This is a genomic window from Desulfobulbus sp. (assembly GCF_030824455.1).
In the GTDB taxonomy this organism is placed as follows: domain Bacteria; phylum Desulfobacterota; class Desulfobulbia; order Desulfobulbales; family Desulfobulbaceae; genus Desulfobulbus.
Genome location: NZ_JAVBXR010000102.1, coordinates 1 through 54,460, shown reverse-complemented (window position 1 = coordinate 54,460; position 54,460 = coordinate 1). Strand labels below are relative to the sequence as shown.

53 protein-coding genes and 1 riboswitch are annotated in these 54,460 nt (G+C 60.2%); of the genes, 18 read left to right on the top strand and 35 right to left on the bottom strand.

Annotated elements, in window-relative coordinates; translation table 11 throughout:
- Together RCH93_RS12520 and thiC are read right to left on the bottom strand one after the other, a co-directional pair.
- Positions 1-513 (bottom strand): nicotinate-nucleotide--dimethylbenzimidazole phosphoribosyltransferase (locus RCH93_RS12520; protein WP_306548750.1); only part of this gene is annotated, 513 nt, incomplete at its 3' end.
- An 81-nt stretch (positions 514-594) separates the two neighbouring features.
- Positions 595-1,923: a phosphomethylpyrimidine synthase ThiC gene (thiC, locus tag RCH93_RS12515; RefSeq protein WP_306548749.1), complete on the bottom strand. Its 1,329-nt coding sequence runs from the start codon at positions 1,921-1,923 to the stop codon at positions 595-597.
- 90 nt (positions 1,924-2,013) lie between these two features.
- Positions 2,014-2,223, bottom strand: a riboswitch (cobalamin riboswitch).
- A 169-nt stretch (positions 2,224-2,392) separates the two neighbouring features.
- On the opposite strand from thiC, the gene RCH93_RS12510 reads away from it, so the two are divergent.
- Complete coding sequence (locus RCH93_RS12510; RefSeq protein ID WP_306548748.1) at positions 2,393-2,905, top strand: PaaI family thioesterase; 513 nt, start codon at positions 2,393-2,395, stop codon at positions 2,903-2,905.
- 78 nt (positions 2,906-2,983) lie between these two features.
- Here RCH93_RS12510 and RCH93_RS12505 read toward each other — a convergent pair whose 3' ends face one another.
- From RCH93_RS12505 to ilvB, 3 genes are all read right to left on the bottom strand, one after another.
- On the bottom strand, positions 2,984-4,210 hold the full coding sequence (locus RCH93_RS12505) for an aminotransferase class I/II-fold pyridoxal phosphate-dependent enzyme (RefSeq protein WP_306548747.1): 1,227 nt from the start codon (positions 4,208-4,210) through the stop codon (positions 2,984-2,986).
- Between the two features lie 328 nt (positions 4,211-4,538).
- Positions 4,539-4,865 carry an ACT domain-containing protein gene (locus RCH93_RS12500; protein ID WP_306548746.1) on the bottom strand — a complete coding sequence of 109 codons (327 nt, stop codon included), beginning with the start codon at positions 4,863-4,865 and terminating at the stop codon, positions 4,539-4,541.
- Positions 4,852-6,543 carry an acetolactate synthase large subunit gene (ilvB, locus tag RCH93_RS12495; RefSeq protein ID WP_306548745.1) on the bottom strand — a complete coding sequence of 564 codons (1,692 nt, stop codon included), beginning with the start codon at positions 6,541-6,543 and terminating at the stop codon, positions 4,852-4,854. The genes RCH93_RS12500 and ilvB overlap by 14 nt, the downstream gene beginning before the upstream one ends.
- A gap of 494 nt (positions 6,544-7,037) precedes the next feature.
- Between ilvB and RCH93_RS12490 the strand changes: the two genes are divergently transcribed.
- Positions 7,038-7,514 (top strand): DUF721 domain-containing protein, encoded by a 477-nt coding sequence (locus RCH93_RS12490; RefSeq protein ID WP_306548744.1) that lies wholly within the window; start codon positions 7,038-7,040, stop codon positions 7,512-7,514.
- Between the two features lie 161 nt (positions 7,515-7,675).
- A complete protein-coding gene (locus RCH93_RS12485) occupies positions 7,676-7,972 on the top strand; it encodes an isoamylase early set domain-containing protein (RefSeq protein WP_306548743.1) in 297 nt (98 codons plus the stop codon).
- 26 nt (positions 7,973-7,998) lie between these two features.
- On the opposite strand, the gene RCH93_RS12480 is transcribed toward RCH93_RS12485, so the two are convergent.
- From RCH93_RS12480 to RCH93_RS12470, 3 genes are all read right to left on the bottom strand, one after another.
- Positions 7,999-8,553 carry a gamma carbonic anhydrase family protein gene (locus tag RCH93_RS12480; protein WP_306548742.1) on the bottom strand — a complete coding sequence of 185 codons (555 nt, stop codon included), beginning with the start codon at positions 8,551-8,553 and terminating at the stop codon, positions 7,999-8,001.
- A 441-nt stretch (positions 8,554-8,994) separates the two neighbouring features.
- A complete protein-coding gene (locus RCH93_RS12475; protein ID WP_306548741.1) occupies positions 8,995-10,392 on the bottom strand; it encodes an ATP-binding cassette domain-containing protein in 1,398 nt (465 codons plus the stop codon).
- A gap of 13 nt (positions 10,393-10,405) precedes the next feature.
- Positions 10,406-11,359: an aldo/keto reductase gene (locus RCH93_RS12470; RefSeq protein WP_306548740.1), complete on the bottom strand. Its 954-nt coding sequence runs from the start codon at positions 11,357-11,359 to the stop codon at positions 10,406-10,408.
- A 283-nt stretch (positions 11,360-11,642) separates the two neighbouring features.
- On the opposite strand from RCH93_RS12470, the gene RCH93_RS12465 reads away from it, so the two are divergent.
- Complete coding sequence (locus RCH93_RS12465; protein WP_306548739.1) at positions 11,643-13,067, top strand: diguanylate cyclase; 1,425 nt, start codon at positions 11,643-11,645, stop codon at positions 13,065-13,067.
- Positions 13,068-13,147: 80 nt separating this feature from the next.
- Here RCH93_RS12465 and RCH93_RS12460 read toward each other — a convergent pair whose 3' ends face one another.
- From RCH93_RS12460 to RCH93_RS12430, 7 genes are all read right to left on the bottom strand, one after another.
- Positions 13,148-15,625 (bottom strand): bifunctional aconitate hydratase 2/2-methylisocitrate dehydratase, encoded by a 2,478-nt coding sequence (locus RCH93_RS12460; protein ID WP_306548738.1) that lies wholly within the window; start codon positions 15,623-15,625, stop codon positions 13,148-13,150.
- Positions 15,626-15,758: 133 nt separating this feature from the next.
- Positions 15,759-16,721: a transporter gene (locus tag RCH93_RS12455; RefSeq protein ID WP_306548737.1), complete on the bottom strand. Its 963-nt coding sequence runs from the start codon at positions 16,719-16,721 to the stop codon at positions 15,759-15,761.
- 47 nt (positions 16,722-16,768) lie between these two features.
- The gene (gene aroA / locus RCH93_RS12450) at positions 16,769-18,043 is read right to left on the bottom strand and encodes a 3-phosphoshikimate 1-carboxyvinyltransferase (RefSeq protein ID WP_306548736.1); all 1,275 of its coding nucleotides are present in this window, start codon (positions 18,041-18,043) and stop codon (positions 16,769-16,771) included.
- Positions 18,044-18,066: 23 nt separating this feature from the next.
- Complete coding sequence (locus RCH93_RS12445; RefSeq protein ID WP_306548735.1) at positions 18,067-18,900, bottom strand: shikimate dehydrogenase; 834 nt, start codon at positions 18,898-18,900, stop codon at positions 18,067-18,069.
- On the bottom strand, positions 18,897-19,592 hold the full coding sequence (gene aroD, locus RCH93_RS12440) for a type I 3-dehydroquinate dehydratase (RefSeq protein ID WP_306548734.1): 696 nt from the start codon (positions 19,590-19,592) through the stop codon (positions 18,897-18,899). Before aroD ends, RCH93_RS12445 begins: the two co-directional genes overlap by 4 nt.
- 2 nt (positions 19,593-19,594) lie before the next feature.
- Positions 19,595-20,539 (bottom strand): dihydroorotate dehydrogenase, encoded by a 945-nt coding sequence (locus RCH93_RS12435; RefSeq protein WP_306548733.1) that lies wholly within the window; start codon positions 20,537-20,539, stop codon positions 19,595-19,597.
- Positions 20,524-21,309 carry a dihydroorotate dehydrogenase electron transfer subunit gene (locus tag RCH93_RS12430; protein ID WP_306548732.1) on the bottom strand — a complete coding sequence of 262 codons (786 nt, stop codon included), beginning with the start codon at positions 21,307-21,309 and terminating at the stop codon, positions 20,524-20,526. Before RCH93_RS12430 ends, RCH93_RS12435 begins: the two co-directional genes overlap by 16 nt.
- A 65-nt stretch (positions 21,310-21,374) precedes the next feature.
- Between RCH93_RS12430 and RCH93_RS12425 the strand changes: the two genes are divergently transcribed.
- Entirely contained in the window at positions 21,375-22,163 is a 789-nt protein-coding gene (locus RCH93_RS12425) for an A24 family peptidase (protein ID WP_306548731.1), read from the top strand.
- 62 nt (positions 22,164-22,225) lie between these two features.
- Here the strand turns inward: RCH93_RS12425 and dsrP are convergent, their stop codons facing one another.
- The 14 genes from dsrP to fusA form a co-directional block, all read right to left on the bottom strand.
- Positions 22,226-23,398 carry a sulfate reduction electron transfer complex DsrMKJOP subunit DsrP gene (gene dsrP, locus RCH93_RS12420; RefSeq protein ID WP_306548730.1) on the bottom strand — a complete coding sequence of 391 codons (1,173 nt, stop codon included), beginning with the start codon at positions 23,396-23,398 and terminating at the stop codon, positions 22,226-22,228.
- A gap of 7 nt (positions 23,399-23,405) precedes the next feature.
- Positions 23,406-24,239 carry a sulfate reduction electron transfer complex DsrMKJOP subunit DsrO gene (dsrO, locus tag RCH93_RS12415; protein WP_306548729.1) on the bottom strand — a complete coding sequence of 278 codons (834 nt, stop codon included), beginning with the start codon at positions 24,237-24,239 and terminating at the stop codon, positions 23,406-23,408.
- A gap of 23 nt (positions 24,240-24,262) precedes the next feature.
- Complete coding sequence (gene dsrJ / locus RCH93_RS12410) at positions 24,263-24,634, bottom strand: sulfate reduction electron transfer complex DsrMKJOP subunit DsrJ (protein WP_306548728.1); 372 nt, start codon at positions 24,632-24,634, stop codon at positions 24,263-24,265.
- Positions 24,635-24,661: 27 nt separating this feature from the next.
- Entirely contained in the window at positions 24,662-26,293 is a 1,632-nt protein-coding gene (gene dsrK, locus RCH93_RS12405; protein WP_306548727.1) for a sulfate reduction electron transfer complex DsrMKJOP subunit DsrK, read from the bottom strand.
- 33 nt (positions 26,294-26,326) lie between these two features.
- Entirely contained in the window at positions 26,327-27,346 is a 1,020-nt protein-coding gene (dsrM, locus tag RCH93_RS12400; RefSeq protein WP_306548726.1) for a sulfate reduction electron transfer complex DsrMKJOP subunit DsrM, read from the bottom strand.
- A gap of 108 nt (positions 27,347-27,454) precedes the next feature.
- Entirely contained in the window at positions 27,455-27,994 is a 540-nt protein-coding gene (locus RCH93_RS12395) for an RsbRD N-terminal domain-containing protein (RefSeq protein ID WP_306548725.1), read from the bottom strand.
- A 157-nt stretch (positions 27,995-28,151) separates the two neighbouring features.
- Complete coding sequence (locus tag RCH93_RS12390; RefSeq protein WP_306548724.1) at positions 28,152-30,299, bottom strand: carboxy terminal-processing peptidase; 2,148 nt, start codon at positions 30,297-30,299, stop codon at positions 28,152-28,154.
- A gap of 76 nt (positions 30,300-30,375) precedes the next feature.
- Positions 30,376-30,990 (bottom strand): sulfurtransferase-like selenium metabolism protein YedF, encoded by a 615-nt coding sequence (gene yedF, locus RCH93_RS12385; RefSeq protein ID WP_306548723.1) that lies wholly within the window; start codon positions 30,988-30,990, stop codon positions 30,376-30,378.
- Between the two features lie 52 nt (positions 30,991-31,042).
- Complete coding sequence (locus RCH93_RS12380) at positions 31,043-31,966, bottom strand: MBL fold metallo-hydrolase (RefSeq protein WP_306548722.1); 924 nt, start codon at positions 31,964-31,966, stop codon at positions 31,043-31,045.
- Positions 31,967-32,005: 39 nt separating this feature from the next.
- Positions 32,006-32,863 (bottom strand): HDOD domain-containing protein, encoded by an 858-nt coding sequence (locus tag RCH93_RS12375; protein ID WP_306548721.1) that lies wholly within the window; start codon positions 32,861-32,863, stop codon positions 32,006-32,008.
- 115 nt (positions 32,864-32,978) lie between these two features.
- Positions 32,979-33,164 carry a hypothetical protein gene (locus RCH93_RS12370; RefSeq protein ID WP_306548720.1) on the bottom strand — a complete coding sequence of 62 codons (186 nt, stop codon included), beginning with the start codon at positions 33,162-33,164 and terminating at the stop codon, positions 32,979-32,981.
- Entirely contained in the window at positions 33,161-33,913 is a 753-nt protein-coding gene (gene hisA / locus RCH93_RS12365) for a phosphoribosylformimino-5-aminoimidazole carboxamide ribotide isomerase (protein ID WP_306548719.1), read from the bottom strand. Before hisA ends, RCH93_RS12370 begins: the two co-directional genes overlap by 4 nt.
- A gap of 69 nt (positions 33,914-33,982) precedes the next feature.
- Entirely contained in the window at positions 33,983-34,678 is a 696-nt protein-coding gene (locus tag RCH93_RS12360) for a hypothetical protein (protein WP_306548718.1), read from the bottom strand.
- 58 nt (positions 34,679-34,736) lie between these two features.
- A complete protein-coding gene (gene fusA, locus RCH93_RS12355) occupies positions 34,737-36,821 on the bottom strand; it encodes an elongation factor G (protein ID WP_306548717.1) in 2,085 nt (694 codons plus the stop codon).
- 113 nt (positions 36,822-36,934) lie between these two features.
- Here fusA and RCH93_RS12350 point away from each other — a divergent pair, with 113 nt between their 5' ends.
- The gene (locus RCH93_RS12350) at positions 36,935-37,129 is read left to right on the top strand and encodes a hypothetical protein (protein ID WP_306548716.1); all 195 of its coding nucleotides are present in this window, start codon (positions 36,935-36,937) and stop codon (positions 37,127-37,129) included.
- Between the two features lie 193 nt (positions 37,130-37,322).
- Positions 37,323-37,643 carry a Nif11-like leader peptide family natural product precursor gene (locus tag RCH93_RS12345; protein ID WP_306548715.1) on the top strand — a complete coding sequence of 107 codons (321 nt, stop codon included), beginning with the start codon at positions 37,323-37,325 and terminating at the stop codon, positions 37,641-37,643.
- A gap of 37 nt (positions 37,644-37,680) precedes the next feature.
- Here RCH93_RS12345 and RCH93_RS12340 read toward each other — a convergent pair whose 3' ends face one another.
- Positions 37,681-38,607: a hypothetical protein gene (locus tag RCH93_RS12340; protein ID WP_306548714.1), complete on the bottom strand. Its 927-nt coding sequence runs from the start codon at positions 38,605-38,607 to the stop codon at positions 37,681-37,683.
- Between the two features lie 112 nt (positions 38,608-38,719).
- On the bottom strand, positions 38,720-40,018 hold the full coding sequence (locus RCH93_RS12335) for an amidohydrolase (protein WP_306548713.1): 1,299 nt from the start codon (positions 40,016-40,018) through the stop codon (positions 38,720-38,722).
- Positions 40,019-40,176: 158 nt separating this feature from the next.
- Between RCH93_RS12335 and ychF the strand changes: the two genes are divergently transcribed.
- The 9 genes from ychF (at position 40,177) to RCH93_RS12290 (ending at position 48,144) form a co-directional block, all read left to right on the top strand.
- Positions 40,177-41,274: a redox-regulated ATPase YchF gene (gene ychF, locus RCH93_RS12330; protein ID WP_306548712.1), complete on the top strand. Its 1,098-nt coding sequence runs from the start codon at positions 40,177-40,179 to the stop codon at positions 41,272-41,274.
- 65 nt (positions 41,275-41,339) lie between these two features.
- Positions 41,340-42,443, top strand: a complete 1,104-nt coding sequence (locus RCH93_RS12325; RefSeq protein WP_306548711.1) for a 3'-5' exoribonuclease YhaM family protein — start codon at positions 41,340-41,342, stop codon at positions 42,441-42,443.
- 3 nt (positions 42,444-42,446) lie between these two features.
- Positions 42,447-43,439 (top strand): DNA polymerase III subunit delta', encoded by a 993-nt coding sequence (holB, locus tag RCH93_RS12320; protein ID WP_306548710.1) that lies wholly within the window; start codon positions 42,447-42,449, stop codon positions 43,437-43,439.
- Positions 43,440-43,445: 6 nt separating this feature from the next.
- A complete protein-coding gene (locus RCH93_RS12315) occupies positions 43,446-44,429 on the top strand; it encodes a regulatory iron-sulfur-containing complex subunit RicT (RefSeq protein WP_306548709.1) in 984 nt (327 codons plus the stop codon).
- Between the two features lie 75 nt (positions 44,430-44,504).
- Positions 44,505-46,484: a methionine--tRNA ligase gene (metG, locus tag RCH93_RS12310; RefSeq protein ID WP_306548708.1), complete on the top strand. Its 1,980-nt coding sequence runs from the start codon at positions 44,505-44,507 to the stop codon at positions 46,482-46,484.
- Positions 46,485-46,550: 66 nt separating this feature from the next.
- Positions 46,551-46,847, top strand: coding sequence for a YggT family protein (locus RCH93_RS12305; RefSeq protein ID WP_306548707.1), 297 nt, complete (start codon positions 46,551-46,553; stop codon positions 46,845-46,847).
- 20 nt (positions 46,848-46,867) lie between these two features.
- The gene (locus RCH93_RS12300; protein WP_306548706.1) at positions 46,868-47,197 is read left to right on the top strand and encodes a DUF167 domain-containing protein; all 330 of its coding nucleotides are present in this window, start codon (positions 46,868-46,870) and stop codon (positions 47,195-47,197) included.
- Between the two features lie 8 nt (positions 47,198-47,205).
- A complete protein-coding gene (locus RCH93_RS12295; protein WP_306548705.1) occupies positions 47,206-47,421 on the top strand; it encodes a hypothetical protein in 216 nt (71 codons plus the stop codon).
- A 45-nt stretch (positions 47,422-47,466) separates the two neighbouring features.
- Positions 47,467-48,144, top strand: a complete 678-nt coding sequence (locus RCH93_RS12290; RefSeq protein WP_306548704.1) for a triose-phosphate isomerase family protein — start codon at positions 47,467-47,469, stop codon at positions 48,142-48,144.
- Between the two features lie 26 nt (positions 48,145-48,170).
- Here the strand turns inward: RCH93_RS12290 and htpX are convergent, their stop codons facing one another.
- From htpX to RCH93_RS12270, 4 genes are all read right to left on the bottom strand, one after another.
- Positions 48,171-49,007 carry a zinc metalloprotease HtpX gene (htpX, locus tag RCH93_RS12285; RefSeq protein ID WP_306548703.1) on the bottom strand — a complete coding sequence of 279 codons (837 nt, stop codon included), beginning with the start codon at positions 49,005-49,007 and terminating at the stop codon, positions 48,171-48,173.
- 204 nt (positions 49,008-49,211) lie between these two features.
- Positions 49,212-49,868 (bottom strand): isoprenoid biosynthesis glyoxalase ElbB, encoded by a 657-nt coding sequence (gene elbB / locus RCH93_RS12280; RefSeq protein ID WP_306548702.1) that lies wholly within the window; start codon positions 49,866-49,868, stop codon positions 49,212-49,214.
- A gap of 71 nt (positions 49,869-49,939) precedes the next feature.
- Positions 49,940-50,470, bottom strand: coding sequence for a hypoxanthine phosphoribosyltransferase (gene hpt, locus RCH93_RS12275; RefSeq protein WP_306548701.1), 531 nt, complete (start codon positions 50,468-50,470; stop codon positions 49,940-49,942).
- Between the two features lie 20 nt (positions 50,471-50,490).
- Complete coding sequence (locus tag RCH93_RS12270) at positions 50,491-52,788, bottom strand: tetratricopeptide repeat protein (RefSeq protein WP_306548700.1); 2,298 nt, start codon at positions 52,786-52,788, stop codon at positions 50,491-50,493.
- Positions 52,789-53,110: 322 nt separating this feature from the next.
- Here RCH93_RS12270 and RCH93_RS12265 point away from each other — a divergent pair, with 322 nt between their 5' ends.
- On the top strand, positions 53,111-53,884 hold the full coding sequence (locus tag RCH93_RS12265) for a polysaccharide biosynthesis/export family protein (protein ID WP_306548699.1): 774 nt from the start codon (positions 53,111-53,113) through the stop codon (positions 53,882-53,884).
- 14 nt (positions 53,885-53,898) lie between these two features.
- Positions 53,899-54,460, top strand: a 562-nt coding sequence (locus RCH93_RS12260; RefSeq protein ID WP_306548698.1) for a hypothetical protein, incomplete at its 3' end; no start/stop codon positions are given.

Genomic DNA, 54,460 nt, shown 5'->3' with positions numbered 1-54,460 from the left:
CAGATCCAGCCCTTCTTCATCCGCCAGCTGATTGACGATCTCGATTCCCGCCTCCACCGAGCGGACCGCGTCTGCCCGACTCATCGCCGGCGCCAGCGCGAAGTTGGCGGTTCCCTTGCCGATTTTTTTGTGGAAGATGGGCAAATTCGGGGGAAAATCGTGGTTGACGCCCAGGTCGGCAACCCGCACCTCGGCCCCTGCATGGGCGGCGAGCACGCTGACCGAGGCCCCGCCCTGGATAAAGTTGTAGACCATCTGCGGGGTCACTTCCTGGGGGAAGAGGCTGACCCCTTCGGCCACCACGCCGTGGTCGCCGGCGCAGGTAACGATCATTTTCTTGCGGAAGCGGACGTCGAGCGTGCCGGCGATGCCCGCCAGTTGGGCGGCCAGCGGTTCAAGAATGCCCAGGCTGCCCTGGGGCCGGGCCTGATCGGCGAGTCGTTGCAGGGCTGCTTGATGGGAGCGGCTGTCCGGTGGACGGATGGCGTGGACGGCGGATTGAAGAAGTTGCATGGTGGTTCCTTGACGGCGGATTTCGCCTGGTGCGTGTGGTTTGAGGCGCGGGTTTCTGTTGCGACGGCGTGACGCGGTTATTCAACTGGTTGGGGTGATCGGGGCGATCTTGTCGCCGGCAATGTCGGCGTGAAAGACCTCCATCCCCTTTTTCATGGCGCAGAAATCGCCGCACATGGTGCAGGTGTCGCTGGCCTCCGGGGCGCGCGCAGCCCTGATCGCCTGCGCCGTGTCCGGGAACAGGAGATGGCGCTGGAGATCGTCCCAACGCATGTCGCGCCGCGCCATGGCCGCCTGTTTCTCGCCTTCTCGCCGATCCGGGTACTTGGCAACGTCGCCGATGCGCACCGCCAGCCGGGTGGCGCGCACGCCCTCGCGGACGTCGTCCTCGTTGGGCAGGGCCAGATGCTCGGCCGGGGTGATGTAGCAGATCAGGTCCGCGCCGTGCCGCGCCGAATTGGCCGCGCCGATGGCGGCGACAATGTGGTCGTAACCGGCGCCGGTGTCCAGGGGCAGGGGACCGAGCACATAGTAGGGAGCATTGCCGCTCATCCGTTTTTCCAGCTGGATGTTGGCCGCGATTTCATCCAGCGGCACATGGCCCGGACCCTCGACCATCATCTGGCAGCCCATCTCCCGGCCAAGCTCGGCCAGTTCGCAGTTGATGATCATCTCCGCCATCTGGGCCCGGTCGTGGCTGTCGTGGATGGCCCCGGCGCGGATGCCGTTGCCGAGGCTGAGGATGGCGTCGTGTTTTTTCATCAACCCGCACACCCGGTCGAACTGGGCGTAGAGCGGGTTTTCCTTGCCGGTGGCGTCCATCCAGGCCACCATGAAGGTGCCGCCTTTGGAGGCCAGCCCGCCGTAGCGAAAGCCCTGTTTGCGCAGCCGTTCGATGGTGTACTGGTTGATGCCGCAATGGATGGCCATGAAGCTGAGGCCGTCGGCCAGTTGGCGCTCGATCAGCTCGAACAGGAATTCGGGATCGAGTTTGGCGGGGTTTTTGTATTTGCGCGAGGTCTCTTTGAAGGCCTGGTAGAGGGGTACATTGCCCACTGGCAGGCTGGTGTTGGCCAGCACCTCGCGGCGGATGCGGTCCAGGTCGCCGCCGGCCGAGAGTTCCATCAGGGTGTCGGCGCCTTCCTCTTCGGCAATTTGGGCCTTGCGGATTTCCGCCGCCAGATCGCAGATGTCCGACGATGCCCCGATGGAGGCGTTGACCTTGGTCCGCAAGCCCGTGCCGATGCCGACCACCTTCTGGTGGGGCCGGGCCGGGTTGTTGGCGATGACGATCTCGCCCAGCGCCACCTTGGCCCGGATGTATTCGGCGCTGAGTCCTTCGCTGCGGGCCACGGCTTCCATCTGCGCGGTTATGGTGTTGGCGCGCGCATATTCAATTTGGGTTGTCATGTATTCTCCGTACGTTGCGACAGTCTGTATCCGGAAAAAGAAAAGGGTTTCAAAAGGGAAGAATCCTTTTGAAACCCTTTGCCATCGCGTTCCCAAGAAGCACTGATCTATACGTCTTCTGACTTCCAGATACAGCCGGATCGCGCCTTCCCAATCATCAAGGATGATCAGTGGCCGCCGTTCAAGGCGTGCGATCATTTATTCCGGTTACAGCGGCGGGACCGTCACGGATTTGCACCGTGTTCCGTTTATAGAACTGTCTTTATGTGTGCCTGTTGCACAGGTGCGGCAACCTACCATATTCACAGTCAAAAGGACAATCCCGAAAACGAGGGATTTTTTCAGGCAGGCGGGGGGAGGGGGCGGCTCCTGTTTTTCTTTGCTGTTTTTGCGGGTTTGGGTCTATAAGGGAGACGCGGATCGCGTCGGCATCCAGCGGAACGCTTTTTTAAGTCGAAGGGAGGGCTTGATGATCATTGATCTTTCACAGTTGCGCCCCATCGTGAACGTCGATGGGCAGACCTGTTTCGGGTGCGGCGTCAACAACCCGATTGGCCTGCACATGCAGTTTTTTACCGACGAACAGCGGGTCTATTCCCAGGTCGCGGTCCCGCCGGCCATGGCGGGTTGGGACCGGACCGTGCACGGCGGGGTGCTGTCGACCTTGCTCGACGAGATCATGGGCTGGTCGGTGATCTACCTGCTGGGCAAGATCGGGGTCACCAAAACCATGACCGTGGAGTTCGTCAAACCGGTGCAGGCCGGCCGGCCGCTGACCGTGGTCGGCGCCGTTGAGGCGACGCCGTCCGAGCGGCAGGTGGCGGCGACCGGCGAGGTATATTCGGAGGAAGGCGTGCTGTGCGCCAGAGCCACCGGCGTCTTTGCCGCCATGTCGACCCAGGCGGCGGTGCGGCTGGGCGTGATGAGCGCCGAATACATGGAGCGGTTCCTGCCGGTTCTGCAGCAAAAAGAGAGGGCGTGATCGGCCGCCGGATCGCCTGCGTTCAAGCCAACACGCCTCTCTTGCCCCAGCCATTTTTTACAGAGGCGGCCCGTCTTTTCAGCCTTGGGCGGTCCCGCTCCTGGTCTCCTGATCGATCTCGGCAAGCGCCCGCTTCATCTGTTTGAGGGCCTGGCGGATGCGGTTTTCGTTTTCCACCAGGGCCAGGCGGAGGTATCCGTCGCCTTCTTCGCCAAACCCAGCGCCCGGGGCAACGGCCACATTGGCGCGATTCATCATCTCCACCGCAAAGCGGATTGAGCCCATCTGGGCGTAGGGCTCGGGAATCTTCGCCCAGAGAAACATGCCGGCCTTGGGTTTCTCCACGTCCCAGCCCATGCGCGTCAGGCCGTCGCAGAGCGCGTCGCGCCGCTTCTGGTAGACCGCCACCTGCTCGACAATGGCGTCGTCGCAGTCGCGCATGGCGACAATCCCCGCCACCTGAATGGCCGAAAAGATGCCGTAATCGTAGTAGCCCTTGATCTTGGCCAGCCCGCCGACCATCTCCTTGTTGCCCACGCAGTAGCCCAGCCGCCAGCCCGCCATGTTGTAGGATTTGGAAAACGAGCCGAATTCCACCCCGACGTCGAGCGCCCCCGGTATTTCAAGAAACGACGGTGCCTTGAGGCCGTCGTAGGTGATCTGGCCGTAGGCAAAATCATTGATCACCATGAAATTGTACCGTTTTGCCAGGGCAACCATCTCCGCGAAAAATTCCCTGGAGGCCAGGGCGCCGGTGGGATTGTGGGGATAGTTGAGCATCACCAGCTTGGGATGCGGGTAGAGCGACTGACACATCTCGGCAACCCGGCGCAGAAACGCCTCCTCCGAACTGAGCGGAAAGCGCAGCACGCTGGCCCCGGCGATGACTGCGGCGTAGATGTGGATGGGAAAGGCGGGCGAGGGCACCAGGACCGTGTCGCCCGGACCAAGCAGGGCCAGACAGAGATGGGAAATGCCCTCCTTGGAGCCGATGGTGCAGATGACGTCGTCCTCGCCGGTGAGTTCCACCCCGTATTTGCGTTTGTAGAACAGGGCGATCTCCCGCTTGAGATTCTTCATGCCGCCGGCCGCCGGGTAGCGGTGGGTCTTGGGATCGACCGCCGCCTCACACAGCTTTTCCGTGACCCTGTCCGGGGTCGGGTCCATGGGGTTGCCCATGCCCAGATCGATGACGTCAATCCCCTGCCATCGTTTTTCCATCTTGATTTTGTTGATCATGCCGAAGAGATACGGCGGCAACTGATTCATGCGTTCGGCAAAGCGGATGGTAACCTCGTTGTTCATGACAATCTCCTGTGGAAGGAATGAAAAATCGGGGCCAGGGGCTTGGGTTCGCAGGCGAAAAAAAAGCCTGAACCGCATTCGGTCCAGGCTGAAAAAAACGCCATGGACCGGGGGTTCCAGTCCATGGCAAGCTTCGGTTGAGTGATGTGTTAGAAAGCAACCGGTCGCCAATGAACTGGGTTCATCGCCGCCGCTGCCGCGACTTGGTGTTGCATTGGTTGCCTTGTTGCCTGCTTGTCTATTGGTTGTGGCGCGTGCTGCCTTGGTGCTCTTTTTTCTAGCGTGGTTCTGCGGCGTTGTCAACCCTGGGTTGGGGGTGGCGGCGGCTTCAGCCGATCCGGGCCATCATCGCCTCCATCTCGCTGACGCCGGGCCGGGCGTCGGGCCGCTCCTCGATGGCAAGCACGTCTTCCAGCTTGGTCAGCTGCTTGATCACCTGATCGAGCTTGTCGGTTTCGTCGACCTTGAGCCAGATGCAGCTGGTTACGCCCTGATCGACGGCGCTGCAGAAGATGCCCTCGAGATTGAAATTGCGGCGGACAAAGAGGCCGCAGATCTGGAGCATGACGCCCGGATGGTTGTTGACGGTCAAGCGCAGGATGGCGGTGTTCACGGGTTGGGCCTCCGATGGGTTGTGGGTGTCAGTTGCGGGCATGGCTGCCTCCGATCATGGTGGTGTTGGCGGCGCCTGGCGGCACCATGGGGGTGACCTCTTCTTCGATGTCGATCGGCACGTTGATCAGACAGGGGCCAGGCGTCTGCATGGCCCCGGTCAGCAGCGCGTCCGGGTTGTCCGCGCCGTCCAGGTCAAAGGCCTGCAAGCCGAAGCCCCGGGCAATGGCGGCGAAATCGACCTTGATCCGGTAGGAGGAGGCGAAATATTTCCGCTCGTAGAACAACCGCTGCTGCTGGCGAACCAGACCCAGGCTCTGGTTGTTGAGCACCACGATCTTGACCTGCGCCTGCTGTTCAACCGCCGTGGCCAGCTCCTGGATGTTCATCTGCAGGCTACCGTCGCCGGTGAAGCAGACCACCGGTTTGTCCGGGTGGGCCAGGGCCGCGCCGATCGCCGCCGGCAGGCCGAATCCCATGGTTCCCAGACCGCCCGAGGTGAGCAGCTGCCGGGGGCGGGTGAGGGGGTAGGCCTGGGCGACCCACATCTGGTGTTTGCCGACGTCGGTGCTGATGTAGGCCTCGGGCCCGGCCAGCTCCGCCACCTGACGGATGAGGTGAAACGGCCGGCCTGGGGCAAAATCATCGGGATGAAACCGGGGGTGATCCTGCTGCAACTGGCGGATGCGGCGGCGCCATTCCGGGCGCGGCCGTTTCTCGATATGGGGCAGCAGGGCGATAAAAGCGGCGCGGGCGTCGCCGGCAATGCCCGCGTCAACGGAACGGAGTTTGCCAATCTCGCTGGCGTCGATATCCACGTGAATAACCTTGGCCCCTGGGCAAAAGGCGCTGATCCGGCCGGTGGCCCGGTCGTCAAAGCGAACGCCGGCCGCGATCAGCAGGTCGCACTCTTCCATGGCCAGGTTGGTGGCGCGGGGGGCGTGCATGCCCAGCATGCCCAGCGACAGCGGATGTTCCGAAGGCAGAATGCCCAACCCCATCAGGGTGACCACGGTGGGGATCTCGCCCTGCTCGGCCAGCTTCCGGGCCACGCTCGCCGCGCCGGCGTGGATGACGCCGCCGCCAAGATAGAGCATCGGCCGGGCGGCGGCGTTGATCATGGCCGCAGCCGCAGTAATCGCCTGCGCCCCATCGGAGGCGGGGGAGCGCTCAACGCCGGCGGCCAGGGGTTCCGGCCAGGACTCGAAGGAAACCATCTCGGTCTGGACGTCCTTGGGCACGTCGATCAGCACCGGACCGGGGCGGCCGGACCCGGCCAGCTGGAAGGCCTTGGGAACAATGGTCAGCAGGTCGGCCGCCGAGCGCACCAGATAGTTGTGTTTGGTGATCGGCATGGACATCCCGTAGGTGTCGACCTCCTGGAAGGCGTCGGTGCCGATCAGGGCGCGGGGCGTCTGCCCGGTGATGCAGACCAGGGGCACAGAATCCAGATAGGCGTCGGCCAGGGCGGTCAGCACGTTGGTGGCGCCTGGGCCGGAGGTGGCAAAGCAAACCGCTGGTTTGCCGGTGGTCCGGGCGATGCCCTGGGCAATGAAGCCCGCGCCTTGCTCATGCCGGGCGAGGACGTGGCGAATGGTCGTGCTGGCGGCCAAGGCGTCGTACAGGGGCAGGTTGGCCCCGCCCGGAATGCCGGCAATGGTGTCTACGCCGAGCTGTTCTAGTTGACGGATGATGATTTGCGCGCCGTTGAGTGTGTGCATGGTGGGTTCCTCCTGTGGATAAAAGTGTCGGTTCTTAGGGCAAAAAAAAACCCCTGCCGGCTGGCGCCGGCAGGGGTTGAAATCTCATGTCTGGATTTTTCCCGCTACGGCGCCTCGATGCCTGTGCGCACCACGACCACCACACTCACGAGAAGGAGCGCCAGGGCGGTAAAGATGTTGGTGATGCGGGAAACGGTTTGCATGTCGAGATCGTTTATTTGGGGAAAAATGTGCGCTCAACAACGAGCGGATGGTTGTCTGATAACTGAAGCCGGGCCGTTCGTCAAGCGGAATGTCGCTGTCGGGCCGGGCTGTTTGCGGGCCTGGAGGACGGTTGCAGCCCGGTCCATGGCCGCTGTTTAGGCGTGGACATTCTTTCAAAAGGGGCTAGTATGCCACGAGGCGTGGGCCGGGTCGCTTCTGGCCGGCCCCCTTTTTAACGGATTCGCCGCCCCATTGACACCGCCGCATTGCAGCGCTGCAGACAGGAAAACATGACCAAAGAGCGCACCGGCTCCAACAAAAACTCCATGGCCCCCCTGGGCGAGCTCTTCTCCGGGGTCTATGCCGAAAAACAGTGGAAAAACCAGTGGCGGTTGTACCATCTTGCCCGGGAATGGCCGACCATCGTCGGCCCCGAGGTGGCCCGATTGACCATGCCGGCCTTTTTCCGCCAGGAGACCCTGTGGATTTATGTGCAGGATTCCGCCTGGATGCACCACCTCCAGTTCATCAAGCTCGACCTGCTCGTTCGGGTCAACCAGGCCCTGGAGGAGCAGCCGATTGTCGATCTTCGCTGGCAACTGCAGCCGCATCTGCCGCCGCAGCCCGAACGCCGTCTTCCCGATCCCCAACCCGTGGACGCTGGCCAGGAACAGTCGTTTCGGCAGATGACCGACGGCATTGCCAATCAGGACTGCCGGGAGGCCCTGCAACGCCTGTGGCGCATTTTTGCCGCCTATCCCCGGTAAATCCGGATGCCGCCTGGTTGCGCCATCTGCCCTCCTCGCCGGGCAATAAGTGCTTGCCCCGCCGCGTCGGCTCATTTACAGTATTTGCTGTTGACCTCGCGTCGCCCCTCTCCCTTCCCTTCGTCCCTGTCGCTCAACGCCAACCAGGCAAGGAGAACGTCATGCTGAAGAAAAGCTATTCCAAAACCGGCACGGTCTGTCGGGTCACCTTCAAATACACCAATGAAGAACAGGCCGAATCCGCCGTCCTGGCCGGCGAGTTCAACGGTTGGTCGCTGCAGCAAACCCCGATGAAAAAATTGAAAGACAACAGCTTCTCCGCCACCCTGTCGCTGCCGGCCGGCCAGACCTACCGTTTTCGCTATGTGCTTGACGGCGGCGTCTGGGTCAATGATCCCGAGGCCGACGGCTACGCCCCCAACGAATACGGCGAGGCCAATTCGGTGCTGACCATCTGAGCAACGCCCCGGCTTCGGGGCCTGCGCTAAAAGCAGTCGCCCACCCGAGCCTGGTGGTACTCGTTTTTCAGGGCCACATAGCGTCGCCACGAGGCCTGCATCTCCAGCACCTGGGCCTCGCTGACCTCCTTGACCACCTTGGCCGGCGTGCCCATGATCAGGGAGCGCGGCGGGAACTGCTTGCCCGGCGTCACCACTGAGCCGGCGCCGACGATGGATTCCCGGCCGATCACCGCGCCGTCGAGGAGAATCGCCCCCATCCCGATCAGGCAGAGATCGCCCACGGTGCAGCCATGGAGAATGACGCGGTGGCCGACGGTGACGTCGCAGCCGATGATGGTGGGATGGCCGTCCTGGTCGTCCCGCTCCGCGCCCGCATGCTGGGTGATGTGGAGCAGGGAGAGGTCCTGAATGTTGGTTCGGGCTCCGATGCGGATGCGATGCACGTCGCCGCGCACCACGACGCCGAACCAGAGCGACACGTCTTCGCCCAGAATTGCGTCGCCGATCAGGGTGGCGTTGGGCGCCACCCACCCGCCTGCGCCGACCTGCGGCTGATAATCTCGGTATGGCAGTATCATCTATTCTCCTTGCGTGGTTGACCTGTTGTGACGGCGCGGGTTTGCCCCAGGCCGTCAGTTGCGGAATCCGTTCGATCCCTTGCGCGTCGTTGCGATCAATCATCTCGACCACGAATCCGCCAAACATCCTCGATCCGGTCGGAAAGGGTAGGCCAGGGCGTAGGCGAGATCTCCGTTCGCGAGGACCTTCCCCCCGCCTGTTCGCGCGCCTTGTCTTGCCACTCACCGCTGAAGATGCAAAGGCGTCCATCAGACAGCGTCCCTCAAGCGGACGTCCATCAAACGAACGGCCAACTCGCGGCCGACAATAGCCGCCTGGCGGGCAGCCCCTCTGCCTGTATACGGAATCGCCGTTCGGGTGTCAAACGAAAAGCCGGCTGTCGACGTCAGCGCCGCGCCGAGGGATCGCCAGCCCCGACCACGCCCACAAAGTGGCGGTTTTCAGGCAAAACGAATCTGTTGACGGAAAAACTCGCGGTGTTCGTCAAGGCGATGGCTGACGTAGAGGATGGTGGACAGTTGCTCCTCTGCAATCCTGGCCAGGACGTCGAGCAGGGCGGTGCGGTTGCTCTCGTCCAAGCCCTGGGTGGGTTCGTCGAGGATCAGCAGGGGCGGTCCTTTGATCAGGGCCCGGGCCAGCAGGATCAGGCGCTGCTCGCCGTAGCTCAGCTGGCGGAAGGCGTTATTGGCCTTGGCTTCCAGGCCCAGCCGGCCGAGCCAGCGGCGGCCAAGGTGCTGTTGCGCGCTGCTGGGCCTGGTGTAGAGGCCGATCGAGTCGAACAGGCCGGAGAGCACGATGGCCAGGGCGCTGCCGGCAACGCGATGGTTGCGGTGCAGATCCGGGCTGACGATGCCCATCTGCCGCTTCAGCTCCCAGATCGATTCGCCGCTGCCTCGCCGCCTGCCCAACACCGTGAGGTCGTTGACGTAGCAGAGCGGGTGGTCGCCGGTGATCATCTGCAGCAGGGTCGATTTGCCGCAGCCGTTGGGCCCGGTGATCAGGGTGTGATCACCCCGGTTGACGATCAGATCGAGGTTGTTAAAGACGGCAACCTCGTCGTAGCGGGCAAAACCTTGGCGCAGGGCGACGAGAACGTCGCTTTGCGCGTCCGGCATCTTGTCGCCTTCCATCTGCCGCTCCCGGCGCAGTTCCTCCACCGAGACCCGGAAGAGTGGCGACTGGCGCGACAGCAACTCTTTGGCCTTCTCCTCGGTTTCGGCGCGCGGGCCTTGGAGGGCGAGCGCACCCTCGGCAAAGGCCCCCAGGTGGGTGCACCAGGGCGGGATGTCGGCGCTGTTGTTGATTAGGATCAGCAACCCCAGGCCCTGGTCGCGCAGTTCGGTCAACAGGCGATCCAGTTCCAGGCAACTGGCCTGATCAAGCCCTTCGTAGGGATTTTCCAGGACCAGAAAAGCGACGCCCCGGGTGATCTGCTGCAGGAGGCAGAGTTTGCGCGCCTGGCCGGAGCTGAGTTGGCGATAGCCCCGGTCAAGCAGGTCGGTGAGCGCAAAGAGATCGATCAGGGCGCGATGCTTTTCAATGTCGGTGAGGAAGGCGCGGGCCGGGGAACCAGGATCGAGCCGGCCCAGAAAATCGGTGTCGTCCTTGCGCAGTTCCGCCTCAAAGATCGACTGCTGCCCCTTGAACGAGAGCAGGCCAAGGTCTTCCGGCAACTGCAGGCGCTCGGCGCGAACATCCACCGCCTCGCCGGCAACCACGTCGCACAGCCGTTCAATCCCCGATCCATTGCCGCCGATCAGGCACCAGGCCTCGCCCGGACCGGTGTGGAAACGATCAATGCGCAGCCCCTCGGCAACAAGATGGTCAATAACCAGCATGCCGGCCCCAGCCTTATTCGTCCCAGAGATTGGCAAGCGTGTACGGCGAACCCGATCCCGCAAAAAAAGAGCCGTCGACAAAGCGGTAGCCCCGGTCAAGCGCGGCCATCTCGGCCATGTCCTGGGCGTCGAGCGTCAAGTCGGCGGCCGCCAGATTCTGCCGCAGCCGTTCCGGGTTGACCGATTTGGGGATGACCACGGTTTTGCGGCCAAGTCCCCAGGCAAGCAGCGTCTGCGCCGGAGTGATCCCGTGTTTGGCCGCGATCCGGAGCACGATTGGATTGTCGAGCAGGGTGGGCTCGTCGCTCTTTTTCATGCCCGCCGGCCGGTCGCCCGAACCCAGCGGCGAGTAGGCGGTGACCTGGATGTTGCGCTCCCGGCAGAACGCAAGCATTGCCGTTTGTTGCAGGTAGGGGTGGAGTTCGATCTGGTTCATGGCCGGCTGAATGGCGGCCTGGGCGCAGAGGGCTGCCAGTTTGGCGACGCTGAAGTTGCAGACCCCGATGTTGCGGACCAAGCCCTTGTTGACGCAGGCCTCCAACGCTTTCCAGGTTTCGCGGATCGGCAGGGCGTCCAGGGTGATGTAGTCCTCGGCGCGCTGGGGAAACATCACGCCGGGTTTGAAGGCCACTGGCCAGTGGATCAGATAGAGGTCAAGCCAGTCGACCCGCAGATCGGCCAGCGTCTTTTCCAGGGCCGGTTGCACCTGATCCGGCGCATGGGCGTTGTTCCACAGCTTGGAGGTCAGCCACAGCTCCTGGCGCGTCGCTGTGCCGGCAGCCATCGCCTCGGCGATGGCCTGGCCGACCTCTGCTTCGTTCTGGTAGGCCGGGGCGCAGTCGATGTGGCGGTACCCTGCGGCCAGGGCCTCTTTGACCGCCGCATAAACCACGCCGGGGGCTGATTTCCAGGTGCCGAGGCCAAGGGCGGGAATGCGGTCGCCGCTTGCTAAAGGGAAAAATTGCATGGCATGCTCCGTGTGCGCTCCGCAAGGTGATTGGCGGCAAAGGAGGATTCCTGTTTGCCGCCGGGCCGAGGCCGGGCGCAGAATAATGGATTGCTGATTGGATTGACTGTAAAAAGAGCGCAAGGATAGGTCAAACAAATAACAGCTGGCCTCCAGTGTTCCGTTGAGCGATCCGTTGAGCGATGCGGGTGCCCCCCTGGGCGGAATGCAGCGTCCTGCGCCTTTCTCCTTGTCGCCGGAGCAGAGTATTCTATACAATGAAAGAGAAAAAGGCGGGTGTCGAATGAATGAACGAAGGAACAGCATCAACCAAGGGGGGCCTGTCGCGGCAATGAAAGAAATCCCAGGGCAAAAAATCAAGATGCCGGAACGATTGACGCCGGTTCCGCAAACCGTGGTGGTGGTGGACGACAGCGCCACCATGCGCGCCATCATTCAAAAAGAGCTGGACGTGGCCGGTTTTTCGGTTGTCGCGTTCAGCGACGGCTTGGACGCCCTGTCGTCGTTGCGCTGGATGCAGAAACCGCCGGACCTGATCACCCTGGACATCGACATGCCCAGGATGGATGGCTTTGCCTGTTGCCAGCGGCTGCGGGAAATGGAAGCGCAGGGACAGTTCGGCAACGTGGCCGCCCCTATCCCGGTGCTTTTTGTGTCGGCCAACGACACCTTTGAAAATCGCAGACGCGGTTTCCACCTCGGCAGTCTGGAGTTCATCTCCAAGCCCTTTGACCGCGGCGACATTGCCGCAGCGGTGAGCAAGGTGCTGCAGCCGCAGTCCACCTTCGCCGGCATGACCGCGCTGGTGGTCGACGACAACAAGAGTTTGCGCAATATGGTTGCCGCCTGTTTGAGTCGCATCGGTCTGGGCGTCCTTGAGGCGGGGGATGGACGGCAAGCATTTGAATTGATGAAGGAAAACCTTGCTGTTATTGACATCGCCATCGTCGATTTCGACATGCCGTTGATGCGCGGCGACGAATTCATCCATCTGGCCCGTCAATTTCCCGAAACCGAGCACCTGCCCATGCTTTCCCTCAGCGGTGCTGATGAAACCCAGGCGGTGCTGCGGATGTTTCGCGCCGGCGCCAGCGATTATCTGGTCAAACCCTTCATCGCCGAGGAGTTGCTGGCCAGGGTGCAGGTGCATCTCCAACTGCGCCGTCACATGCGCTACCTCGAAGAGATGAACAAGAACCTCTACGACAGGGCGGTCAACGATTCCCTGACCGGGTTGCGCAACAAACGGTATTTCCAAGAGGCCTTTGATGAAATGTTCGCCCGGACGAAGCGATCCCGCAGCGAACTCAGTTGCCTATTTTTTGATCTTGACCATTTTAAAAGGGTCAACGACACCTGCGGACACGCCTTTGGCGACTATGTGCTCAAAACTATTGGCAGCTTGGTGAAAAAGAACGTCCGTTGCGGCGACTTGGCCGCCCGCTTCGGCGGTGAAGAGTTTGTCGTTGCCCTGCCCAACACCAACCTGGATCAGGCCAAGTTTGTCGCCGAGAAGATCCGTGCGTTGGTTGAAGCCCATCAATTCAGCGATCAGGGCCGCCATTGGCCGGTTACGGTCAGCATCGGCGTGGCCTCCCTGGTCGAGGATCAGCCGACCTCGGCCTCAGGCTTGTTGCAATTGGCGGACCAGGCCCTTTACCTGGCCAAGGACGGCGGCCGCAACCGGGTGGAAGCCCACACCATGTAACCAACCGGGCCTCAGTGATTGCTTGTCTGTCTGTTGTCCGCCTTGCCTTGGCCGCGCGCTGAGGGGCGCGCACGTTTGCGTCATTCGTCGCCGAGCAGTCCTTTCCTCTCCAGAAACGTGAAATATTCCTCTGTGGTGGGCAATTTGCCTAGGAGGGCGGTGATTGCCGTGAGTTCGGTGGAACCGAGATAGACGCGGGCGCCGTCGCCGAGACGGTTGTCGAAGTTGCGGGTCGAGGTGGACATGACCACTGCCCCCGGCCGGACCCTGGCCTGATTGCCCATGCACAGGCTGCAGCCGGGAATCTCCACCCGGCCGCCGACCTGGGCAAAGACGCTCAAGCCGCCTTCCCGCTGGATGGCGTCTCGATCCATGCGGGTAGAAGGCGCAATCCACAAGCGGCTGACCGCATACGGTTCGTCGCGCAGCAAGCGGGCCGCCGCCTGCAGGTGCGACAGATGGGTCATGCAGGAACCGATGAAGGCCTCGTCAATGGCGGTCCCGGCCACTTCGCTTAAGGCGCGCACGTCGTCGGGGTCGTTGGGACAGGCCAGAAGCGGTTCGGTGATCGCGGCCAGATCAACCTCCAGCACCGCCTTGTATTCCGCCTCTGGGTCGCGGCTGAGCAACTCAGGTTTGGCCAGCCAAGCCTCCAGCGCCGCAATCCGCCGCTCCAGCGCCGCCCGATCCTGGTAGCCTTCGGCAATCAACTCCCGCAACAGAACGACATTGCGCTCCACATTGGCGACCACCGCCGCCGGCGACAGTTGGACCGTGCAGGCGGCGGCGCTGCGTTCGGCCGAGGCGTCGCTGAGTTCAAAGGCCTCCTCGACGCTGAGATCCTCCACGCCTTCGATTTCCAGGATCGTGCCGGCAAAGACGTTCTTCTTGCCCTGCTTGGCCACGGTCAGCATTCCCTGCTGGATGGCCGCGTAGGGGATGGCGTTGACCATGTCGCGCACCGTGACGCCCGGCCTGCGTTGACCATGGAAACGGACCAGCACCGACTCCGGCATTTCCAGGGGCATGAAGCCGAGCGCCCCGGCGAAGGCCACCAGCCCGGAACCGGCCGGGAAGGAAATCCCCAGGGGGAAACGGGTGTGGGAATCGCCGCCGGTTCCGACGGTGTCGGGCACCAGCATCTTGTTGAGCCAGGAATGAACGACGCCGTCGCCGGGCTTGAGGGCCACGCCGCCGCACGCAGCCGTGGTTTCGGTCATGGTCTGCCAGCGGCCAAGGTCCGAGGCCTTGGGGTAGGCGGCGGTATGGCAGAACGACTGCATGAACAGATCGGCCTTAAAGCGCAGGCAGGCCAGTTCAGCGATCTCCTGCATGGTCATGGGACCGGTGGTGTCCTGGGAGCCAACAGTGCTCATGCGTGGTTCGCACACCGTGCCCGGCGCAACGCCCCGCACCCCGCAGGCCCGGCCCACCATCTTCTGGGCCAGGGTGTAGGCCTGGCCAGCCTTGGGCGCGGGATTGGCGGTTTCTTTGAAAATCGTCGGGAAGGGCAGGTCCAGGGCCTCGCAGGCCCAGCGGGTGAGGTTGCGGCCGATGATCAGGTTGAGTCGGCCGCCGGCGCGATATTCATCCAGCAGGGTTACGGGGGCCGGTTGGAGCGGGACGGACGACCCCTGTTGATCGTGGAGGGCCCATTGGCGGAGGTTAAGGGTCAGTTGATCGCCGGTTTTCAGGCGAGCGACGTCGCATTCGATGGCCAGCACCCCGGCGTCGCGGGCGGTGGCGTAAAAGATGGGGGCAATGGCGGCCCCGAGCACCACGCCGCCCCGGCGTTTGTTGGGTGTGTGGGGAATATCCTCGCCCAGCAGCCAACTGACGGAATTGATCGCTGATTTTCGCGACGATCCGGTGCCGACGACGTCGCCGGCAAAGGCCACTGTGTGGCCCTGGGCGCGCAGTTCAGCCATGGCGTCGATGCCCCCGGGGAAGCGGGTTTTGCCGAAAAAGGCGGCGTGCAGGGGGATGTCGGCCCGAGACTGGGCCTGATTGCCGGGGGAAAAGTCGTCGGTGTTGATCTCGCCTTCCACCTTGTACACGGTGCAGACAATCTGCTCCGGCAACTCCGGGCTGCGGGTGAACCACTCGGCTGCGGCCCAGGATGCGAGCACGCCGCGCGCGGCCGGAATTTCCTTGGCCAGTGCGACCACCTGATCAAAGGCCTCGTAGATCTTGGTCAGCCCTTTCAGGGCTTCGGCCGCAGGCTGCGCCAGGGACTCGATGCGCAACAGGCGCAGCAGAACCGCGACATTGTAGCCGCCGCCCATCTGCGCCAGCAGACCAATCGCCGCCTCGGGGGGAAAACCATCGACGGCGACCTTGCCCAGCGCCGCCTGCTCCAACCACTCGGCCTTGACGCCGGCGGCCTTGGTGACCCCCGGCTCCACCCGGTTGGCAAGCAGGTGGAGCAGCACTTCGCTCTCCGCATGCCCCTGGTTCAACAACGCAGTGAGTTCCCGGGTCTGCTCGGCGGTCAACGGCAGAGGCGGCGCCCCCAAGGCGGCGCGGGCGGCGGCTTCCTTCCTGTATTGTTGCAACATGGGCGTGCTCCTTTACCTGAGAATGAGTGGAGATGAAAACGCCAGCTCTCCCCACGGGAAGAAAAGCTGGCGATCAACCGCTTGCGCGCCTCGGCGCGCAAGCAGGGAAGAAGACGGCGGCGTGCGCCGATGTTTAAAAAGATTTGGTCAGGGTGGCGATGAATTGCGAACCCTCGGGGCTGTTCTCGGCGCCGTATTCCTGCAGATAACGGAAATTTACCTGGAACAACTGCGGCAGCCAGAACAGGTTGAGTTCCGCGCCAACGGCATGCACCTGTTTGCGCTGGTCGGCGTCAACCATGGGCGGCTGGTCATCGCTGTCGTCCTCGATCTGCCAGTAGGAGTAGCCCGTCAGACCAGGGCGGATCATGCAGCTGTTGCCCACCTTGAATTCTTTGCCAAGGCCGTACTCGATCACGAATTCGGAACCTGGGGTGACGTTGGTGTCGTCCTGTTCGCTGTTCACCAGGGTCCGGGTCAGGGCGCTGATCGACCAGGTGCGCTGTTGGTCAAGATAATAGGTCCCGCCGAGGGTCAACAAACCCGACCAGTAGCCCAGTCCTGGCGAGGCGGCCTCGCTGGCGTCATAGCTGCCGGTGGGCAGCACAACCCCCAAGCCGAAGGTTGCGTCCCATCGGGCGCCGTGCCAACCCAGCACAAAAGGTTCGACCGTAATGTCGCCGACGCTCAACGAGTGGCTGTCGGAAACGCCCAGAGCGGCTATGGTGACGTCCTGGTCCACAAAGGGTACAATCACGTCGTAGAGATAGTCGGCCCCCAGGATTTTAATGTTGGTCACATAAATAAGCCGTTGGGCGGTTGCCGCCGCTTCCAGATCAAAGCCAACGTTGGCGGAATCGCCGCTGTTGTTGGTCAAATCAGAGGCGTCGTAGAAGACGTTGTACATTCGGTAATGAAAGCCCGGAGGCGGGGCCGAACCGGCCAACACCCCTTCAATGCCGTAATTGTAGTGGGAACCCATGGTGGCCGCACCGGCCAGCGAAAAAGTTCCCAACGCCATCCCCAAACAGCCGCTCACCGCTCCCGTCCATTTCCAGCCCATCGCCCTGCCGCTCCTTTGTTGGTTGTGATCCATCGGCCTCTCCCCCTGAGACGCCGCCTTGCTGTCGGTTGCCGCCGCCCTCAGGCCAGCCGGCGAAAACACTCCCAGAAGTTGGGAAAGGATTTGACCACGCAGTCCTCGCCGGTGATCTCCACCCCGGGAATCCGCAGACCGGCCACGGCAAAGCTCATCGCCATGCGGTGATCGTTGTACGTGGTGATGCTGGCCCCATGCAGATTGCCGCCGCCCTGTCTGCCGTGAATAATCATTCGCGCTGGTTCCTCTTCGACCTCCGCCCCCATCTTGCGCAGTTCGTTGACCACCGCCGACAACCGGTCGCATTCCTTGATCCGCAGATGGGCAATGTTGTTGATCACGGTCGTGCCCTCGGCAAAGGCCGCCACCACGGCCAGGGTGGGGGCGACGTCGGGCATGTCGCCCATGTCGAGTTCAATGCCTTCCAGTGCGTCCGGGCCAATCACAGTGATGCCGGCGCCGGTCTGTTCGATCCGGCAGCCCATCCGCGCCAGATAGGGCAGGAGCTTGGCGTCGCCCTGGAGCGAGGGCACGGGCACGTTGGCCACAGTCACCCGGCCGCCGGTGACGGCTGCGGCCGCCCAGAAATAGGAGGCGCCGGATGCATCGCCTTCAATGCTGTAGGTTCCGCCCTGGTAACGTCCCTGGGGGATGCGGAAAAAATTAAGCCCCGGCGCGGCCTCGACCCGGATCCCGAAATCGGCCATCACCGCCAGCGTCATTTCCACATAGGGTTTGGAGAGGATCTCGCCGTGCACCTCCAACTCGGCGGGCGCTGCGGCATAGGGCGCCACCAGCAGCAGGGACGACAGATATTGGCTCGACTTGCCTTCGGGAAGCACTGTGCGGCCGCCGGCCAACCCGTTGGAGCGCAGGGTCAGGGGCGGGCAGCCGTTGCCGGCGTCGCTGACGATGTCCGCCTGCCAGCCGCCGAGCGCCTGCATCAAGGGCAGGATGGGGCGCTGGGTCATGCGTTCGCTGCCGGTGATGTGGAAACGGCCGTGGCCAAGCGCCGCCACCGAAGTCAGAAAGCGGGTGGCGGTGCCGTTGTTGCCGAGAAAAATGTCGCCGGCCGGCTCGGCAATGCGGCCGCCGTTGCCCTGAACCAGCCAACAGTCGGGATCGCGGTCGTCGCAGGCAACGCCCATGGCGCGCAGCGCCTCCATGGTGAAATGGGTGTCTTCACTGGCCAGCGGTCCGATCAAGCGGGACTCGCTTTCGGCCAGGGCTGCGGCGATCAGGGCGCGTTGGGTCAGGCTCTTGGAGCCGGGAACCTTGACAACGGCGTCAATGGCGGCGACAGGGGTTATGGCGATCATAGGGCGTGGTCTTTGGGGATGGTTTAGGGGAGTCTGGAGCGCAATTCGCTCACCAGGGCTTGGCGCATGACCCGGTGCGGCGCTTCGCGCCCGGTCCAGAGGGAGAACTGGGCGGCGCCCTGATACTGGAGCATCTGCAGGCCGTCCACGGTGCGACAGCCGCAGGCGGCGGCCTCGCGCAGCAAACGGGTGGTCAGCGGCGCATAGACGATATCCATGACCACGGCAAAGCGGGGCAGCAATTCGGCCCGGATGGGCAGGGCGTCGGCATGGGGGGCCATACCCACCGAGGTGGTGTTGATCAGGGCGTCGGCGCGCAACTCGGCCAGTTGGTCGGTAGGAACAAAAGGGCAACGGAGTTGGGCGGCCAGCGCCCGTCCCTTGGCCTCGGTGCGGTTGGCAATGAACACACTGGCCCCGGCCTCAATCAGGCCAAAGCCCACCGCCCGGGCGGCGCCGCCGGCCCCGAGGATCAGGACCGTGGCTCCTGCGAGTTGCAGCTCTTCGCCCAGAGCCTGGTTTGATCCCAGCCAGTCAGTGTTGTAGCCGGTGCACCGGCAGTGGTCGCCGTCTCGCTCAAACAGGAGGGTGTTGACCGCGCCGATGTTGCGGGCCACCGGATCAACGGCGTCAAGGAACTCCATAATCGCGACCTTGAACGGCACGGTGACGGATACGCCGATGAAGCCCAGGCTGCGCAGGCCGCGAAACCCTTCAGCCAGATCGGCTGGCCGCATGGGGATGTAGACGCCGTTCATGCCCAGTTCGGCAAAGGCGGCGTTATGCATGGCCGGGCTCAAAGAATGTTCGACCGGATTGCCGATGATGCCAAAGAGTTGGGTGTGACCGTTGATCATGGTTGGTGTTCGAGCAGGGCGAGCAGGCGGCGGAGATCGTGAACGGCAAGCTGGCCGGGTGCGGTGGCCAGTTCCGCAGAGAGCGCAGCATAGGTCATGAAGCCGCCCAGGTGTAGGGTTGCCAGGCGGGTGATGGTACCGGCCGCGCCCATGGCAAAGGCGCAGAGCGGAAAGCCGGCAGCCATGGCCTCGGTCTGCAGGGCGAGAATGCGTAGGGCGTCGGCGGGCGAGGCGGCGGTGACCACTATCTTGCCGATGTCGGCGCCGCTGGCTTGCATCTCCGCCAGGGTCGAATGAAGCTGGGCAGCGCTCGGCGTCCCCTGAAAATCGTGGCGGGAGACGATCACCTGCGCTTCGTGTTGTTTCGCCGCAAGCAGCAGTTTGGCGCGCAGCTCAGGGGCCGCAGCCAGCTCGACGTCAACATAGCGGGCCCCCCATTGTAGGGCGCGGCAGAGCACATCAATCCGCTCCGTTTCGCTGCCAGTGTACTGACCGCCTTCCCAGGTCGGCCGATTGGTGACCAGCACAGGTTTGGGAAGGGCGGAGATGCAGTGTTCGATGTCCGGATCGCGCAGCGCGTCCATGCGGATTTCAATCACGTCGACCAGATCGACAACCGGAGAAACCGCCGCCAGGACGGCCGCGCCGTGTTCGGCCGCAACGGAAACGCAGATCAGGCCGCGCGCAGCCACGGTCAGGCCCCCAAACGCAGGCCGCCGATGATGGCCTGCACCGAGGATTCCCCTTGTTGCCGCAGATAGTCGGCAATGCCGTCGATAATCTGTTCGGTTGCCCCGGGATTGTAGAAGTTGGCGGTGCCGACCTGCACCGCTGTGGCGCCGGCGAGGAGGAACTCGATCGCGTCCTCGGCCGTGCCGATGCCGCCGATGCCGATGATCGGAATGGACACCGCCGAGGCGACCTGCCAGACCATACGCAGGGCCACGGGTTTGATCGCAGGTCCGCTCAGCCCGCCGATGACGTTGGCCAGCCGCGGCCGGCGGGTCCTGGCGTCAATGCCCATGCCGATCAGGGTGTTGATCAGAGAAAGGGCGTCGGCGCCGCTTTCGGCCACGGCCCTGGCCATGACGACAATATCAGTGACGTTGGGCGAGAGCTTGACGATCACCGGCAGGTCGGTTTCCTGCTTCACTGCTCTGGTGACTGCGGCTGCCATCTCCGGGGCTGTGCCAAAGGCGACGCCGCCTTTTTTGACGTTAGGGCAGGAGATGTTGACCTCCAGCGCGTCGATGCCGGCAACCGCCGATAAATGGCCGGCAAGGGCGGCGTAATCGTCGATGGAGTCGCCAAGGATATTGACCACAATGCGGCACCCGCAGGTGCGCAGGTGGGGCATTTTGTCGCTGATAAAACGTTTGACCCCGACGTTCTCCAGGCCAATGGCGTTGAGCATGCCGGCGGCGGTCTCAAAGATGCGGGGCGGCGGATTGCCGGCCCGAGGTTCAAGGGAGATCCCTTTGACCACCACCCCGCCGAGGCGGTTGAGACGGACCAGATTGGCAAACTCCGCCGCGTAGCCAAAGGTGCCTGAGGCGGTCATTACCGGGTTGGCCAAGGCAAGCGGCCCCAACGCGACCCGCAGATCAGGCTGTGAAGGGATGGTCATCGCGTTGTCCATGCCATCTCCTCAGCCTTAAACACCGGGCCGTGTTTGCACACATGCTTGTAGCGGCCGTCGGCCCCCGGCGCCGCGCACCCCAGGCACGCGCCCAAACCGCAGGCCATGTGCGCCTCAAGCGAGACTTCGCAATCGACCTGCGCCGACGCACACAGGGCGGCAACGGCGGCCATCATCGGGTGGGGGCCGCAGACGTATACTTTGCCGAGGTTGGGCAAGTGAGCGGGGAGAAGATCGGTGATCAGGCCGTGGCGGCCGAGGGAGCCGTCGTCGGTGGCGAGTTCGACGTGACAGCCCAGCGTCTCGAAGCCGGCGGCCAGAGGCGCAAGATCTTCGCCGGACTGAGCGCCGAGCAAGACGCGGCAGGATGCGTCCGCCTGCCCGGTTTGCATGAGGGATTGAGCGAGAAACAGCAGCGGCGCGATGCCGATGCCGCCGCCAATCAAAGCAACTGGACCCGGCGACAGACGAAAGCCGCGTCCGAGGGGACCGAGCAGATCAAGCGTCTGACCTGCCCTGATTTCGGACAGGAGCTGGGTGCCCCGACCGACAACTTTGACGACAAGTTGCAATCGACCGTCGCCGCTGCATTGGTGAATGGAGATTGGGCGTCGCAACAACGGATCAAGGGTCGACCCGCAGGCGACCATGGCAAACTGGCCTGGTCGGGCCTCGCCGGCAATCAGCGGCGCGTGCAGGGTCAAACGATAGACGGAGGGCGACAGCCGCTCTATTGACAGAACAATGGATTTTTCCTGGTGCTCGGGCATGGAAAACGCTACAAATATTTCACAAGAGAATAAAATTATTAACCTTAATCAACAGGCGCAGCTTCATGACGGATTCAACCCTAACACTCCTTGCCGCTGTTTTCGGAGCCGTTGTCGGCTCGTTTCTCAACGTGGTCATTTTACGTCTGCCCCAGGAGGATGAATCTATCGTCTTTCCAGGTTCGCACTGCCCGCAATGCCAAACGCCGCTCACCTGGCGGGAAAATATTCCGATTCTCAGCTATCTGCTGCTCCGGGGCAAATGTCGAACCTGCAAACTTCCCATTTCCCTGCAGTATCCGGTGGTCGAAGCGGCCATGGCCATCATGGCTGCCCTGCTCTACCGGCAATTCGGCCTGAGTTTTGAATGGGGGCTGTACTTCGTTTTTTGTGCTGCCCTGCTGGTTATCATATTTATTGACATCCATCATCAAATAATTCCTGATCGAATCAGTCTGCCGGGCATCGTCGTTGGGTTCGTCGGTTCCCTGTTCAGCGCTTCGGTAACCTGGCAACAGTCTGCGCTGGGCGTGCTCTTGGGCGGCGGCGCATTGTATGCAGTCGCCTGGTGTTATTACGCTGTAACCAAGCGCGAAGGCATGGGCGGCGGCGACATTAAATTGTTGGCCATGATCGGCGCCTTTCTTGGCTGGCAGAGTTTGCTGTACGTGATCTTCTCCAGCTCGCTCGCCGGCAGCCTGATCGGGATAGTCGCCATGTTCAGGCAGCGCAAGGGCGGCCTGACCCGGATCCCCTTTGGTCCCTTTCTGGCCCTGGGCGCGCTTTCCTACCTGCTGTTCCACGAACAGATTCTGCGTCTTTGGCGCTTCTATTTGCATCTCAGCGGGCTCTGATCGTCGGGCAAAAAAAAACCCCCGAAATCTTCGGGGGTTTGGTCAACAGGTTGGGGTAATGCTTAGGCTTCGATTTCGTGCTCCACGCCAATGGCTATCTTGTAGAGGATAGTCAGGATGAAAAATCCGGTGGCCCAGATGCCGATGGTGATGAAGAGTTCGTTGAAGGTTGGATAATATTCAACGATCTCATCAATTGGGGTTGGAACGAACCCGCCCAGAACAAAACCAATGCCCTTGTCAAGCCAGAAGGCGATGAAAATCGAGGCGCAACCAAGGCCCAGCCAAAGATCGCTCTGTTTCCTGGTGTACGGATGCGATATCAGAGCAATGCCGACAAAGAACAGAACCACGAAGCCCCACATGAACGGCACCAGATTGTTGTAGATGTGTCCATGGTGCTCAAGTCCAAAGAACAGGTACTGCAGGGTATGCTTGTGGCCAGGAATGTTTGAGTAGAATCCAACAAAAAACTCCAGACCGACAAAGAACATGTTGGCCAGGGCCGCGTAGATGATGATGGTCACCATCTTGTTGATCGCCTCTTTTCCGGCGTCAAAGTTGGCGACTTTTTTCAAGATCAGGGCCATGACCACGATCAGGGCAGGACCGGCGGCAAAGGCCGAGGCGAGAAAGCGGGGCGCGATGATGGCGGAGAGCCAGAAATGTCGTCCCGGCAGACCGCAGTACAACATGGCGGTGACCGTGTGGATCGAGAAGGCAAACGGAATGGACAGGTACACAAAGAAATAGATCCATTTCGGCGGATGCACCTGTTTGCGCTCGGCGGTCAGGATAACCCAGCCGCACAGGGCATTCAGGATCAGGTAGCCCCAGAGCACGCACATATCCCAAAACAGCATGGAACCCGGTGTGGGGTACAGCATGACGTTGAGACCGCGCAACGGCTGGCCCAGATCGGCCATGATGAACATCAGACACATCAGCAACGAGGCGATGGCCAAGAACTCGCCGAGGATGGTGATCTTGCCAAATGCCTTGAAATTATGGATGTAATAGGGCAACACCAGCATCACGCCTCCGGCGGCGACGCCAACCAGAAAGGTGAACTGAGAAATATAGAGACCCCATGAAACATCGCGGCTCATGCCGGTGAGGCCAAGGCCGTAAAAATACTGGCGGAGGTAGCAGACAGCGGCAACCGCTATAAAAAAGCCGAGGAAGGCCAGCCACATCCAGTAATAGTTGTTTCCTTTTAATGCTTTTTCAAACATGGTGGCCTCATACGATATAAAAGACTGATGGAAGGGTGCCGAGCGAAGGATTGCGCTGAATGGTATGATTCTCTTTCAGGACCTTTCTGATCTCGGAGTTAGGATCGTTCAAATTGCCAAAAACTAATGCCTTGCTCTCGCCGCAGGCTTCGACACAGGCTGGTAGTTTTCCCGCTCCCACACGTTCATCGCAAAAATTACACTTCTCGACAACACCTCGCATTCTTCGCGGATAGATGTGGTTCGCGTCTTTTACAAACTCTGCAGGATCGCGCCAGTTGAAGCTGCGGCTGCCATAAGGGCAGGCCGCCATGCAAAACCGGCAACCGATGCAACGATGGTAGTCCATCATGACGATGCCGTCTTTATTTCTAAAGGTCGCCTTGGTCGGGCAGGCCCGGACACAGGGCGGCGAGTCGCAATGATTGCAGAGAATGGGCAACTGATGCTCCTCTGTCGCCTCATCCAAGTACACATTAGGCTTCTCAGGGAAGGCGTTTTCAAATTGGGTCATCCAGATCCATTTGATTTCGTCCTTCTTTTCAGGAAATTGAGGAACATTGTGAACCGAATGACAAGCAGCGACGATCTTCTCGCCTAAGCTGGGGTCCTGTTGAAATTTTTTTATGTCGATAACCATGCCGTAGCGGTTAACGCTTGGATCCGGGGCCGCGCCATGGCCGCTTGATTTCTTAGCGGCCTCAACTTCATGACCGGCCGAGCCGCTAGCGTGGGCAATGCCTGAGCCTGCGACCAATCGGCCAACTACTGCAGTTCCTCCAAGGCCAGCCAGTGTTGAAATACCGGCTACCTTGAGGAAATTTCGTCTTTTCTCATCCATCTGTGTATCTCCTCTTTAGCCGTTCATTCAACAGGAGCTATGTGGCAATCCCAGCAATATGGTTTAACCGATGCGTAGACATGACAGGTGTCGCAGAACTGCTTTTTGCTCGTGTGACACTTCATGCAGGTCATCATCAGGCTCTTCTGATATGGTTTGCCTTCAATCTCAAAGGTACCCCGATCACCAGTCCGTAAAACTTCGTCGCGCCAAGTGTTGAGCAGTTTCATGTGCTCGGCCCTGATTTCAGCGGCAGGGAGCACACAGGTTTTGGCGTCCTTAGGCAATACGGGCTTTGGCACCGACCCGGCAGCGCCGCGGTTGTACCAGATGGGTATCGTAATAAACAGGACGAAAATAATCAGTCCCGGGATTATTTTACCGCTATCATACATCGCTCTTCCTCCATTCCTGCCGGTCAATTAAACCAAGGTCCTGAGCCCTTCGGTCAGGTCTTGTCGTTGCTCACCCTCGATCACCAATGCGTTGCCGACAAGCTCACTCAAACCGGCCACCTGCACTTCAGGCACCCAGTAATTCATGAGGGTCGTCAGGGTAGCCCTGTCGATCGCGCATACACATGCAAGCGTATTCACATCATGCTTGTCGTGCACATACTTGACGGCATTCGCCCGAGGCAGCCCGGAGCGCATGCGGATTTCCATGATTTCGTCGGTGTTGAGCGCCGTGCCCGATCCGCAGCAGAAAGTTTTCTCGCGGATGGTGTTCTCGGGCATTTCCACCCAGTTGTCGACCACGTGGTCAAGAACGTAGCGGGGCTCGTCCAGCAGTCCCATGGCCCGCGCAGGGTTGCAGGAGTCGTGGAAAGTGGCTTTGACGTGAGCGTTGCGGCTCTTGTCGAGTTTGATCTTGTTGTTCTTGATCAAATCGGCGGTGAATTCCGAGATGTGGATCATCTTGGTCGATTTGGCGTTGTCGAACACCGTGCCGGTGATCGGCGAACGCGGAACCTCGAGGAAATCGGCCGGGCCGTTCATGGTGTCCATGTACTGATGGAGAACGCGCCACATGTGGCCGCACTCGCCGCCCAGAATCCAGCGGACGCCCAGGCGTTTGGCTTCGGCGTACATCTTGGCGTTCAGCTTTTTCATCAACTCGTTGTTGGTGAACAAACCGAAGTTGCCTCCTTCCGAAGCGTAGGTCGACCAGGTGTAGTCCAAGCCGATGGCTTCAAAGAGCAACAGGTACCCCATACAGGTGAAGATGCCCGGTTCGGCGAACACGTCTGCCGACGGGGTGATGAACAGCACCTCGGCGCCTTTGCGGTTGAAGGTCGGGTTGACCCGAACGCCGGTGAGGTTTTCGATGTCGTCGCAAAGAAACTCAACATTGCCTTTAAAGGCCTGAGGGGTCAGGCCCATGTGGTTGCCGGTGCGATTTGAATTCGACGCCGGCTCCATGGCCCAGTTGATGCCGATGCCCACCAGATGCAGCAACTCGCGCAACATCATGGTGATCTCGGCGGTGTCGATGCCGTAGGGACAGAACACCGAACAGCGCCGACATTCCGTACACTGGTAAGCGTACATGAACCATTCTTTGAGTACGCCCACGGTCATTTCGCGGCCACCCACCAATTTGCCGAGGATCTTGCCGGCGCGGGTGAAGTTTTGGCGATACACGGAGCGCAGCAACTCGGCCCGCAACACCGGCATGTTTTTGGGATCGCCGGTGCCGAGAAAAAAGTGGCACTTGTCGGCGCAGGCGCCGCAGCGGACGCAGCAATCCATGAAAATTTTCAGAGAGCGGAACTTGTCCAACCGATCCGCAATGCCTTGAAGAATGATCTCCTTCCAATTGTCGGGAAGTTTCCAGTCGTCATCCTCGGGATTCCATTCACGCGCGTTGGGAAAGCTGAGACCCTGCTGACTATCCAGATATCTAAGCTTTTCAGGCTTAGTCGGGTAGGCGTAATTTCCGGGCTTGAATACTACAGGGACATCCATCCAATCTTTGGTTGGAATGGAGCCTGTCATCAGCGAAGGTCCCTCGGCAACGCTCCGTGCCAACATATCTACCTTTACTACTGCCATTGCTCTATCCTTATACTCTTGAATTATCCAGCGTTAGTCATTAGCCTTCGGCGGCAACTCTTTCTCGACGGGAATGCCCTGCTCAATCATGTCCTCACGGAACTCATCCTCGTAGCCGGCATAGGAGTGCGGCCGAATGTCCGGGTTCCAGGGGTTGATGTAGCGTTTCATTCGCGAATCGTTTGCCAGATTTCGGGTCGGGCTGAGGAAAACGCCGCCCATATGCATGAGCTTGCTGAAAGGAAAGTACGCAAGCAGAGTGCACACCAGGAAGAGGTGAACGTAGAACAGGGAGCTGATGTCGGCGACGATGGTCGGCGAAAAGGTCGCCAGGCCGACCGCCAGTTGCTTGATGGCGTTGATGTCGACGTTGGTTCGCAGGAAGAAGCGCATCAGGATGCCCGTGGTCACTATGCCCAAGATCAGGAACAGCGGGAAGTAATCGTTGACCAAGGAAATGTAGCGCACCTGCGGATTCATCAAGCGGCGGCCGAAGAGAAAGAGCAAGGCCAGAATGATGGTGACGTCGGTGGTATACATGGTGGGCGCGCCGATCTGGAGCAGCGAGTCGCCGGTTTCCAGGAAGGAAACCACCCACGGCACAGGATCAAGAAAGAGCCGCATGTGTCGGACCACCACCACCAGAAAGCTGTAGTGGAACATGATGCCGAACAGCCACAGCCACTTGCTCGACTCGTAAGTCAGCTTGGGTCCGTCATAGACGGTGGCCTTGGTGTTGCGCCAGAGTGAGCGAAAAAGGAAGATTTCGAGAAACAGCCTGGCCACGACCTGGGAAGCGTTGACCGGAGCTTCAAGCTTGTTGTGCTTGATCCAGGGCAATGAATAACCCTGACCGCAGGTGGTTGGAATTTTAAACGGAACCGGCGATTTGGCCCAATGGATTACCCGGTAACAAAAACCGCCTAAGAACAGCGCCATGGCCAGATATGGGATGGCAACACCAAAGAGGTATTGCATTCCAGGTATCTGCACCGCTATCAGCGCAATCAACACCAGGGCAATTACTGCCGCCAAAGGGAAGGCGTACTTCATCGATCACTCCTTCGCATTCGAGTTAAACAATAACTTATAAAAAGTTACGATAAAAAGCCGGATATGCTCCACCTTTTCCGGTGAACCATTCCGACCGGTCACACGCGTTTACACTCCGGCGTTGGGGCCGGGGTTGTTGAGCTCCTGCCGCATCACGGCGGACGGGCAGGCGGCGTCAGTCAGGATAGATCTGCCGCTTTTCAGTTCGTTGATGCGGTTGCGATACAACTGCTCCCGGCATTCGCAGTAAATGTTGAAGGCGGCCAAGGCTATTCGATCAATCTCGCAGTCGAGATTGTCCAACTGGCTTAACAGCGGCTTGGTTTCTTTGCCGCTCGACAGCACCTGCTTCACCACCCACTTGAGCTCAAGCAAAGGGGCCACGGCCTGGGCCGGGGTAAAATCCTGCACGGCTCGAATGCGCACCACCCGATCAAGGGGCGCGAGGTAGGCCTGCTGGTCGGCTCCAGCCAGCAACAGGTCGAATACTTCGGTCAATCCGGATGAAATGTTGCTGCCTACCGGATTGGCAAACGGATCTTTGGATTTTTTAAAAAATCCCGGCGAGGTATAGCTGTCGAGGGTGCGTTCTATCCACCGTGACAGAACCTCTTTTTTCGTGTTTGCCAACGCTTCGGTCAATTCCATGATGCACACAACCCGCAGTCGATCATCGCCTTGGAAACCGCTCGACCATCGACGCAATTCTTTCAATAAATCAGTAATCTCTCACCCATTTAAAATGAATGACGATTCATACACCGCATGCTCTAGCATGATTGCCGATTTGTTTCAAGATAAAAATTTATCGGGAAGCGCCAACCGACGGGCCTGCGGCAGCCTTCTCTTTCATCAGAAATAGAGACATCTGGATATAGGGGTCGGTGGCGACTACCTCGTCGAGTTTCTTTTCGGCCGCCGGCGGCTGGTTGTTGTCGTCGTCTTCCTCCTGCAGCAAGCCGGCCGCCTGGGCTTCCTTGCGGGTCGCGGCCAGATCCATACGCTCCTTCCACATGCCGTCGACAAATACTGCCACATTGGTCTGTTTGGCGCGAATCTTGGCTTTCCCCGTTTCTTGCTGGATTTTTTTAAAGGTGGCGTTGTGTTCAGCCCATTGTTTGCCCGCCTGTCGGGCCGACTCGACGGTGAAACGATCTCCGCGCCACTGGGTGAAACCGACGTCGTCGACCTGGTCCCAGGGCAGGGAGTAATCCATGAATTTTTCGCCGGTTTCCAGATAATCAAACATCGAAGGCACCACCAGATCCGGTTCCACCCCTTTGTATTGGGTGGAGCCGCCGTTGACCCGATAAAATTTTTGGATGGTCAGTTTTAACGCCCCAAGATCGTTGTATTTCTGCAATTGCAGCAGCGGTAGATTTTTATTCATATCCATCATCGCCTGCACCGTGCCCTTGCCGTGGGTGTGCTCGCCGCCGATGATGAAGGCGCGACCATAGTCCTGGAGGGCTGCGGCCAGGATTTCCGAGGCCGAGGCGCTGAACTGGTTGACCAGCACGATGAGCGGTCCGTTGTAAACCACGTCTGGATCCTCGTCGTCGAGCACCCGGATGCTGCCTTGTGAATCCTTGACCTGGACCACCGGCCCGCCGGGCAGGAACAGGCCTGAAATCTGGACCGCGTCGGTGAGCGCGCCGCCGCCGTTGTTGCGCAGGTCAAGGATCAGGCCTTTGATTTTCTGCTGCTTCAGCTTCACCAGTTCCGCCTGGGTGTCGTCGCTGACGTTGCGGGTTTCCTTGCCGTCGCTTTGGGCGGCAAAATCGCGGTAAAAGCTGGGAATGCGCAGATAGCCGAAGGCGGTCTGGCCGTTCTTGATTACGGTTGACTTGACGTAGGTTTCCTCGATCTGGACCACGTCGCGGATGATGGGGATGGTGCGTTTGGCGCCGTCGGGTTTCTGCACCGTCAACCGCACCTCGGTGCCCTTGGGGCCGCGAATGTAGCCCACGGCTTCGCGAATCCGCATTTCGGAGATGTCTACAGGCTCACCGGTTTTTTCGGCGACGGCAAGAATGGTGTCTTCAGCCTGCAGCTGCCCCTGTTTTTCGGCCGCGCTGCCGGGAATGATTCGAATGACTTTGATCATACCGTCGTCTTCGCGCAAAAGAGCGCCGATTCCTTCCAGTGAGCCGCTCATCTGGATGTCGAAATCTTCCTTGGAGGTGGGGGCCATGTAGTCGCTGTGGGGATCAAAGGCGCGAGCCACGGCGTCAAAATAGCGGTCGTAGTGATCCTGACGGGACTGGCGGCCAAGTCGGCTCAGCGCCCGATGCGCGCTCTCCCGCACCTTCTTGATCGCTTCTTGCAACTCCGCCGGATGGTGTTGCGGCGCGATCTGCTGGAGTAGTTCCGGGTGTTCCTTGCCCTTGGCTTCGAGCACGTCAAAATAAGAGTCCAGCACCTGCATCTTGAGCGACAACCGCCAGCGATCTTGCAATTTGTCGATGTTCTCGGCAAAGGCGAGTTTTTTTGGCTCGATTTCCAGATACTCTTTGCGCTCGAAGTCAAACCCCTGATTCAGGATGGGGTCGATGAGCTTCTCCACCTGCTGAATCCGGTCGTTGAGCACTTCCATGCCGGCGTCGGGCAGCACCACGTTGCCCCGGCTCAGTTCATCGTCCACATGGGTGGCAAAGGCGTTGAGCTGCTTGACGTCGGATTCGAGCAGAAACCGCTTCCGGGGATCCAGCTGGCGGAGGTAGAGGTCAAAGGCCTTGCGCGAAAGACTGTCGTCCAGGGCTTCATGGCTGAAATGCTGGGCCGGGAGTTGCTGACTGAGGATCAGGGCGATCAGCTGGTTGCGGTCTGCGTCAAACTCTTCCGGGGCTGCCGGTTTGGCCAGACATTCGGATGTCAGGGTCAACAAGAGCAGGGAAGAGGCTGCAAAGGCGCGCAGGGAACGCAGAGAGAGGGGCGGGGCAAGATGTTTCATAGTCGCCGGGGGTGAATCTCGTGGGAAGGAGGTACGGTCGAGGGCCACAGCAGCCCATCCGACCAAGAGGTTACAGTTAATACGGGCTGACGATTTTGTCGGCCCCGGCCATTGCACTCATAATTTCGTGCATATTGGAAATTTGTCCGACCTGAATGGCTGACTTCAGTTTAAAAAAATCAAGGCAGGTCCCGCAGGCCAGTATCTCCACGCCTTGGGCCTGGAGCTGTTTCAAAGCCTCCAGTGCGCCGGAGGCGGCGGTTACCAAGGTGACGCCGCTGTTGTAAAAAATGATTTTTTCCGGCAAAGGGGTGACATCCTTGATGGTCTGGATGTAGGTCTGCAGCAGGGCCCAGCCAAGTTCATCGCTGCCCCGGCCCATCGAATCGGACGCAATGACGTAGATCATCCTGAACGGGGCAGGGACAGGGCACGGATAGTCGTTGGGATCAAACGGCAGCGCTGTCGGCCTGGTCGTCGCCGTGACGGTGACGGCGAAGCAGCCGTCGGGGCGGTCTGTGCAGGCGACTTCGTGGCCTTGGCTGCGGGCAAAGCGGCTGACGTTGTTTTTGGAGGCCTCGTTGTCGACCAGTACTTCGATGCAGGCTGCCCCTTGCTCCAAGGCTTCTTTGGCGCGCAAAACCGGCTGAGGGCAGGCGAGGCCGCGGCAATCGAGGGAAAGCTGGGTCATGGGTAAGACTCCTTGGGCGCGAACGCCGCGCGTGCGTGGTGGGGCGGCACGGTTACAGGATGATTTCCTGCCCTTCCCGGGCAAAGAAGATGCGCATGGGGTCGCCGCCGTCCTCGGCGCAGTAGACCTGGGTCATGGCGTCCAGTTGAGCGTCGCTGCGCTCCGGGTCGTGATGAAACAGCGCCAGCTGTTTGACCCCGGCCCGCCGGGCAGAGGCGATCGCGTCTTCAATCGGGCTGTGACCCCAGCCAATTTTCCCTTTTTCGTACTCTGCCCGGGTGTACTGGGCGTCATGCACCAACAGGTCGGCGCCGGTAAAAAATTCTTGCAGCACCTGATTCTGCTCACGGGCCGCCTCTTCGCCTTCCACGGCCATCAACTCGTCATAAGACGGATGTTCAGGGTCGGTGACAAAGAGATTGCGAAAGGGCTCGGTGTCGTAGGCGGTGCAGAACACGGCCCCGCGGAAACTGAAGCGGTAGCCCAGGGCAGTGATCGGGTGATTGATGATCGTGGTCGACAGGGTGATGCCGTCGCCAAGATCAAGCAGCGGCTCTTCCTTCAGCCGTCGGTACTCAATGGCGCCGGCCAGTTCGCCCATGTTGACCGGAAAATAGCGGTATTTCATCTGGCCGCCAACCACCGCCTCCAGCGGTTCGTCCTCATAGGTCACCGGCCCGAACACCTTGATCGAGGTGCCGGGAATATAGACCGGCACGAAAAAAGGGAAACCCATGATATGGTCCCAATGGGTGTGGGACAGATAGATTTCCGTGGAAATCGGTCCCTTGGGCAGATCGTTGGCAAGCATGAAATTGGCCAGATCGCGAATGCCGGAGCCTGCGTCGATGATGATGTGCCGGTTGACTTCAGGAAAACGCAACTCAATGCAGGCGGTGTTGCCGCCGTATTTCATGGTGTGTGGGCCAGGGCAGGGAATGGACCCGCGCACGCCCCAAAATTTGACCTTGATCATATGGATGTTCCTTGCAGAAAAAAGCTGACCACAGCCGTTTCAGACCTGGAGAAAAATTTCCGCTTTGGTGATTTCCGCGTCAACCGCCGCCTTGAGTCCGACCACCGCGCTCCACTCCAAGCCGCAGGTTTTTAGGAGAAGAGGCAACAGGGTTTCATCGGGAAAGCGGTTCCCGGCGTAGCCGATGTCAAAGAGGCAGACGTAAAAATCAGCCAAGGCCACGGTGGCAACCAGAGAAAGATGCTCGGGTTGAACGGCCTGCGGCGTGTGGTGGTGGCAGATGGCGTCGGTGATGACGGCGTTGAGCTTCCATTTGGAGGCGATCATTTCGCCAATTGCCTCATGGTCGATCTCCAGCAAACGTGTTTCGACCACCGTCAAGGGTTCCTGGGTTTTGAGCACCTGGGCCAGGACCTCGGTGTATTCATCGCCAAACGGGATTTTACCGAGATCGTGCAAGAGGCCGGCGACAAAATATTCTTCCCGCTCCGCCAACGGCAGACCGCGTTCGGCGGCCAACAGTTTGGCGGTGACCCCGACGCCGATCGAATGGGCCCAAAACTCCTTGATGGGCAGGGCTTTTGATTTTTTTGCCTGACCGACGCAGCGGATGATCGCCGTCGACAGGGCCAGATTTTTGACCGTGTTTAAGCCCAACATGATGATGGCGCGGGTCAGCGAGGTGACCTTGTTCATCAGGGAGTAATAGGCGGAGTTGATCAGCTTGAGGACCTGGCCGGTCAGAACCGGATCCAGGGAGATGACCTTGTTGAGATCGTTGGGCGCGGTGTCCGTCCGACTGCAAATCTCCAGCACCTTGCCGACCGTGGTCGACAGGCTCGGCATCTTGTCCACGAACACACGGATTTTATCCAGTTTAGCTTTGCGGTCGTTCATAGGGGACAATAGTGGTGGCTGGGGCAAGGAGCTGGCGGCGACAACGTCGTCGCAATCGGGCTATAATAAATGAAGCGGGAAGGGAGGTCAAGCAAGGGCCGCGTTTTCCCGAGGTTTAACAACCGTGTTTCATTAAAAAAGTGCGCACCACCTCTTCCATCACCTGCAGTTGGTTGTGTCCAGTCTCATGGATCTGGATCCAGACGCAACGCTGGAAGGCCCGGAAAAGGTCCTCGGGCACTTGCAGCTTCAATTCAACCAAACGATTTTCCGGTGTGGCCGGGTTGTCAATTGTGTTCATGCGAGGGTGGCCACATCCTGGTAGCGCAGACCTGAGCCGCCAAAGATGTCCAGGGCCGAGCCAACGGTGACGTCGATGCGGCCTTGGCCGCTGATTCGGATACGTTCCAAGTCGGCCAGACTGGAAACCCCGCCGGCGTAGGTCGTGGGCACGGGAACGCTGGCGGCCAGCAGTTCCAGCAAGCGGACGTCGATCCCCATGCATTTGCCCTCGACGTCGACGGCGTGCACCAGGAATTCGTCGCAGAATGCAGCTAGTCGTTCAAGGGTTTCCGGGCTGACCCGCAGTTCGGTGAATTTCTGCCAGCGGTCGGTGACCACGTAATAGCCGTTGTCCCGCCAGCGGCAACTCAGGTCCAACACCAGGCGCTTCTTGCCGACCAGGCGCTGCAGGCGGCCAAGCCGCTCTATGTCCAGCAGGCCGTCGTGAAACACATGGGAAGTGACGATGACGTGGGAGGCGCCGTGGTCGAGCCAAAGGGCGGCGTTGTCGCCGGTGATGCCGCCGCCGATCTGCATGCCGCCGGGCCAGGCGCGGAGGGCGTCGGTCGCCGCCGCCTCGTTGCCGCCGCCAAGCATGATGATGTGGCCGCCGCAGAGGTTGTCGCGCCGATACAGGGCGGCGTAGTGGGAGGGGGGAAGTTCGGAGGAAAAATTGGTGCGCAGCAGGGCCTGATCGTCAGCCAAGGTGGAGCCGACGATCTGTTTCACTCTGCCGTCGTGCAAATCAATGCAGGGCCGGAATCGCATGGCGAGCATCCCCAAAAAGAAAAGGGCTGTCGATCACTGACCGACAGCCCTTGTTTGGTGCGGAAACAATTACATTTCTTTGACCATCATGGTGGTCGGATCCAGGTGCAGGCTCTTGCCGCCCTTCACCTGTTCGCCGTAATTGCGAATGATGTCGAGCTGGATGGTGGCGTCCGGTTCCGGCTTGAGCAGGATGATCATGTCGAACAGGTCGTCAATCTCATGGCAAGGGGCGGGCACGCCGGCCGGCGACACGCGGGCGTCGTCGCGGTGGCAGATGGCCGAGAACCAAGCCTGCATGTTCATGCTTTCCATCAGGTTTTTAATGTCGTCCAAGGCTTCGCGGTCGGTGTTGACGAAATCAAAACCGTCGACGATCAGGCAGTTGGGACGAAAAATGTCCTGCAGCACCAGGTCGTTGAGGCGCTCTTCGAGCCGCGACCGGGTAAAGGCCGCAACCTTGAAGGTCATGATCATGCGGTGCCGGGCGACCATGTCGATCAATTCGTGCGGCCGGCTGACGCTGTGGTCCTGCAAAATCAATTGCAGGATGTCGTCATACCAGGTTTTGGTTTTTTCAATGGATTCGCCGATGCTGACATGGATAACCCGCTTGCCGCGGAGAATGGCGTCCAGCGCGATTTGCACCAAGAGCGCCGTTTTGCCGAGACCGGCGCGGGCCATGACCAGGCCCATCTGATTGTTTTCTCTGTTCATGTCCAGAACCCGGAGCGGATTCTGCTGTACCAGTGGTTCGTATCCCATTATTCCACCTCTTAGCGGTTAAATCTCACGTTCGTTGCGATTGCGATACAGCAAAAGCTCACGCGTCTTTTTTCTGCGCTGCAAAGGCCTTGATCAGCTCTTCGGCCACGCCCTTGGGCACTTGCTTGTAGGTCGCAAATTCCATGGTGAACTCGGCCTTGCCCTGGGTCAGGGAGCGGAGAGTGGTCGAATAACCGAACATTTCGGCCAGCGGCATCTCTGCCTCGACCACGGTGTAATTGCCTTCCTCAAAGGTGCCGATGATCACGCCGCGGCGTTGATTGAGGCTGCCCATGACCGCGCCCTGGAACTCGGAAGGTCCTTCCACCGCCACTTTCATGATCGGTTCCATGATCACCGGAGCCGCTTTGGCGTACCCCTGCTTGAAGGCGCCGATGGAGGCCAGCTGGAAGGCGATGTCGGAGGAGTCGACCGCATGATAGCTGCCGTCGTTGATGGCCACCCGAACGCCGGTGATCTGCGCGCCGGTGAGGATTCCCTTCTCCAGCGATTTCTGGAAGCCCTTGTCGCAGGAACTGATAAATTCCCTGGGGATGACGCCGCCGACGATCTGGTCGACAAATTCATACTCGCCGTCTTCGAAGGGCTCAAGATAACCGCCAACCCGGCCGTACTGCCCGGAGCCGCCGGTCTGTTTCTTGTGGGTGTAGTCGAAGTCGGCCCGCTGGGTGATGGTTTCGCGGTAGGCGACCTGGGGCGCGCCCACTTCAACCTCGGCCTTGTACTCGCGCTTCATTCGCTCAATGTACACCTCAAGGTGCAGCTCGCCCATGCCGGAGATGATGGTTTCGCTGGTCTCGTGGTCGACAAAAGTTTTGAAGGTCGGGTCTTCTTTGGTGAACCGGTTGAGCGCCTTGGACATGTTGATCTGCGCCTTGTTGTCCACCGGTTTGATGGCCAGGGAGATAACCGGCGCCGGCACGTGCATGGAGCTCATCGACCAGTTGATGCCGGGGCTGCAGAAGGTGTCGCCGGAGGCGCAGTCGATGCCGAACAGGGCGACGATGTCGCCGGAGCCGGCGCCGTCGATCTCTTCCATCTCGTTGGCGTGCATGCGGACCAGACGGCCAACCTTGGCCTTCTTGCCGGTGCGGCTGTTGATGATGGTGTCGCCCTTCTGAATCACGCCCTGATAAGTGCGGATGTAGGTCAACTGGCCGTAGCGTCCGTCTTCCAGCTTGAAGGCCAGGGCCACCAGTTGGTCGTCCGGGTTGTTGCTGACCACCACCTCGGCCTCGTCCTTGTCCAGGTCCAGCGCCGTGTTTTCAACATCGGTGGGGCAGGGCAGGTAGGTGTTGACCGCGTCGAGCAGCAGTTGCACGCCTTTGTTCTTGTAGGCGGAACCGATCATGACCGGAGTCAGCTCCAGGCTCAGGGTGCCCCGACGGATGGCCTCGTGAATCATGGCCTCGGGAATCTCGGATTCCTCCAGCATGGCCTCCATCAGCTCGTCGGAAAACATGGACACTGCATCGAGCAGCTCTTCCCGTTTGGCCTCGGCCTCTTCCCGCATGTTGGCGGGGATCTCTTCGTGGCGGATGTCCTCGCCCTGATCGCCGTCAAAATAGACCGCCTTCATGCTGATCAGGTCGACCATGCCCTCGAGATCGCTCTCCAGGCCGATGGGCAATTGGATCATAATGGCGTTGAGGTCCAGTTTGTCGCGCAGCTGTTGGGTGACCCGGAAGGGATTGGCGCCGGTGCGGTCGCATTTGTTGATAAAGGCAATGCGCGGCACCTTGTAGCGGGTCATCTGCCGGTTGACGGTAATCGACTGGGATTGCACGCCGCCGACCGAGCAGAGGATCAGAACTGCGCCGTCAAGAACCCGCAGGGCGCGTTCCACCTCAATGGTGAAATCGACGTGGCCGGGGGTGTCGATGATGTTGACGTCATAGTCTTTCCACGAGCAGTAGGTGGCGGCGGACTGAATGGTGATGCCGCGCTCCTTTTCCAGCTCCATCGAGTCCATGGTGGCGCCGACGCCGTCTTTGCCCCGCACCTCGTGGATGGCGTGAATGCGCTGGGTGTAAAACAGAATGCGCTCGGTCAGGGTGGTCTTGCCCGAGTCGATATGGGCGCTGATGCCGATATTCCGTACTTTTTTCAGGTCTTTTTTCATGACGCGTTCCTCGATTGCCGCCTTCAGGCCGCTTACTGCGTGCTTGCGTTGTTAGCCGTTGATGCAGTCGGTTCGTGAATAAAAAAAGGAGTTACAGCAGGTTCTGCAACTCCATGCTCAATGCGGTAATGGTGCTGGCTGAAAAGGTGGGGGGGAGAAAAGGAGAAGAATCCTTCATCGTTTTAAAAATGCTCGCCCGCAAACCTGTATGCACTGCCATAAAGGGCTTGCTTGTACCGTACTTTGACAAAGCCGCTTTTTATAACGCGCCGCCTCCGGAGAGTCAAGCAATTTTTATGGTCTTTTAAAACGATACTTCGTTTATTTCCCTGCCACTCCTGCCTGCCGTTGCCCGTGCGTCTACAAAAATGAATCGATTGTGACAAAGAGCGACCAATTTGTCGAGCGAGGAAAGGCCGCAGTCGTTGCGCTTTGCTTGTCGCTTGTGGAACAGTTTGAGATTGCGTGTATTTTGGTGCGATGTTCCATGTGGCCCGGTTGTTGCTCAAGAAGATGCGGAAAGATACCTCAAGGTTGGACATCCGCACTCCGCGTCGGCGTGCGGATGTGCGGCGTGCCATGAAACCAAAGGAGCAGGATATGTCGAAAAAAAATGTGGAAGAACTCTTGATTGCCGGCGGCGCCGATGAAAAATTGCGCAACAAATACGATGCATTGAAAACCAAAGAAGAATTTGTTGCCTTGGCCAAGGGTGACGGTTACGAGTTTTCCGTTCAGGATCTTGACGATGTGTTGCGGGAATCCGGGGATTCTTTTGAATCCTTCGGCAACCCGGCCAAGCGGGTGATCTGGTGGCAATGACGGCCTGTCCCGCCACGGGGCGTCGGTGTTCCCCTGATTAATGCTCTGGGGCTGCAGGCGCCACCGCGACCTGAAAAGGCGGGGCCGGAACAGTGGCCAAGCCGCTGGCAGTGAGGCCAATCACCGTGTACCAGGCGGGCGTCGCATCTTCGCTGCGGTCGTCTTCCAGGGTGAGCGGGGATCGTCGGTTGGCTGCGGGCTCGCTCGCCGGCAGGAAAGCCGCGTCTGGCGACGGGGCCCGCAACAGTTGGCAGGCGACGATGCCCGACCGCTTTTCCGCCTGGACAACAACGTTCGTCCTTCCCAGCCGCGCCTGACTGGACAGGAGGCGCGGCTGGGGCAACCGGGTGGTGTAGACGTCTCCTTGGTTCACCAGGCGGACGATCAGCTCCTCCACCCCTTCATGGAGCAAATCCTGGAGCAGCTCGCGCGCCGGTCGCTGTTCAGCGGCGTCCGGCGGTGGGGTGAGGGTCAGGCGCCAGACGGGTTTGTCCTGGGCAATGTCGGTCAGGCTGATGATGAGTGACGGCGCCAGCGGCAGGGCTTCTGGTCCGGTCTGATTGAGCGCCCCGGCCTTGGCGACGATGACCCCGCTGACGACGGCGCGAATTCGGGCCGCCCGGCCGTAGGCCACGGCATTTTTTTGCAGGCTGGCGGCGGGGTCGGCAAAATCGCGCCAGGGGGGCGCCGGGGTTGTTGCCGCAGGGGCGATCAGCTCATATTTCTGTGTTGCGTCAAGCTCCTCAAACAAGGCCTCGGTCAATTGTTGGTCTGCAGTGTTGTCGGTAAAACGCAACGGGAGCACTGCCACCTTGTCGTAGATCGGGATCTCCGGGGCAAGCGCAAGCTCAACCCGGATCGGTTCCGGTTGCGCTGCGGTCTCGGAGCGGAGCGCTGTCGGAGCGCAGAGCGCTGCGAACAGCACGGCGCAGGCCAGCGCGCGGGAAAAAATGTGGCGGTTCATGGCTGTTGATGTCGCGCAGGTTGAAGTGTTGGTGTGCATGGGCAAAGTGTAGTGGACAAGCAACGCCTTGCCAAGCTGTTCCGCCGGCGGCGCTTTTTTTACCGGCCGTTGATCATTGGCCCGCCAGCCGCCGGACCTGGGCGCAGGTTTCCTGGAGGTCGATGGTGAGCAGCCGCCGGTTGTGGATCACCACGCGCCCATTGACGACCACGGTGCGAACGTCGGCGGCGCAACCGCTATAGACCGGTAGTCTGGATCTGTGCAGAGGCTGGAGATGCGGTTGCGCAAGGTCGATGAGGATCAGGTCGGCGACCGATCCGGCGGTCAGCGTGCCGTGTCCGGCGCTGAGGCCGATCACCTCGGCGCCGCCGGAGGTCGCCAGCTGCAGCGCGCGCGCTGCTGGAACGGCAACGGCGTTGTTGGGCTGCACCTTGTGCGCCTTGGCGACAAAATCCATTTCCCGGAACAGGTCCAGGCTGTTGTTGGAGGCCGCGCCGTCGGCGCCCAGACCAACCCGCAGGTTGCGCTGCAGCATGGCGGCCAGCGGCGCTCGGCCCGAGGCCAGCTTGGCGTTGCTTTGCGGGCAGGTCACCACGCCCGCGCCGCTTTGCGCCAGGAGATCAAGGTCCTGTTCGTCCGCCCACACGCAATGGACGCAGACCGTGTCGCGGTCAAGCAGGCCCAAATGGGCCAGATGCCCGATCGGCGTTGGAGCCAGCGGTTCGGCGATCATCCCCGCCTCGTCCCTGGTTTCCGCCGCATGGATAAAAAACGGCACATTGCGGCGCCGTGCCAAGGCCTTTGCTCGTAGCAGGGTGTCGTTGCCGCAGGCGTAAGGCGAATGGGCAAACACCGCCGGGCTGATCAGCGGGTGGCGGCCCTGCCATCGCGCCAGAAAACGTTCCGCAACCTCAATGTTTTTTCTCGGATCTTCCGCGCCCGGCGCCGGAAAATCAATCACCGCCTGGGCCGCCACACACCGCAGCCCTGTCTCGGCGCAGGCCCGCGCCACCTCGTCTTCCAGAAAATATCCGTCGGCAACCGTGGTCGTGCCGCTGAGCAGCATCTCGGCGGCGGCCAGCTTGGAACACCAGTAGACCATCTCGGGACAGACCGTCCTCGCCTCGGCCGGAAAGATGTGGCCATGCAGCCAGGTCGTCAGGTCGAGATCGTCGGCCAGGCCCCGGAACAGGGTCATGGGGGCGTGGCAATGGCCGTTGACCAGGCCGGGCATGGCCAGCTGTCCCTGTCCGTCCAGCACTGTCCCGAACTCGACGGTGGGGCATTCGCTCATGGGGCCGGACTGCAGGATGTGCGAGCCGCAGGCGGCGACAAAGCCGGGATCGATCAGCGTCTCAGCGCCGGGAACGGGAAGCAGAACGCAGTTGGTTATCAGGAGGTCGATTTTCATAACTGCTTGCACAAGAACTCGGTGATGGTGTATCACAGGGAACCGGCCGAGCCGGAGAGAAGAAAGATACTATACCCGAAATACCGGCGGGGGCAAGAGGCGGGCGGCGCTCTCCGCGCCCGGTTCTGCGTTGTCGCCGCCATTTGATAGAGGTTTGCATGGGTTTTCGTTGTGGAATTGTCGGCCTGCCCAATGTGGGCAAGTCGACCATCTTTAATGCCTTGACTGCTGCGGCCATTGCTGCGGAAAATTATCCGTTCTGCACCATTGAGCCCAATGTCGGCATCGTGCCGGTGCCGGACGAGCGGCTCGACAAACTGGCGGAGCTGGCCAAAACCAAAAGCAAGGTCGCCACCCAGATGGAGTTTGTCGACATTGCCGGTCTGGTCAAGGGCGCCAGTCGGGGCGAGGGCTTGGGCAACCAGTTCCTCGGCCATATCCGCCAGGTCGACGCCATTCTCCATGTGGTCCGCTGCTTTGAGGACGACAACATCGTCCACGTCGACGGTTCTATTGACCCCCTGCGCGACATGGAAGTCATCTCCATGGAGCTGATCCTGGCCGATCTCGACACGGTGGAGAAACGACTGGCCAAGAGCCGCAATCAGGCCAAGTCCGGCGACAAGAAACTGCAGGCGGAAGCGGCCTTTCTTGAGCAGATCCAGGTCGCATTGGATCAGGGCAAGCCGGCCCGGACCGTGGTCCCGGAAAACGAGCAACAGCGGGACCTGCTGCGCGACCTCTGCCTGTTGACCTCCAAGCCGGTGCTCTACGTCGCCAACGTCAACGAGGGCGATTTGGCCACGGGCAACGCCTTTGTTGACCAACTGGCCAAGGCCGCGGCCGAGGAGGCCGCCTCCCTGGTGATGATTGCCGGGGCCATTGAGCAGGAACTGAGTCTGCTCGACCGCGAGGAGCAGCGGGAATTCCTCAGCGACATGGGCATGGAGGAGCCGGGCCTGCACCGTCTGATCAAGGCCGGCTACCAGTTGCTTGGACTGATCACCTATTTCACGGTGGGCGAGAAGGAAACCCGGGCCTGGACGATCAAACAGGGGACCAAGGGCCCAGGGGCGGCCGGCAAGATCCATTCCGATTTCGAGCGCGGTTTCATTCGCGCCGAGGTCATCGCCTACGACGACTACATCGCCTGCGGTTCGGAATCCGCAGCCCGCGACAAAGGGGTGATGCGCTCCGAGGGCAAGGAGTATGTGGTGGCGGACGGCGATTGCATCCTCTTCCGCTTCAATGTCTGATCCTGGACGAGTTCGCCGCTCAAGGCGCTCTTGTGATCGAGAACCAGGGAAAAGGAGCGTATAACATGCCAGCGTCTGCTAAGAAGATTTTCGTTGCCCAACTGACCGCCGGTCAACAGTTCCAGGACGTCTTTCTGGTTTCGAAAAAAACGCTGGCTGAAACCAAGGCCGGCAAGCCCTATCTGGCGCTGGGGCTGATGGACCGGACCGGCGAGATCGAGGCGCGGGTCTGGGACAATGCCCGCGAGTATAACGCCCTTGCCGAGGAAGGCGGGTTTGTCCTGGTGCAGGCCGTGGCCAAGCCCTTTCGCGACCAGATGCAGCTTGGGGTCACGGCGCTGCAGCAGGTGGCCGAGACAGCGGTTGACCTGGGCGATTTCATGCCCACCAGCGCCCGGCCGCTGGCTGAGATGGCGGCGGAGTTGGACGCGGTGATCGAAGGCATTGTCGAGCCGCCCCTGCGCGGCCTGCTGCAGGCGATCTTTCAGGGCGAGACCCTGGCCCTGTTCCAACGGGCGCCGGCCGCCAAGAAGCTCCACCACGCCTACATCGGCGGCCTGATCGAACACACCCTGTCGATTGTCGGCATGGCGGAAAAGGCGGCCAGTCATTATCCGCTTATTGATCGGAACATGCTCGTTGCCGGCGCCCTGGTCCACGATCTGGCCAAGATTGAAGAATTCGATTTCGCCCGGCCGCCCTTTGGCTACACCGACCGGGGCCGGCTGGTGGGGCATTTGGCGCTGGGCGCGGAAATGGTGCGCAAGGCGGCGGAGCAGACCGAGGGCGTCAGCGCGGAGCAGGTCGATCTCCTGATGCACATCATTCTCAGTCACCACGGCCAGCACGCCTATGGCGCTCCGATCTTGCCGATGACCCCGGAGGCCATCCTCCTCCATCATCTCGACGACATGGACGCCAAGATGAATTACATGGACAGCCTCCGGGCCAAAATGAGCGGCGAAGGCTGGCAGTGGAGCGAGTACCAGCGGCATCTCGAACGGTATCTCTATCTCCGCGCCGCAGGCGGGGTGGAAGAAGCAGCGCTGAGCGGCGAAGACCAAGCGGAGCCGTTCCCGCCGACTCCGGCCGGGGCCAAGGTCTCGAACGCCGCGCCGGCCACCCGCGGCCAGGCGCTGGGCGTCAAGCGGCAGCAAACCCTGTTCTGAATTGTGGCCTTTTCGTTGATTCTCGGGCAGACCAAGGCCCTTGCCCTGTTGAGCCGCGCCCTGAAGAGCGGACGCCTGGCCCACGCCTATCTGCTGGCCGGGCCGGACGGGGTGGGCAAGACCACCGTGGCCCTTGATCTGGCGGCCGTGCTCCTCTGTCGCCAACCCGACGCGGAACAGCCCTGCGGGACCTGCCCCGGGTGCCGCAAATTCCAGTCGAGCAATCATCCCGACTTGCTGCGCATCCGTCCGGACGGCGCCGCAATCAAGATCGACCAGATCCGCGAACTGAAAAAGGCGCTCAGTTTTGCCCCCTTTGAGAGCCGGCAGCGCGTGGTGTTGCTCGAAGAGGCGCACACCATGCGGCGGGAGGCGGGCAACAGTCTGCTCAAGGTGCTGGAGGAACCGCCCGCCAACAACCTGCTCATCCTGGTGGGCAACGCCGCCGGATCACTGCTGGACACCATTGTCTCCCGCTGTCAGGTCATCCCCTTTGCTCCCCTGCCGTTGGCCCTGGCCGCCGAGATTATCCGCCGCCGCCGACCGGAGTTGGACGAAGCCGGAGCGCTGGCCCTGGCTGAGCTGGCCGGCGGTTGTCCCGGTCAGGCGCTGGCTCTGGAGGCGGACGGCATTCTCGCGCTCTATCGGCGAATCGTGGAGGAACTACTCGCCCGGCAAGGCGCTGCGGCCGAGCGGGTGGAACGGGCGCTGGCCCTGGCTGGCGAGTTGGCCGAGGTCAAGGAGGGCATGGAGTTGCTGCTGACCCTGCTGCGGATTTTTTGCAAAAACGGTATGTCCGCCCGGACCGCAACCGCTGCCTGCGCCTTTGCCCCGGAGGCGTTGCGGGCAAGAGAACGCTGGAATTTGCACCAGCTATCTGCTAAGATGGCGGCCATTGATCTGGCGGAACAAGCACTTGCCAGAAACTGTAACCGTGGTCTGACCAGCGAAATGCTTCTCCTGGACCTTTTTGACTGCAGTACTCCCTTGACCTGAAACACCATGACAGACGTCGACAACGAACCGCAGCCCGCCGAGCTGCCCCCCTTGGGGGAAAGCGGCAGCGAGGAGGCGGTGTTGCAATATTATAAAATCCGTTTTCGCGATCAGGGGCAGGAGTTTACCGCCTCCACCCATCTGGCCGATCTGGTCCGGGGCGACCGGGTGATGGTCCGCGCCGAGCAGGGGCCGGAGCCGGCCTTTGTGGTCAGCCGCTCCGCCGGCGCCGCCACAGCCGGGGTTGACCGGCCGGTGAGCTATCGCATCAATCGCCGGGCCAGCGACGAAGAGCGGGAGAAATACATCCTCCTGCCGCAACTGGAGCAGGAGGCCTTTCGTCTCTGTCGCCGGCAGATCGAAAAGCTGCGGCTGCCGATGCACCTGGTGCGGGTGGAGCGCTTTTTCAACGGCTCCAAGATCATCTTCTATTTTACCGCTGAGAGCCGGGTCGATTTCCGTGAACTGGTCAAGGCCCTGGTGCAGGAGTTCCGCACCCGGGTGGAGATGCGTCAGATCGGCGTCCGCCACGAAACCCAGATGACCGGCGGGCTCGGGGCCTGCGGTCGTGAACTCTGCTGCACCTCCTTTCTCAACAAATTCGATTCGGTTTCGATCAAGATGGCCAAGGCCCAGGATCTGCCGCTCAATCCTGCCAAGATTTCGGGGCTGTGCAACCGTCTGCTCTGCTGCCTGACCTACGAATACGAGACCTACAAGACCATGAAAAAGGGGATGCCCCGGGTTGGTCGGCAGATTCAGCTCGAAGGCAAGACCTATTTGGTTACCCGGCAGATTCCCCTGCTTGGCAAGGTGGCGGCGATTGCCTCCGACGGCGAGGACCGGATGCTTGCCGAAGAGGAATGGCGGGCTGCGGATCCAATCCCGAAGAGCACCGGCCGCAAGGGGCAGGGGAAAAAAGGCCGATCCGCCTCCATCGACATCTGGGGCATGCAGGACGGGCCGGACGGGCCGGAAGAGGAGGAGTGATCCCTCACTCCCCGCCTGAACGCTGCAATTATCCACACGCCACTTGCTCTTACTTCTTCTGACCACAGCTTGAACATGCCAACCTACGTCACCACCCCGATCTACTATGTCAACGCCATGCCCCACCTGGGACATGCCTACACCACCATTGTCGCCGACGTCTACAGCCGCTTTCGTCGTCTCTGCGGCGACGACGTCCGCTTTCAGACCGGGACCGACGAACACGGCGAGAAAATCGCCGAGGCCGCCGCCAAGGCCGGGGAAACGCCCCGCGAGTACGTGGATCGCATCGCCGCAACCTTCCGGGAGACCTGGCCGCTGCTCTCCATCCAGCCGGATTACATCATCCGCACCACCGACGCCGATCACGTCAAGACCGTGCAGGACATCCTTCAGCAGGTGTACGATAAGGGCGACATCTATTTTAGCGAATATTCGGGATTGTACTGCAAGGGCTGCGAGCGCTTCCTCACTGAAAAGGAGCTAGTCGACGGCAAGTGTCCCGACCATCAGGTGGAGCCCAAGGCCATCACCGAGCAGAACTATTTTTTTCGGATGTCCAAGTATCAGGATTGGCTGATCGACCACATCAACAGCAACCCGGAATTCATCACCCCGGAGCGATACCGAAACGAGGTCCTTTCCTTCCTCAGCGAGCCGCTGGAGGATCTGTGCATCTCCCGGCCGACCGCGCGCCTGACCTGGGGCATTCCGCTGCCCTTTGATCAGAATTTCGTCACCTATGTCTGGTTCGACGCCCTGATCAACTACCTCACCGGCCTCGGCTACCCGGACGGACCGGATTTTGCAACCTACTGGGCCGGGGCCGAGCACGTCATCGCCAAGGACATTCTCAAACCGCACGCCATCTTCTGGCCGACCATGCTCCGGGCCATGGAGATCGAGCCTTACAAGCGGCTCCATGTCCACGGCTACTGGAATGTGGACGCCACCAAGATGTCCAAATCAATCGGCAACGTGGTTCGGCCCAAGGAACTGGTCGACGCCTACGGGGTGGACACGGTGCGCTATTTTGTCCTGCGCGAGATGAGCTTTGGCCTGGATTCGTCCTTCTCAGGCGACGCCATCCTCGCCCGCCACAACTCCGATCTGGCCAACGATTTGGGCAACCTGTTTTCCCGCTCCCTGACCATGATCGACAAGTACGCGGCCGGGCGGGTGCCGGAACGCGATTCCGCCACCCTGCTCACCCCGGATGATCGCGAGCTGATGAGCGCCGTTTCCGCCATGGTCGTGCAGTATTGCGAGAATATGGACGCGTTCAAGTTTCACAAGGCGCTCCAGGCCGTCTGGGAGGTTATCAGTCTGCTCAACCGGTACATCGTGACCAATGCCCCCTGGGAACTGGCCAAAGACGACCGCTTGGCCGACCGGTTGCACACGGTGCTCTACTTCCTGGCCGAGTCTCTGTGGAAAATCACCCTGGCGCTTGGCCCGATCATGCCCGCGACTGCTGAAAAGATGGCCGCTGCCCTGGGCATGTGGGAGCAGTTTGCCGCCGCCGTGATTGAGGATGTCCAGGAATGGGGAGAAATCCCGGCAGGCACGGTCATCGACAAGGGCGCGCAGCTTTTTCCTCGCGTGGACAAAAAGGAAGCGGCTTCAGCGCCGGTTGCGGCAAAGCCTCAGGGGGAGAAAGCGGCGAAGGCTCCCAAAAAGCCGAAATCGGACCAGGAGCCGGAGCCGGCTTTGGGCGAAGGGTTGATCAGCTTTGATCAGTTCAAAGCGGTTGAATTGCGGGTGGCCGAGATTGTTGCCGCCGAAAAGGTGGCCAAATCGGATCGACTGCTTAAATTAACCGTCAACGCCCCGGAACCGCGGACCATTGTCGCCGGCATTGCCCAGCATTACAGCCCGGAGGCCCTGATCGGCCAGCGGGTGATCATCGTCGCCAATCTCAAGCCGGCCAAACTGATGGGCATCCCCTCGCAGGGCATGGTGCTGGCGGGCAAGGAACTCCTGGCCGACGGCACGGAAAAACTGGTGGTGACAACGGTTGCCGGCGACGTCGCGGTCGGCAGTCGGGTGGCTTGAGGGCGCGCCCCGCGAGTCGCCCCGCGACAATCATTACACTCTTTCCTTTAGCTTTCAGGTGTTCGTATGTTTATGCTCGGCAATTTTCTCATGGCGGTCGCCAAACTGATCAACTTCGTGCTCAGCGCCTACATCTGGGTGGTGATTGCCCGTGCGGTCATCACCTGGGTCAATGCCGATCCCTACAACCCGGTGGTCCGTTTTCTGCGTCAGGCAACCGATCCGCTGCTGATGAAGATCCGCCGGGTGGTTCCGATCATGGGCGGCCTTGATCTGAGCCCGATGATATTGATCCTGATCATCGTGTTCCTCCAGAGTTTCCTTGTGCCCACCCTGCAGCAGATTGCCGTGTCGCTGCAATAGGCTCTCCTGCGCTGACCGGCGTGACGCTGTCTGCGCCCATACCCTGTCTGCAGGTTCAGGCGGACGGCGCCTTGCTGCTGCGGCTGCACGTGCAGCCCCGCGCCGCCGCCAACGGCCTTGCCGGTTTACAGGGCGACATGCTCAAACTCCGCCTGACCACGCCGCCAGTGGACGGCAAGGCCAACAAGGCGGTCATTGCTTTTCTCGCCAAACTCTTCCACCTGCCTAAATCGGCCTTGGCCATCAAAAGCGGCCAGCAAAGCCGGAGCAAAACCGTGCTCATTGTCGGCGCTGATCAGCTCCAGGTGCGCGCTGTGCTGGCCGCGCATCTTGCCGGGCAGCACAACTGAGGCTCTTCATGGTCGAAGCCAAACCAAAGCGGTGGGCAAGGGTTCGGTTGCTTGTCGTGGTTGTGGCCCTCACCCTGGCGGTGTTTGCCGTGATCGGCGTCTTGGTGACTCTTTTCTCCAACATCGGCCCGGCGTCCGGGCCCGAAGCAGGCACTGGCGCGCCGCAGGTTCGCCAGCTTGATCGGGATAGTCTGCGCCACAGTGGGGGCCACAGCGGTTCCTGATCGTTTTTCGTTCTCTTCGTCCATTCCCCCCCTGAGGTTGATCCCATGAATACAAGAGTGCTGGCCAACTGGAAAGCCAATCTTGCCCCGGAAAGGGCGCTGCAGTGGTGCGACGCCTTTGCCGCCGCTTATCGGCCCCGGACTGATCTTGAGGTGATCCTTGCCGTCCCGTTTCTCATCCTGGAGCGCGTTGCCGAGCGAACCCAAAAGCTCGCCGGCGTGGCCCTGGCGGCGCAAGGTGTCTCCGCTTATCCCCAGGGCAGCTACACCGGATCAACTCCGGCCGCCTGGCTGCGCGGACTGGCCAAGTACACCCTGCTTGGGCATCGGGAGCGGCGGCGGTATTGCCATGAAACCGTGCAGGATGTGGCCCGGCAGGCCTATGAATCGTTGGCCGAGGATCTGCAGCCCATTGTCTGCATTGATCGGGAGCTGCTGACGCCCCAGACCGCAGCCATGGCCGTGGAGGAACTGGGGCGTTTGATATGGGCGTATACCCCGGAGACGCCGGCCAGCCTGGAGATGGCCAGGGGCGAGGCGGAGATTGTCGCCGCGCTGCCCCAAATCGCTCGAAAAACCGACAACCGGCCGGTGCTGTATGGGGGTGGGGTGACTGCGGACAATGCTGCGGATCTGCTGCGGATTTCTGGCCTCAACGGGATCATGCTCGGCCAGGGCTGTCTGGATGCGGCCGCCTTCGCCGAGATGATCAATCGGTTGTAATCTCCCCGACCGTCCGCCAGCGTCGCTTACATCGACATCAGGCGGCGGATGCGTTCTTCCATGGGCGGGTGGGTGGAGAAGAGGCCGGCAATCGAGCCGCCGCTGAGCGGGTTGACAATGTACATCTGGGCCGAGGCCGGGTTAACGTTCATGGGCCGCTGGGCGTTGTAGTTGGCCAGTTTGTTTAGGGCGCTGGCCAGCGACTGGGGATGACCGCAGATTGCAGCTCCAGTGGCGTCGGCGATGTATTCCCTGCTGCGGGAGATGGCCATTTGGATCAGGCTCGCGGCCAGCGGCGCAACCAGCATGGTCACCAGCATCACCAGGGGATTGCTGCCTTCTTGATCGTCGCTACGGCCTCCGCCCAAAAGCATGGACCACTGCGCCATGGTCGCCAGATAGGAAATTGCTCCCGCTATCACGGCGGCAATCGAGCCGACCAGGATGTCGCGGTTTTTGATGTGCGCCAACTCGTGCGCAATGACCCCTTCCAACTCATACCGATCCAGAACCTGGAGGATGCCGGTGGTGACCGCCACCGCCGCATGCTCGGGATTGCGCCCGGTGGCAAAGGCGTTGGGCGTCGGATCGTCGACCACGTAGACCCTGGGCGTGGGAATCCCTGCCCTAGCGGCCAAGGCGCCCACCAGGGCGTGCAGGTCAGGCGCTTCCGCAACCGACACCTCGCGGGCGCGGTTCATGGCGAGGGCCATCTTGTCGGAATTCCAGTAGGCAAAAAAATTGAGGCCCAGGGCCAGCAGCAGGGCAATGGTCATGCCCTGTTGACCGCCCATGGCCTGTCCGGCAATCATGAACAGCGCCGTGAGCGCCGCCATGAGCAGGAGGGTTTTGGTGGTGTTCATGGTTTATCTCGCTGGTTTGCTTGTGGGAGGTCAGATCGGATGAGCCTGCATCGTGACGGCGCAATTGAATGTGCAACCGACCTGAATTTCTGTGGGAAAGAAAATAAACCGCTGGCCGTTTCAGTCAAGACGGGGAGCACGCAAAAGCGTCCTCCCCGTTGCTGATTGCGCCGGGGAAGCGAGTGTCGACGGGGGAAGGCGAGGTCAGGCCATCATGGCCATCATAGCCTGGATCAGGTGGTCGGCGCCGTCGGCGATCTGATCGACCCGTGAATTGAGCATGTAGCAGGGCGTGGTGACAATCTTGTGTTGCTGATCGACAGCGATTTCCCCATGCAGGGTTGGTTGGTGTTTTGCCCCCATGGCGGCCAGATTGTCGGCGGTTGTCGGATCCTGGCCAATGGTCAGGGTGACGTTGCCCAGCACCTTGGCCAGAATTACCGGGGCAATGCACAGCGCGCCGATTGGTTTGCCGGCCGCGTGCATTGCCTTGATCGCCGCCGCGACATCGCTGTTCACCGTGCATTTTGCCCCGTCAAAGGCGTAACTGCTCAAGTTCTTGGCTGCGCCAAAACCGCCGGGAATGACCAGCGCGTCCGCCGATTCCGGAGCAAAGGTGGCCAGCGAAGCAATCTTGCCCCGAGCGATCCGGGCCGACTCGATCAGCACATTGCGTTGTTCGTTCATCTCCTGGCCGGTAATGTGATTGAGCACGTGCTGCTGTTTGATGTCAGGCGCGTAGCACTGGAACTCGCCGCCGTTTTTATGGATGGCCCAGAGGGTGAGCGTTGCCTCATGGATTTCGGCGCCGTCTTGGTGACCGCAACCGGACAAGATTACAGCAAAATTTTTCTTTTGCATAACAGTCTCCCTTCTACCAGCAGATGGTCAACAGGTGCGGCCCGATTGCGGGCAAACGGACCGAGTCGTTTCTATTCCAAAGAGTAAATGGCCGGAAGGTTGCGGTATCTTTCCGCACAATCCAGTCCATAGCCCACCAGGAAGCCTCGGTCGAGGGCAAAACCGATATAATCGACCTCAACCGAAACAACCCTGCGTTCCTTTTTGTCGATGAGCGAGCAGATCTTCACCGAGCGTGCCGGGCTTTGCCGGAAATGCTCCTGCAACCAGGACATGGTAGTGCCGGTGTCGACAATGTCTTCCACCAGGAGCACATCCTTGCCGCTGAGGTCGATGCTCGGTTCCTTGAGCAGTCGGATCGTTCCTGAAGATTCCGTCGAGGCCCCGTAACTGGTCACCCGGATAAAATCGATTTCCAGATCAAGGGCAATAGCCCGACAAAGATCGGCGGCGAAGATAAAGGCCCCGTTCAGCACCCCCAGGAGCACCAGGCTTCGACCGTGGTAGTCCTGGGTGATCTGGCGGCCAAGTTCCCGCACCCGTTGCTGTATTTGTCGGCTGTCGACGATTGTCTCCCGTCCGGGAAGCGATGGGATGTCCATTGGGCTCGCCTGTTCGGTGGTTATTGTTCGCTTTGCCACTTCTTCAGGGTGGCGGCGGCTTCTTCCTTCTCTTGGAAGGGCTGCGTCTGGGCCAGGGTTTTTTCAAGTTCCTTGATCGCCTCCTGCTTTTTGCCTTCGCCATACAGGGCCAGGGCCAGATGGTAGCGGAGAATGGGCATGTCCTCCTGCTTCTGCACGGCCTGCACAAACTCATTGCGCGCCAGGCTGAATGAACCCCGTTTGTAATGCACCCAGCCCAGGGTGTCGATGATGTGGACGTCCTCGGGCTGCTGCTGCTTGGCGGTCATGGCCAGACGCAAGGCTTCGCCAAGGTCAGGGTCTTTGCTTTCGGCGATCATCCAGGCCAGGTTGTTGGCGGCCGGCGCGAAGTCGGCTTTTATCGCCAGGGCTTTTTCATAGGCTTCTTTGGCCAGATCAGGTTTGCCGGTCTGCTCATAGATGCTGCCCAGGCCCATATAGGCGCCGAGCGCCTTGGGTTGCTTGGCCAAAAGGTCTTTATATTCCGTAATAGCCTGATCGGTTTTGCCCTGCTTGGTCAAAATCATGGCGCTCATGGCATAGGGCTGCGGATTTTCAGGGTCGAGTTCCTGCGCCTTGTTGTAAATCTCAAGCGCCTTGTCCGGCTGGTTGGCGCTCAGGTACAGATTGGCCAGCACGATCTGCAGGCCGCCGCTCTTGGGCGCCTTGTCGATTTGGGCCTGGGTCATTTTGATCAGTTCTTCCTTGGAGGTTCCACTTTTTTGCGCCAATTGGAGAAGGAAGGTGAAGGCCTTGGCGTTGTCCGGCTGAATAGCCAGCAGTTTTTCAAAGGCCTGTTTAGCCTTGGGCTCCTGCTTCAAAGCCATGTAGGTCAAACCGAGACTGCCCAAAACCTCCACATTGTCCGGCACCTTGGAGTGAAGTTCACTGAACATCTTTTCTGCAGTATCGTATTCCTTGGAGAAGAGGACACCCTTGGCCAGGGTCAGGGCAGCCTGGAAATCTCGAGGGTTGATCTTCAGGGCGGTGGCCGCCTCTTTCTTGGCGGTTTCGAATTCGCCTTCCTGCAGAGCGAGAATGGCGAGCAGGGAATGCGCCTTGCTGAATCCAGGGCTGAGCTTGATGGCTTCGAGCAGGGATTCCTTGGCCAGTTTCAGATCCTTGAGGTTGCTGTGGGCCAGGGCCTTGACAAAAAAGAGTTCGCCCCATTTGGGATAGTCGCGAATCAGGCCGGTAACGGTGTCGAGGGCTTCCTGGTTCTTACCGTCTTTCAATTGGAACTTGGCCTGCACCAGCTTGGCGGTGGGGTTCTTTGCGTTTTTGGCCGTCACTTTGTCCAGTTCAGCCTTGGCTTGGTCAAATTTGCCGAAGTCGAAATAGAAGTTCGCCAGTTGGGCCTCAAAATCTTCGGGTTTTTCTTCACCTTGAATTGCCTCTTTGTACAACTGCTCGGCCTGCTCGAATTTGCCGTTTTTTGCGTAAAAATCGGCAATGGAGGTCTTGAGTTTGCCGTTTTTGGGATCAACCTTGAGCGCCTGGGTTAAATGCTGCTCGGCGGCGTCCGTATTGCTTTCCATCAGATCAATGGAGGCCATCTGCATGTAGGGTTGGGAAGAATCGGGAAAGGCGGCGGCCATCTTTTCCAGGCTGGTTTTGGCCTTGTTCAACTCCTTCCTTTCTACATAAAATGCAGCCAGGGTGGCGTGGTTAGAGAGGTTTTTGCCGTCCAGTTCAATGGCTTTGACGAAAGCCGCTTCCGCCGCTGGAAATTGTTCCTTAGCGCTGAGCGCTCGCCCTTTGATGGCGAAAAAGCGGTCCTCGGTGGGGGTGCCGGCAATGGCCTTATCAATGGTGGTCAAGGCGGCGTCGTATTTGCCGTCGATCAACTCCAGGTTGGCCAGCAGAGCCAGGGCGTCGTTGTTGCCGGGCGCTTGGGCGAGCACCTCATCGATATTTTTTCGCGCCTCATCCTTCTTACGGGACAGCAGGTAAAACTCGGCAGTTTTGATTTTCGCGTCGATATTTTTGGGGTCGAGGGTTGCTGCTCGTTGCAGTTCCTCAAAAGCCTGACGAACCTCCCCGCTCTTGAGGTAGAGCAGGCCCAGCTGATACCGGGCATCGGCGTATTTAGGGTCGATTTGCACGGCGTTGCGCAACTCGATGATGGCTTCTTTTTCCTTCTGCGCCTCCAGGTAGACCATTGCTTTTTTGTAGTGTTCCTCTTTACTTTTGCCGCCGTCCGAGCAAGCGGACAGGGACAACAGCAACAGGAGAGGCAAGAGAAAAACAGCGGGTGAAAATAGATTTTTTAATCGCATAGGAGTAACTCCATTTTAAAGGAAGAGTCTGTGGTGCGTGCATCTGAGTGCATTCGTCATTGTATATCAAGTCGTCGAGATTGAGGAACAAAAAACCGCACAGCAGAACGGCAATCGACGGTTGGGAAGCATGGAGTCTGATTGTTTTTCCAAGCTGCACGCGCCACGCTGAAGTCTCAGGGGAAACCGCGCGTACAGCATGCCCAACAAGAAACCCACAAAAAAGAGGAAAGCCATTTTTTACTTTGAACTATTTTCTTTATGTATGTAGCATAGTTTGTCAAACTATTTATCTCATGAAGCTTTTTGGGGCGAGGAGCGTATGAAGACTTTTTCTCAGGCGGTAAAGGCAAGTGTTTGGGTGATCATCTGTTTTGGTTTGCTGGTTGCGTCCTCTTGGGCGGCCGAATCGGGGGGGGAGCAGGCGGTCTCCAAGGAAACCAAAGAACAGTATCGGCAAGAGATTCTGGGCAAAAAAGGCAAGGTTCAGTCGGATAGGGAATACATCATCGGCTATCGGGATATTTTGTATGTTGAGGTGTATGGCGAAGGCTCGATGGCAATCGGGCCTGGAAATCCCGCAACGGAACCTGCGGTTGCCGATGGAGCGGCGCCGGTCGCTCAAGACGGCGTTCGTGGACGTGGGGCTGGCAGCGAGGTGGGGGCGGACGGTCGGATTTCGCTGCGCCATATCGGAGACGCTTATGTTGTCGGCATGACGCTCACCCAACTTGCCGACTATCTGAAAAAATTGTACGGCGCCGTATATGACGAGCCGAATGTGATTGCAACCCTGTTGCAAAGCAACAGCCGCCAATACACGATGATGGGACAGGTAAAAAATCCAGGACTTTTTCATCTCGATTATCCGACAGTGTTGGTGAAAGCTGTGGCCAAGGCCGGAGGATTTAATGAGTGGGCCAATTCCAAGGTGACGATTATTCGTCAGGGCAATGATTTGATTGTGGAAAAGGGCCAGGAAAAAGCATCGAACAAGGTCGAGAAATTTGAATTCGATTACGACGACTATCTTGAAGGCAAGAATGTTGAGAAAAACATTGAAATTGAACCCGGTGACGTTGTCGTAGCCCATTGAACGAGAGGCGATTCATGCCATTTTTGCAGCGGTCTTTGTTTCTCTTGTCCTGTGTGTCCAGCCTTGGCCTTTCTGTCGCCAATTCTGCCGTTGCACGGGAGACCATTGTCACCGGTTCGGCCGGAACAGGGTACGACTTTCGCGAGCGGACGTACAAGCAGGAACAAGCAGACAACGAAGACGAAGGCGACGCGCACAAGATCAACATCGGGCCGACAGTTACCGTCGCTTCCCGAGGCGCTTACGACACGTTCAATCTTCGCTATGCACCCCAGCTCAGCTATGATTTTGTTGATGACGACAACGAAGTCAATCAACAGCTGAACGTGAGCGACGAGCGATATCTGAGCAAACATTGGTCGTTGACCCTGTCCGATGATTTTCGCTACTCCGACGACCCGGAATCTTCGTCCGACACCTCTGGGGCAACTGCAACGACCGGCGACGACGGGCAGACTGACGGTGTTTCCCGTGACGTTCTTTCCAACGATCTCAGCGGCCGGCAATATTGGACGAACACTGCAGGGGTGCGCACGTCTTACGCCTTGTTGGAAAAGACTACGCTTGGGGGAGGGT

What these genes read in the sequence shown, in the direction of transcription:
- RCH93_RS12290 (WP_306548704.1), top strand. Translation starts at nt 47,467, where the DNA reads ATGAATACAAGAGTGCTGGCCAACTGGAAAGCCAATCTTGCCCCGGAA.
- dsrM (WP_306548726.1), bottom strand. Translation starts at nt 27,346, where the DNA reads ATGAAGTACGCCTTCCCTTTGGCGGCAGTAATTGCCCTGGTGTTGATT.
- dsrJ (WP_306548728.1), bottom strand. Translation starts at nt 24,634, where the DNA reads ATGTATGATAGCGGTAAAATAATCCCGGGACTGATTATTTTCGTCCTG.
- yedF (WP_306548723.1), bottom strand. Translation starts at nt 30,990, where the DNA reads ATGACCCAGCTTTCCCTCGATTGCCGCGGCCTCGCCTGCCCTCAGCCG.
- RCH93_RS12445 (WP_306548735.1), bottom strand. Translation starts at nt 18,900, where the DNA reads ATGATCAACGGTCACACCCAACTCTTTGGCATCATCGGCAATCCGGTC.
- RCH93_RS12325 (WP_306548711.1), top strand. Translation starts at nt 41,340, where the DNA reads ATGCCAGCGTCTGCTAAGAAGATTTTCGTTGCCCAACTGACCGCCGGT.
- dsrP (WP_306548730.1), bottom strand. Translation starts at nt 23,398, where the DNA reads ATGTTTGAAAAAGCATTAAAAGGAAACAACTATTACTGGATGTGGCTG.
- ilvB (WP_306548745.1), bottom strand. Translation starts at nt 6,543, where the DNA reads ATGCACACACTCAACGGCGCGCAAATCATCATCCGTCAACTAGAACAG.
- hisA (WP_306548719.1), bottom strand. Translation starts at nt 33,913, where the DNA reads ATGCGATTCCGGCCCTGCATTGATTTGCACGACGGCAGAGTGAAACAG.
- hpt (WP_306548701.1), bottom strand. Translation starts at nt 50,470, where the DNA reads ATGGACATCCCATCGCTTCCCGGACGGGAGACAATCGTCGACAGCCGA.
- dsrO (WP_306548729.1), bottom strand. Translation starts at nt 24,239, where the DNA reads ATGGATGAGAAAAGACGAAATTTCCTCAAGGTAGCCGGTATTTCAACA.
- RCH93_RS12335 (WP_306548713.1), bottom strand. Translation starts at nt 40,018, where the DNA reads ATGAAAATCGACCTCCTGATAACCAACTGCGTTCTGCTTCCCGTTCCC.
- RCH93_RS12395 (WP_306548725.1), bottom strand. Translation starts at nt 27,994, where the DNA reads ATGGAATTGACCGAAGCGTTGGCAAACACGAAAAAAGAGGTTCTGTCA.
- RCH93_RS12500 (WP_306548746.1), bottom strand. Translation starts at nt 4,865, where the DNA reads ATGCCCGCAACTGACACCCACAACCCATCGGAGGCCCAACCCGTGAAC.
- RCH93_RS12490 (WP_306548744.1), top strand. Translation starts at nt 7,038, where the DNA reads ATGACCAAAGAGCGCACCGGCTCCAACAAAAACTCCATGGCCCCCCTG.
- RCH93_RS12350 (WP_306548716.1), top strand. Translation starts at nt 36,935, where the DNA reads ATGCTCAATGCGGTAATGGTGCTGGCTGAAAAGGTGGGGGGGAGAAAA.
- thiC (WP_306548749.1), bottom strand. Translation starts at nt 1,923, where the DNA reads ATGACAACCCAAATTGAATATGCGCGCGCCAACACCATAACCGCGCAG.
- RCH93_RS12510 (WP_306548748.1), top strand. Translation starts at nt 2,393, where the DNA reads ATGATCATTGATCTTTCACAGTTGCGCCCCATCGTGAACGTCGATGGG.
- ychF (WP_306548712.1), top strand. Translation starts at nt 40,177, where the DNA reads ATGGGTTTTCGTTGTGGAATTGTCGGCCTGCCCAATGTGGGCAAGTCG.
- htpX (WP_306548703.1), bottom strand. Translation starts at nt 49,007, where the DNA reads ATGAACACCACCAAAACCCTCCTGCTCATGGCGGCGCTCACGGCGCTG.
- RCH93_RS12375 (WP_306548721.1), bottom strand. Translation starts at nt 32,863, where the DNA reads ATGAACGACCGCAAAGCTAAACTGGATAAAATCCGTGTGTTCGTGGAC.
- fusA (WP_306548717.1), bottom strand. Translation starts at nt 36,821, where the DNA reads ATGAAAAAAGACCTGAAAAAAGTACGGAATATCGGCATCAGCGCCCAT.
- RCH93_RS12340 (WP_306548714.1), bottom strand. Translation starts at nt 38,607, where the DNA reads ATGAACCGCCACATTTTTTCCCGCGCGCTGGCCTGCGCCGTGCTGTTC.
- RCH93_RS12485 (WP_306548743.1), top strand. Translation starts at nt 7,676, where the DNA reads ATGCTGAAGAAAAGCTATTCCAAAACCGGCACGGTCTGTCGGGTCACC.
- RCH93_RS12470 (WP_306548740.1), bottom strand. Translation starts at nt 11,359, where the DNA reads ATGCAATTTTTCCCTTTAGCAAGCGGCGACCGCATTCCCGCCCTTGGC.
- RCH93_RS12295 (WP_306548705.1), top strand. Translation starts at nt 47,206, where the DNA reads ATGGTCGAAGCCAAACCAAAGCGGTGGGCAAGGGTTCGGTTGCTTGTC.
- RCH93_RS12390 (WP_306548724.1), bottom strand. Translation starts at nt 30,299, where the DNA reads ATGAAACATCTTGCCCCGCCCCTCTCTCTGCGTTCCCTGCGCGCCTTT.
- RCH93_RS12315 (WP_306548709.1), top strand. Translation starts at nt 43,446, where the DNA reads ATGACAGACGTCGACAACGAACCGCAGCCCGCCGAGCTGCCCCCCTTG.
- metG (WP_306548708.1), top strand. Translation starts at nt 44,505, where the DNA reads ATGCCAACCTACGTCACCACCCCGATCTACTATGTCAACGCCATGCCC.
- RCH93_RS12270 (WP_306548700.1), bottom strand. Translation starts at nt 52,788, where the DNA reads ATGCGATTAAAAAATCTATTTTCACCCGCTGTTTTTCTCTTGCCTCTC.
- RCH93_RS12455 (WP_306548737.1), bottom strand. Translation starts at nt 16,721, where the DNA reads ATGGATCACAACCAACAAAGGAGCGGCAGGGCGATGGGCTGGAAATGG.
- RCH93_RS12460 (WP_306548738.1), bottom strand. Translation starts at nt 15,625, where the DNA reads ATGTTGCAACAATACAGGAAGGAAGCCGCCGCCCGCGCCGCCTTGGGG.
- RCH93_RS12370 (WP_306548720.1), bottom strand. Translation starts at nt 33,164, where the DNA reads ATGAACACAATTGACAACCCGGCCACACCGGAAAATCGTTTGGTTGAA.
- aroA (WP_306548736.1), bottom strand. Translation starts at nt 18,043, where the DNA reads ATGATCGCCATAACCCCTGTCGCCGCCATTGACGCCGTTGTCAAGGTT.
- RCH93_RS12465 (WP_306548739.1), top strand. Translation starts at nt 11,643, where the DNA reads ATGAATGAACGAAGGAACAGCATCAACCAAGGGGGGCCTGTCGCGGCA.
- RCH93_RS12265 (WP_306548699.1), top strand. Translation starts at nt 53,111, where the DNA reads ATGAAGACTTTTTCTCAGGCGGTAAAGGCAAGTGTTTGGGTGATCATC.
- RCH93_RS12305 (WP_306548707.1), top strand. Translation starts at nt 46,551, where the DNA reads ATGTTTATGCTCGGCAATTTTCTCATGGCGGTCGCCAAACTGATCAAC.
- RCH93_RS12425 (WP_306548731.1), top strand. Translation starts at nt 21,375, where the DNA reads ATGACGGATTCAACCCTAACACTCCTTGCCGCTGTTTTCGGAGCCGTT.
- RCH93_RS12380 (WP_306548722.1), bottom strand. Translation starts at nt 31,966, where the DNA reads ATGATCAAGGTCAAATTTTGGGGCGTGCGCGGGTCCATTCCCTGCCCT.
- RCH93_RS12430 (WP_306548732.1), bottom strand. Translation starts at nt 21,309, where the DNA reads ATGCCCGAGCACCAGGAAAAATCCATTGTTCTGTCAATAGAGCGGCTG.
- RCH93_RS12480 (WP_306548742.1), bottom strand. Translation starts at nt 8,553, where the DNA reads ATGATACTGCCATACCGAGATTATCAGCCGCAGGTCGGCGCAGGCGGG.
- dsrK (WP_306548727.1), bottom strand. Translation starts at nt 26,293, where the DNA reads ATGGCAGTAGTAAAGGTAGATATGTTGGCACGGAGCGTTGCCGAGGGA.
- RCH93_RS12505 (WP_306548747.1), bottom strand. Translation starts at nt 4,210, where the DNA reads ATGAACAACGAGGTTACCATCCGCTTTGCCGAACGCATGAATCAGTTG.
- RCH93_RS12475 (WP_306548741.1), bottom strand. Translation starts at nt 10,392, where the DNA reads ATGCTGGTTATTGACCATCTTGTTGCCGAGGGGCTGCGCATTGATCGT.
- RCH93_RS12435 (WP_306548733.1), bottom strand. Translation starts at nt 20,539, where the DNA reads ATGGACAACGCGATGACCATCCCTTCACAGCCTGATCTGCGGGTCGCG.
- RCH93_RS12360 (WP_306548718.1), bottom strand. Translation starts at nt 34,678, where the DNA reads ATGGGATACGAACCACTGGTACAGCAGAATCCGCTCCGGGTTCTGGAC.
- elbB (WP_306548702.1), bottom strand. Translation starts at nt 49,868, where the DNA reads ATGCAAAAGAAAAATTTTGCTGTAATCTTGTCCGGTTGCGGTCACCAA.